At 70.4% G+C, this 56,573-nt stretch carries 50 protein-coding genes, 3 pseudogenes and 1 riboswitch (2 of these 54 running past the window's edge); of the genes and pseudogenes, 23 read left to right on the top strand and 30 right to left on the bottom strand.

Annotation, left to right across the window (positions count from 1 at the left end):
• On the bottom strand, positions 1-16 hold the beginning of the coding sequence (locus tag ACGFW5_RS24345; RefSeq protein ID WP_393836403.1) for a copper homeostasis protein CutC. Its footprint begins 674 nt before the window's first position; only the first 16 of its 690 coding nucleotides appear in the window; its start codon is at positions 14-16; its stop codon lies off the left edge, out of view.
• A 478-nt stretch (positions 17-494) separates the two neighbouring features.
• On the opposite strand from ACGFW5_RS24345, the gene ACGFW5_RS24340 reads away from it, so the two are divergent.
• On the top strand, positions 495-2,780 hold the full coding sequence (locus tag ACGFW5_RS24340; RefSeq protein ID WP_393836429.1) for a heavy metal translocating P-type ATPase: 2,286 nt from the start codon (positions 495-497) through the stop codon (positions 2,778-2,780).
• Between the two features lie 60 nt (positions 2,781-2,840).
• Here the strand turns inward: ACGFW5_RS24340 and sigJ are convergent, their stop codons facing one another.
• Both sigJ and ACGFW5_RS24330 read right to left on the bottom strand, forming a co-directional pair.
• Positions 2,841-3,824 (bottom strand): RNA polymerase sigma factor SigJ, encoded by a 984-nt coding sequence (gene sigJ / locus ACGFW5_RS24335; protein WP_393836402.1) that lies wholly within the window; start codon positions 3,822-3,824, stop codon positions 2,841-2,843.
• The gene (locus ACGFW5_RS24330) at positions 3,821-5,014 is read right to left on the bottom strand and encodes an NAD(P)/FAD-dependent oxidoreductase (protein ID WP_393836401.1); all 1,194 of its coding nucleotides are present in this window, start codon (positions 5,012-5,014) and stop codon (positions 3,821-3,823) included. Before ACGFW5_RS24330 ends, sigJ begins: the two co-directional genes overlap by 4 nt.
• 426 nt (positions 5,015-5,440) lie before the next feature.
• Between ACGFW5_RS24330 and ACGFW5_RS24325 the strand changes: the two genes are divergently transcribed.
• From ACGFW5_RS24325 to ACGFW5_RS24315, 3 genes are all read left to right on the top strand, one after another.
• Entirely contained in the window at positions 5,441-6,100 is a 660-nt protein-coding gene (locus ACGFW5_RS24325; RefSeq protein ID WP_393836400.1) for a hypothetical protein, read from the top strand.
• A 125-nt stretch (positions 6,101-6,225) separates the two neighbouring features.
• Positions 6,226-6,741 (top strand): GNAT family N-acetyltransferase, encoded by a 516-nt coding sequence (locus ACGFW5_RS24320; RefSeq protein ID WP_393836399.1) that lies wholly within the window; start codon positions 6,226-6,228, stop codon positions 6,739-6,741.
• 447 nt (positions 6,742-7,188) lie between these two features.
• Positions 7,189-8,442 (top strand): Cmx/CmrA family chloramphenicol efflux MFS transporter, encoded by a 1,254-nt coding sequence (locus tag ACGFW5_RS24315; RefSeq protein ID WP_393836398.1) that lies wholly within the window; start codon positions 7,189-7,191, stop codon positions 8,440-8,442.
• 122 nt (positions 8,443-8,564) lie between these two features.
• On the opposite strand, the gene ACGFW5_RS24310 is transcribed toward ACGFW5_RS24315, so the two are convergent.
• The 3 genes and pseudogenes from ACGFW5_RS24310 to ACGFW5_RS24300 all read right to left on the bottom strand — a co-directional run.
• Positions 8,565-8,768: a cold-shock protein gene (locus tag ACGFW5_RS24310; protein ID WP_393836397.1), complete on the bottom strand. Its 204-nt coding sequence runs from the start codon at positions 8,766-8,768 to the stop codon at positions 8,565-8,567.
• Between the two features lie 373 nt (positions 8,769-9,141).
• Complete coding sequence (locus tag ACGFW5_RS24305) at positions 9,142-9,408, bottom strand: DUF4031 domain-containing protein (protein ID WP_393836396.1); 267 nt, start codon at positions 9,406-9,408, stop codon at positions 9,142-9,144.
• Positions 9,409-9,533: 125 nt separating this feature from the next.
• Positions 9,534-9,902 (bottom strand): annotated as a pseudogene (locus tag ACGFW5_RS24300) (hypothetical protein); the annotation flags it as partial.
• A gap of 51 nt (positions 9,903-9,953) precedes the next feature.
• On the opposite strand from ACGFW5_RS24300, the gene ACGFW5_RS24295 reads away from it, so the two are divergent.
• From ACGFW5_RS24295 to ACGFW5_RS24285, 3 genes are all read left to right on the top strand, one after another.
• Positions 9,954-10,877 (top strand): MurR/RpiR family transcriptional regulator, encoded by a 924-nt coding sequence (locus tag ACGFW5_RS24295; protein WP_393836395.1) that lies wholly within the window; start codon positions 9,954-9,956, stop codon positions 10,875-10,877.
• A 202-nt stretch (positions 10,878-11,079) separates the two neighbouring features.
• The gene (gene murQ / locus ACGFW5_RS24290) at positions 11,080-12,021 is read left to right on the top strand and encodes an N-acetylmuramic acid 6-phosphate etherase (protein ID WP_393836394.1); all 942 of its coding nucleotides are present in this window, start codon (positions 11,080-11,082) and stop codon (positions 12,019-12,021) included.
• 64 nt (positions 12,022-12,085) lie between these two features.
• Complete coding sequence (locus ACGFW5_RS24285) at positions 12,086-13,120, top strand: hypothetical protein (protein ID WP_393836393.1); 1,035 nt, start codon at positions 12,086-12,088, stop codon at positions 13,118-13,120.
• Positions 13,121-13,123: 3 nt separating this feature from the next.
• Here the strand turns inward: ACGFW5_RS24285 and ACGFW5_RS24280 are convergent, their stop codons facing one another.
• Positions 13,124-13,618: a hypothetical protein gene (locus ACGFW5_RS24280; RefSeq protein WP_393836392.1), complete on the bottom strand. Its 495-nt coding sequence runs from the start codon at positions 13,616-13,618 to the stop codon at positions 13,124-13,126.
• A gap of 212 nt (positions 13,619-13,830) precedes the next feature.
• Between ACGFW5_RS24280 and ACGFW5_RS24275 the strand changes: the two genes are divergently transcribed.
• Complete coding sequence (locus ACGFW5_RS24275) at positions 13,831-14,178, top strand: hypothetical protein (protein WP_393836391.1); 348 nt, start codon at positions 13,831-13,833, stop codon at positions 14,176-14,178.
• A 61-nt stretch (positions 14,179-14,239) separates the two neighbouring features.
• Here ACGFW5_RS24275 and ACGFW5_RS24270 read toward each other — a convergent pair whose 3' ends face one another.
• Positions 14,240-14,500: a hypothetical protein gene (locus ACGFW5_RS24270; protein WP_393836390.1), complete on the bottom strand. Its 261-nt coding sequence runs from the start codon at positions 14,498-14,500 to the stop codon at positions 14,240-14,242.
• A 124-nt stretch (positions 14,501-14,624) separates the two neighbouring features.
• On the opposite strand from ACGFW5_RS24270, the gene ACGFW5_RS24265 reads away from it, so the two are divergent.
• Both ACGFW5_RS24265 and ACGFW5_RS24260 read left to right on the top strand, forming a co-directional pair.
• A complete protein-coding gene (locus tag ACGFW5_RS24265; RefSeq protein WP_393836389.1) occupies positions 14,625-15,464 on the top strand; it encodes a Scr1 family TA system antitoxin-like transcriptional regulator in 840 nt (279 codons plus the stop codon).
• Complete coding sequence (locus ACGFW5_RS24260; RefSeq protein WP_393836388.1) at positions 15,448-15,777, top strand: DUF397 domain-containing protein; 330 nt, start codon at positions 15,448-15,450, stop codon at positions 15,775-15,777. The genes ACGFW5_RS24265 and ACGFW5_RS24260 overlap by 17 nt, the downstream gene beginning before the upstream one ends.
• Positions 15,778-15,870: 93 nt before the next feature.
• Here the strand turns inward: ACGFW5_RS24260 and ACGFW5_RS24255 are convergent, their stop codons facing one another.
• Together ACGFW5_RS24255 and ACGFW5_RS24250 are read right to left on the bottom strand one after the other, a co-directional pair.
• Positions 15,871-17,061, bottom strand: a complete 1,191-nt coding sequence (locus ACGFW5_RS24255; protein ID WP_393836428.1) for an MFS transporter — start codon at positions 17,059-17,061, stop codon at positions 15,871-15,873.
• Entirely contained in the window at positions 16,979-18,532 is a 1,554-nt protein-coding gene (locus ACGFW5_RS24250; RefSeq protein WP_393836387.1) for a hypothetical protein, read from the bottom strand. The genes ACGFW5_RS24255 and ACGFW5_RS24250 overlap by 83 nt, the downstream gene beginning before the upstream one ends.
• 581 nt (positions 18,533-19,113) lie before the next feature.
• On the opposite strand from ACGFW5_RS24250, the gene ACGFW5_RS24245 reads away from it, so the two are divergent.
• The gene (locus tag ACGFW5_RS24245) at positions 19,114-20,034 is read left to right on the top strand and encodes a hypothetical protein (protein ID WP_393836386.1); all 921 of its coding nucleotides are present in this window, start codon (positions 19,114-19,116) and stop codon (positions 20,032-20,034) included.
• Between the two features lie 246 nt (positions 20,035-20,280).
• Here ACGFW5_RS24245 and ACGFW5_RS24240 read toward each other — a convergent pair whose 3' ends face one another.
• From ACGFW5_RS24240 to thrC, 10 genes are all read right to left on the bottom strand, one after another.
• Positions 20,281-20,742 (bottom strand): hypothetical protein, encoded by a 462-nt coding sequence (locus ACGFW5_RS24240; RefSeq protein ID WP_393836385.1) that lies wholly within the window; start codon positions 20,740-20,742, stop codon positions 20,281-20,283.
• 80 nt (positions 20,743-20,822) lie between these two features.
• Complete coding sequence (locus ACGFW5_RS24235; protein ID WP_393836384.1) at positions 20,823-23,093, bottom strand: hypothetical protein; 2,271 nt, start codon at positions 23,091-23,093, stop codon at positions 20,823-20,825.
• Between the two features lie 15 nt (positions 23,094-23,108).
• Entirely contained in the window at positions 23,109-23,528 is a 420-nt protein-coding gene (locus ACGFW5_RS24230) for a hypothetical protein (protein ID WP_393836383.1), read from the bottom strand.
• Position 23,529: 1 nt separating this feature from the next.
• Positions 23,530-24,816: a type VII secretion-associated serine protease mycosin gene (gene mycP / locus ACGFW5_RS24225; protein WP_393836382.1), complete on the bottom strand. Its 1,287-nt coding sequence runs from the start codon at positions 24,814-24,816 to the stop codon at positions 23,530-23,532.
• Between the two features lie 1,543 nt (positions 24,817-26,359).
• Entirely contained in the window at positions 26,360-26,803 is a 444-nt protein-coding gene (locus ACGFW5_RS24220; protein WP_393836381.1) for a hypothetical protein, read from the bottom strand.
• 206 nt (positions 26,804-27,009) lie between these two features.
• Positions 27,010-27,756, bottom strand: coding sequence for a DUF4097 domain-containing protein (locus ACGFW5_RS24215; protein WP_393836380.1), 747 nt, complete (start codon positions 27,754-27,756; stop codon positions 27,010-27,012).
• Between the two features lie 238 nt (positions 27,757-27,994).
• Positions 27,995-29,620, bottom strand: a complete 1,626-nt coding sequence (groL, locus tag ACGFW5_RS24210; protein WP_393836379.1) for a chaperonin GroEL — start codon at positions 29,618-29,620, stop codon at positions 27,995-27,997.
• A gap of 633 nt (positions 29,621-30,253) precedes the next feature.
• Entirely contained in the window at positions 30,254-30,457 is a 204-nt protein-coding gene (locus ACGFW5_RS24205) for a cold-shock protein (RefSeq protein WP_005315736.1), read from the bottom strand.
• A gap of 402 nt (positions 30,458-30,859) precedes the next feature.
• Entirely contained in the window at positions 30,860-31,135 is a 276-nt protein-coding gene (locus ACGFW5_RS24200) for a MoaD/ThiS family protein (protein ID WP_393836378.1), read from the bottom strand.
• A 297-nt stretch (positions 31,136-31,432) separates the two neighbouring features.
• A complete protein-coding gene (gene thrC, locus ACGFW5_RS24195) occupies positions 31,433-32,779 on the bottom strand; it encodes a threonine synthase (protein ID WP_393836377.1) in 1,347 nt (448 codons plus the stop codon).
• Between the two features lie 16 nt (positions 32,780-32,795).
• Positions 32,796-32,958: riboswitch (SAM riboswitch) on the bottom strand.
• 133 nt (positions 32,959-33,091) lie between these two features.
• Between thrC and ACGFW5_RS24190 the strand changes: the two genes are divergently transcribed.
• Both ACGFW5_RS24190 and ACGFW5_RS24185 read left to right on the top strand, forming a co-directional pair.
• Positions 33,092-34,039, top strand: coding sequence for a glucosyl-3-phosphoglycerate synthase (locus ACGFW5_RS24190; RefSeq protein WP_393836376.1), 948 nt, complete (start codon positions 33,092-33,094; stop codon positions 34,037-34,039).
• 86 nt (positions 34,040-34,125) lie between these two features.
• Entirely contained in the window at positions 34,126-35,610 is a 1,485-nt protein-coding gene (locus ACGFW5_RS24185; protein WP_393836375.1) for a trehalose-6-phosphate synthase, read from the top strand.
• 161 nt (positions 35,611-35,771) lie between these two features.
• Here the strand turns inward: ACGFW5_RS24185 and otsB are convergent, their stop codons facing one another.
• The 3 genes from otsB to ACGFW5_RS24170 form a co-directional block, all read right to left on the bottom strand.
• Positions 35,772-36,617 carry a trehalose-phosphatase gene (otsB, locus tag ACGFW5_RS24180; protein ID WP_393836374.1) on the bottom strand — a complete coding sequence of 282 codons (846 nt, stop codon included), beginning with the start codon at positions 36,615-36,617 and terminating at the stop codon, positions 35,772-35,774.
• Positions 36,618-36,789: 172 nt separating this feature from the next.
• Positions 36,790-37,038, bottom strand: a complete 249-nt coding sequence (locus ACGFW5_RS24175; protein WP_393836373.1) for a DUF3263 domain-containing protein — start codon at positions 37,036-37,038, stop codon at positions 36,790-36,792.
• A 642-nt stretch (positions 37,039-37,680) separates the two neighbouring features.
• Positions 37,681-38,898 (bottom strand): extracellular solute-binding protein, encoded by a 1,218-nt coding sequence (locus ACGFW5_RS24170; RefSeq protein ID WP_393836427.1) that lies wholly within the window; start codon positions 38,896-38,898, stop codon positions 37,681-37,683.
• Between the two features lie 282 nt (positions 38,899-39,180).
• Here ACGFW5_RS24170 and ACGFW5_RS24165 point away from each other — a divergent pair, with 282 nt between their 5' ends.
• The 3 genes from ACGFW5_RS24165 to ACGFW5_RS24155 are packed head-to-tail and all read left to right on the top strand — an operon-like array spanning position 39,181 to position 42,347.
• Positions 39,181-40,203, top strand: a complete 1,023-nt coding sequence (locus ACGFW5_RS24165) for an ROK family protein (protein WP_393836372.1) — start codon at positions 39,181-39,183, stop codon at positions 40,201-40,203.
• Positions 40,203-41,372, top strand: a complete 1,170-nt coding sequence (gene nagA, locus ACGFW5_RS24160; protein ID WP_393836371.1) for an N-acetylglucosamine-6-phosphate deacetylase — start codon at positions 40,203-40,205, stop codon at positions 41,370-41,372. Before ACGFW5_RS24165 ends, nagA begins: the two co-directional genes overlap by 1 nt.
• A gap of 54 nt (positions 41,373-41,426) precedes the next feature.
• Positions 41,427-42,347 carry a 1-phosphofructokinase family hexose kinase gene (locus tag ACGFW5_RS24155; RefSeq protein WP_393836370.1) on the top strand — a complete coding sequence of 307 codons (921 nt, stop codon included), beginning with the start codon at positions 41,427-41,429 and terminating at the stop codon, positions 42,345-42,347.
• Between the two features lie 24 nt (positions 42,348-42,371).
• Here ACGFW5_RS24155 and ACGFW5_RS24150 read toward each other — a convergent pair whose 3' ends face one another.
• Together ACGFW5_RS24150 and cdgB are read right to left on the bottom strand one after the other, a co-directional pair.
• Positions 42,372-43,382 (bottom strand): CBM35 domain-containing protein, encoded by a 1,011-nt coding sequence (locus ACGFW5_RS24150; protein WP_393836369.1) that lies wholly within the window; start codon positions 43,380-43,382, stop codon positions 42,372-42,374.
• A 109-nt stretch (positions 43,383-43,491) separates the two neighbouring features.
• Positions 43,492-45,165, bottom strand: coding sequence for a diguanylate cyclase CdgB (gene cdgB / locus ACGFW5_RS24145; protein ID WP_393836368.1), 1,674 nt, complete (start codon positions 45,163-45,165; stop codon positions 43,492-43,494).
• Between the two features lie 341 nt (positions 45,166-45,506).
• Here cdgB and ACGFW5_RS24140 point away from each other — a divergent pair, with 341 nt between their 5' ends.
• Positions 45,507-46,073 carry a flavin reductase family protein gene (locus tag ACGFW5_RS24140; RefSeq protein WP_393836367.1) on the top strand — a complete coding sequence of 189 codons (567 nt, stop codon included), beginning with the start codon at positions 45,507-45,509 and terminating at the stop codon, positions 46,071-46,073.
• Positions 46,074-46,092: 19 nt separating this feature from the next.
• On the opposite strand, the gene arfB is transcribed toward ACGFW5_RS24140, so the two are convergent.
• Positions 46,093-46,527, bottom strand: a complete 435-nt coding sequence (gene arfB, locus ACGFW5_RS24135) for an alternative ribosome rescue aminoacyl-tRNA hydrolase ArfB (RefSeq protein ID WP_393836426.1) — start codon at positions 46,525-46,527, stop codon at positions 46,093-46,095.
• Positions 46,528-46,832: 305 nt separating this feature from the next.
• Between arfB and ACGFW5_RS24130 the strand changes: the two genes are divergently transcribed.
• Positions 46,833-47,408, top strand: a complete 576-nt coding sequence (locus ACGFW5_RS24130; RefSeq protein ID WP_328311415.1) for a TerD family protein — start codon at positions 46,833-46,835, stop codon at positions 47,406-47,408.
• 887 nt (positions 47,409-48,295) lie between these two features.
• Positions 48,296-49,798 carry a M4 family metallopeptidase gene (locus tag ACGFW5_RS24125; protein WP_393836425.1) on the top strand — a complete coding sequence of 501 codons (1,503 nt, stop codon included), beginning with the start codon at positions 48,296-48,298 and terminating at the stop codon, positions 49,796-49,798.
• A 64-nt stretch (positions 49,799-49,862) separates the two neighbouring features.
• On the opposite strand, the gene ACGFW5_RS24120 is transcribed toward ACGFW5_RS24125, so the two are convergent.
• Complete coding sequence (locus tag ACGFW5_RS24120) at positions 49,863-51,233, bottom strand: M1 family metallopeptidase (protein ID WP_393836424.1); 1,371 nt, start codon at positions 51,231-51,233, stop codon at positions 49,863-49,865.
• A 582-nt stretch (positions 51,234-51,815) separates the two neighbouring features.
• On the opposite strand from ACGFW5_RS24120, the gene ACGFW5_RS24115 reads away from it, so the two are divergent.
• On the top strand, positions 51,816-52,316 hold the full coding sequence (locus tag ACGFW5_RS24115; RefSeq protein WP_393836366.1) for a hypothetical protein: 501 nt from the start codon (positions 51,816-51,818) through the stop codon (positions 52,314-52,316).
• 113 nt (positions 52,317-52,429) lie between these two features.
• Here ACGFW5_RS24115 and ACGFW5_RS24110 read toward each other — a convergent pair whose 3' ends face one another.
• Positions 52,430-53,113, bottom strand: coding sequence for a pentapeptide repeat-containing protein (locus ACGFW5_RS24110; RefSeq protein WP_393836365.1), 684 nt, complete (start codon positions 53,111-53,113; stop codon positions 52,430-52,432).
• A 222-nt stretch (positions 53,114-53,335) separates the two neighbouring features.
• On the opposite strand from ACGFW5_RS24110, the pseudogene ACGFW5_RS24105 reads away from it, so the two are divergent.
• A pseudogene (locus ACGFW5_RS24105) lies at positions 53,336-53,661 on the top strand (FAD-dependent oxidoreductase); the annotation flags it as partial.
• A 30-nt stretch (positions 53,662-53,691) separates the two neighbouring features.
• Here ACGFW5_RS24105 and ACGFW5_RS24100 read toward each other — a convergent pair.
• Positions 53,692-54,186 (bottom strand): GNAT family N-acetyltransferase, encoded by a 495-nt coding sequence (locus ACGFW5_RS24100; protein WP_393836364.1) that lies wholly within the window; start codon positions 54,184-54,186, stop codon positions 53,692-53,694.
• A gap of 244 nt (positions 54,187-54,430) precedes the next feature.
• On the opposite strand from ACGFW5_RS24100, the pseudogene ACGFW5_RS24095 reads away from it, so the two are divergent.
• A pseudogene (locus ACGFW5_RS24095) lies at positions 54,431-55,099 on the top strand (rhomboid-like protein); the annotation flags it as partial.
• 103 nt (positions 55,100-55,202) lie between these two features.
• Here ACGFW5_RS24095 and ACGFW5_RS24090 read toward each other — a convergent pair.
• Entirely contained in the window at positions 55,203-55,928 is a 726-nt protein-coding gene (locus ACGFW5_RS24090; protein ID WP_393836363.1) for a DsbA family protein, read from the bottom strand.
• A gap of 314 nt (positions 55,929-56,242) precedes the next feature.
• Between ACGFW5_RS24090 and ACGFW5_RS24085 the strand changes: the two genes are divergently transcribed.
• On the top strand, positions 56,243-56,573 hold the start of the coding sequence (locus ACGFW5_RS24085) for an NAD(P)/FAD-dependent oxidoreductase (RefSeq protein ID WP_393836362.1). The gene runs 1,061 nt beyond the window's last position; only the first 331 of its 1,392 coding nucleotides appear in the window; it begins with the start codon at positions 56,243-56,245; the stop codon falls past the right edge of the window.

Below are 56,573 nucleotides of genomic sequence, written 5' to 3'. Positions count from 1 at the left end.
GTGCGCGGTTGCTCATCTGACCCCATTCCTCCGTAACCCGGGCTCGACTCGGCCCAAATAGGTCTAGTCCATTGACCAGCCTACGCCCCGAGCCCCCCGCGGGGAGGGCGGTGCACGCGACGGCCCCGAGCTTTCCGACCCCCCACCCGAACGGGGCAGACGCGAGACGAACGCGGCGAGCGCGAATCAGACGCGGGTCAGACGCAGGTCAGACATGGGTCAGGCATGGGGCAGGCATGGGCCAGACACGGCGGTCCCTTGCGCCGGATACACCCGGGGGGTATACAGGACACCCTGAAATTGATACCCCCCAGGGGTACACTGAATCCCATCCTCACCGCGCACCGCACCTCGCCCCCCACCCCGCCCAAGGAGCCGCAGCCATGACTACCACCGGCACGAACTCCCCCGGAACCGCAACAGGCACCGTCACCGGCCCCGTCGCCCCCACCGGCCCCACCGGCCCCACCGGCGTGGAGCTCGCCATCGGCGGCATGACCTGCGCCTCCTGCGCCGCCCGGATCGAGAAGAAGCTCAACCGGATGGGCGGGGTCGAGGCCACCGTCAACTACGCCACCGAGAAGGCGAAGGTCACCTTCCGCGAGGGGGTCTCCGTCGCCGACCTCATCGCCACCGTCGAGGCCACCGGCTACACGGCCAAGGAGCCCCCACCCGTACGGCACAGGACCGCTCGCACCGCCCCCGCCGAGAAGACCGACGGGACGGAGGGGATCGACGGGACGAAAAGGCCCAAGGCAACCGAGGGCCCCGCACCTGCCGAACCGGCCGACGAACTGCGCCCCCTGCACCCGCTGCGCCAACGACTGCTCACCGCCGTCGCCCTCGCCGCCCCGGTCGTCGCGATGTCGATGACCCCGGCCCTCCAGTTCGACTACTGGCAGTGGCTCTCGCTCGCCCTGACCACGCCGGTCGTGACGTATGCCGCCTGGCCCTTCCACCGCGCCGCCTGGACCAACGCCAAGCACGGCGCCGCGACCATGGACACGCTGATCTCGGTCGGCACATCGGCCGCGTTCCTGTGGTCGGTGTGGGCCCTCGTCTTCGGCACGGCCGGAATGATCGGCATGACCCACCCCTTCGAGCTGACCATCGGCCGCTCGGACGGCGCCGGCAACATCTACCTGGAGGCCGCCGCCGGAGTCACCGCCTTCATCCTCGCCGGGCGCTACTTCGAGGCCCGCTCCAAGCGCAAGGCGGGCGCGGCCCTGAAGGCACTGCTCGAACTCGGCGCGAAGGACGTCACCGTCCTGCGCGCGGACGGCACCGAACGGACCGTCCCCACCGACGAGTTGAAGGTCGGCGACCGTTTCCTGGTGCGGCCGGGCGAGAAGATCGCCACCGATGGAACGGTCGTCGAGGGCTCGTCCGCCGTGGACGCCTCCATGCTCACCGGCGAGTCCGTCCCGGTGGAGGTGACCTCCGGGGACGCCGTCACCGGCGCCACCCTCAACGCGGGCGGCCGGCTCGTGGTGGAGGCCTCCCGGGTCGGCGCGGACACCCAGCTCGCCCGCATGGCCAGGCTCGTCGAGGACGCCCAGAACGGCAAGGCCGCCGCCCAGCGCCTCGCCGACAAGATCTCCGCCGTCTTCGTGCCGGTCGTCATGGGGCTCGCCCTCGTCACCCTCGGCGCCTGGCTCGCCACCGGCTCGGGGCTGACCGCCGCGTTCACGGCCGCCGTCGCCGTACTGATCATCGCCTGCCCCTGCGCCCTGGGCCTGGCCACCCCGACCGCCCTCATGGTCGGCACCGGCCGTGGCGCGCAGCTCGGCATCCTCATCAAGGGCCCCGAGGTCCTGGAGACGACCCGCAAGGTCGACACGATCGTCCTGGACAAGACCGGCACGGTGACCACCGGCCGCATGACCCTGCTCGCGGCACACACCACGGACACCACCGACCGGCCCGAAGTCCTGCGTCTGGCAGGCGCGTTGGAGCACTCATCCGAGCACCCCATCGCCCGGGCGATCGCCGACGGCGCCGCCGCCGAGGTCGGCACGCTGCCCACCCCCGAGGACTTCGCCAACATCGCCGGGCTCGGCGTCCAGGGCATCGTCGAGGGCCACGCCGTTCTCGTCGGCCGCGAGAAGCTGCTGGGAGAGTGGGCGATCGACCTCACCCCGGCCCTGAAGCGGGCCAAGGACGACGCCGAGGCGGCGGGGCGTACGGCGATCGCGGTCGCCTGGGACGGCGAGGCCCGTGCGATCCTCGAAGTCGCCGACGCCGTCAAGGAGACCAGCCCCGAGGCCATCAGGCGGCTCCGCGCCCTCGGGCTCACTCCGATCCTGCTGACCGGCGACAACAAGGCGGTCGCCGAAGCCGTCGCGACCGAGGTCGGCATCGACACGGTGTATGCGGAGGTCATGCCCGAGGACAAGGTCGACGTCATCAAGTCCCTTCAGGCGCAGGGCCGTTCGGTCGCCATGGTCGGCGACGGCGTCAACGACGCGGCGGCCCTCGCCCAGGCCGACCTCGGCCTCGCGATGGGCACGGGCACCGACGCCGCCATCGAGGCCGGCGACCTCACCCTCGTACGAGGCGACCTGCGGGCGGCGGCGGATGCGATCCGCCTCTCCCGCAAGACGCTCGGCACCATCAAGTCCAACCTGTTCTGGGCCTTCGCCTACAACGTCGCCGCCCTGCCGCTCGCGGCGTCCGGCCTGCTCAATCCGATGATCGCGGGCGCCGCGATGGCCTTCTCCTCGGTCTTCGTGGTCGGCAACTCCCTGCGCCTGCGCAGCTTCAAGCCCACGAGCAACTGACACCCCGCCGACTCGCCGGACGCACCCACCGCACCCAACTCGCCCGGCATCAGCAGAAATTCAGCAGAGCTCATGCCGGGTGCCGTCGGCGACGGCGTGCAGCTTGTCGGGGTTGGCCACGTTGTGGATGGCCGAGATGCGGCCCTCCGCGTCGAAGTCGAAGGTCATCGTGGCGATCACACGGTCCGGACCACGGAACACCACACCCGGCCCGCCGTTGATCCCGGTGAGCTCGGCCCGCATCTGCCCGGGCTCGACGCCCTGGTAGGTCGCGGTGCCGAGCGCGGCGAACCAGCCGGCCACGGTCTCCAGACCCACCACCGGCTTGAGAGCCTGACGGACCTTGCCACCCCCGTCGGTCCACAGCGTGACGTCCGGGGAAAGCAGCTCCATGAGGGTGTTGATGTCCCCGCCCGTCGCCGCCGCGAAGAACCGCTCGGCGACGTCACGCTGACGGGCGCGGTCCGTGGTGAAGCGGGGCCGCCGGGCCTGGACGTGTTCGCGGGCCCGGTGCGCGGCCTGGCGCACCGCCGGCTCGGAACGTTCCACCGCCTGCGCTATCTCCACGTAACTGAACGCGAAGACCTCCTTCAGTACGAAGACCGCGCGCTCCAGGGGGCTCAGCGTCTCCAGAACGACCAACAGGGCCATCGAGACCGAATCCGCCGCCATGACGCCGTCGGCGGTGTCGGGGACGGCGGTCCCGGAACCGGCTCCGGAACCGAGACCGAGACCGAGACCGGAACCGGAACCGGAACCGGTGAGGATCGGCTCGGGCAGCCACGGCCCGACATACGTCTCCCGCTGACGCCGGGTCGAACGCAGCAGCTCCATCGACAAGTTGGAGACGATCCGGGTCATATAGGCCTTGGGGTCGGCGACCTTGGAACGGTCGGCCGCCGACCACTTGAGCCACGCGTCCTGCACCACGTCCTCGGCATCGGCGGCGGTCCCGAGGATGCGGTACGCGACGGAGAAGAGCAGCGTGCGGTACTGCTGGAAAACAAGCTCGTCGGGGCGGGACTGCTGCGGCTGGGTGGTCACTTGGCGCTCCTGATCCGGGTGTAGCGGCCGCCGCGCGGCCAGAAGGCGCCCGAGGCGGGCATCTTCTTCATACGGGCGAAGGTCGGCCACGGCGAGGCCGTGACCGTCTCCTTGTACGTCGCGGCCCGCTTGCCGGTCAGCACGATCCGGCGCGGGCTGTCGTCGGGGCGGGTGAACTGCACGATCCCATCGTTGCGGCCCAGGCTGACGGGTGTGTGGTAATAACCGAAGCGGAACGGCTTGGGCTCCTTGCCGGCCAGCGTCCGCAGGATCGAGAGCGCCGCGTGCACGCCCGTCGGCATGCCGCTCTGGCAGGTGCCGTGCATCACGCCGTAGCCCTGCCGGATGGCCGCCGCGTCGCCCACGGCGTACACATCCGGGTGCGAGACCGAGCGCAGCGCGCTGTCGGTGACCACCCGGCCGCGCTCGTCGACGCTCAAGCCCGCGACGGCTGCCAGCGGCGAGACGCGCGTACCGCTGGTCCACAGCACCGCGTCGGCCGGGATGGCGGAGCCGTCCGCGAGCTCGACGCCGCCCGGCAGCACCTTGACCACCTCGACGCCGCAGCGGACCTGCACGCCGAGCCGGGCGAGCGCCGCGTCCAGGTGCGCCTTGGCCTTCGGACGCATCCCCGCGCCCGGCTCCGTCCGCCCCAGCAGCACCACCTGGAGCCCCGGGTGCTGCTCGGCGATCTCCGCGGCGGCCTCCACGCCGGTGAGGCCCGCGCCGCCGACGACGACGGTCCCGCCGTCGAGCCGGGCCAGCCGGTCGGCGAGGACGGCGGCGTCCTGCGCGCTGTTGAGGGTGTGCGCGTGGTCGTCCACGCCGGGGACGGCGGCGGTGTCCGCGACGCTGCCCAGTCCGTAGACCAGGGTGTCGTACCGCAGGACCCGGTCGTCGTCGATCCGGACGGTCTTCGCCTCGGCGTCCACGGTGGTGACCCAGCCGCGGACGAACCCGGCCCCGGTGCCGTCAAGCAGCTCCGGGATGCTCATCTCTGCCGTTTCCTGGCCGGTGGCGGTCATGTGCAGCCGCAGCCGCTCGGTGAAGACGTCGTAGGGGTTGACGACGGTCACCCGCACGTTCCCGCGCTTCTTGCCACGGGCCGCGAGCTGGATCGCCGCCGCGAGCCCGGCGTACCCGGCACCCAGGACCAGGACCTCGTGCTGCCGCGCTGTCGTTGCGTTCATCGCCGTGCCACCTCTCCGTGTCGACCGTCCCCGCCGCGGGGACGACCACCAGACGCGAACAGCCCGCGCGTTCGTGACACGCCCCCAAAGTGACCCGCACCACACCCCTCCCCCACACCCCAGCCTTTCCCCCCACCCGCCCAACATGGAGCCCCCACAGGGTCGGGACACCCCGCAACCCGCCGCAGGCGGGCACCCCACCCCCCGGCGGACAGCCGCCACCGCACAGCAACCACCCACAGGAGCCGAACTTCTTCGACTCGGCAGAACGGGAGGGCGGGCGGGAAACAGGCCCGCCGCAGGCGGGCGCCCCACCCCCGGCGGACAGCCGCCCGCACCGAGCAACCCACCCCGGGGGCCCGAGCCCCGCAACTCGGCCGCACGGGCGGGCGGGTGGGAAAACTCCCCCCGGATACCCTCACCCGCATGCCCGACAACACCCTCCGCATCCGCTGGCGCACCACCCTCCTCGCAGCCCGCGCCACAGGCCCCTCCCCGGACCCGGACCCCGCCCCGGACCCCGCCCCGTACGGGGAAAACCTCCTCACCCGCTGGGCGGAACCGCAGCGCCGCTACCACACCACCGCCCACCTCACCGCCGTCCTGAACCACATCGACGTACTGGAGCAGTACGCGGACGACCCCGACCTCGTACGCCTCGCCGCGTGGTTCCACGACGCGGTGTACCTCCCGGACCGCTCGGAGAACGAGGAGCGCTCGGCACGCCTGGCCGAACGCGCCTTGCTGGAAGCGGGGTTGACCGGGGAGGCGACCGCGGAGGTCGCGCGCCTGGTGCGCCTGACCGTCACTCACGCCCCCGAGGCGGGGGACGCGAACGGCGCGGTCCTGTGCGACGCGGACCTCGCGATCCTGGCCGCCGCCCCGCAGGCATACGCCGCGTACGCCGCCTCCGTACGCGAGGAGTACGCCTTCGTGCCGGACGAGGCGTTCCGCTCCGGCCGGACCGCAGTACTGCGCCAACTGCTCGCCCTGCCAAGGCTGTTCCACACCCCGTACGGCGAACGCGAGTGGGAGACCCCGGGTCGGGAGAATCTTGAGGCGGAACTAGCCCTGTTGACCGCATAATCGGCCCGACCGACCGACCGACGGACCGAGAACCGACGGACCGATCGACCGACCAAGCCCGACCCCCCACCGCGCGCGAGCACACCCCCGCTCGCCCGCCCCCGGACGGAAAGCAGGTAACGCACGTGCTCCCCGTGACAGTCCAGGCCGACCGCATCGCCCTGCACGAACTGACCCGCGTCTCCGCCACGGAACTTCAGGACGGCGGCTCCGGCGGCTGGGAGTGGGCGCCCGGCGGCCCGGACGAGGGCAGCCGCTTCGCCGCCGCGAAGATGCTGGCGGGCATGGAGACCGGCCGGCACCGCACCGGCTGGGGCGCGTACGTCATGGTGCGTACCGAGGACGGCCGGGCCATCGGCGGCATCGGCTTCCACGGCCCCCCGGAGGACGGCCGCGTCGAGATCGGCTACGACCTGGCGGAGTCCGTACGGGGCCATGGGTACGCGACCGAGTCCCTGAAGGCGCTGACGGCGTGGGCGCTGGCGCAGCCCGACGTCGAGACGGTGTACGCGACGACGGACGAGGACAACACAGCCTCGCAGCGCGTCCTGGACCGGGCGGGCTTCCAGCGCATCGGCGACACCCCGCGTCCGATCGGCGGCAGAGAATCCCAGCACCTCTTCGAGCGCAACCGGACGTAGCAGAGAAGGAACCAAACCGCACCGCGCCCCACACGGGCCGTAGGAGTCGGGCCGAGGCACAAACCCCGCTGGGCCGAGGCACAGCCCCCTGAGGCTCCGCCCCAGACCCCGTTCGCGCCCGAAAGGCGCTCGTCCTCAACGCCGGACGGACTGGGCACGCCGATGCGGGCCGGCACCGAATAACTCAGGGGCGCGGGGAACTGCGCAACACAGGCTGAAGATGTCCACGCCGCCCGGCACCGGGAGAGCCCGGGGCCCGGGGAACCGCGCGACCAGCCATGCGCGGCCCGCACGCCAAAACCGGGCCCCGGGGGAATACGAATCCGGCCACCGGCGTTGGCACCCGATATGCCCGCCGAGCCCATACCCAAGCCCGTGCCCGCACCCACTTCCACCCCCGCTGCCCCCCTCGCTGCCACCCCCGCGCCCCCCGCCCAAGGGGCCCGCATGCCGCTCGCCGTCTACATCCTCGGCCTCTCCGTCTTCGCACTCGGCACCAGCGAGTTCATGCTGACCGGCCTGCTTCCGGCCATCGCCGACGACATGAGCGTGTCGATCCCCCAGGCAGGCCTGCTGATCTCCGCCTTCGCCATCGGCATGGTCGTGGGCGCCCCACTCCTCGCGGTGGCCACCCTGCGCCTGCCCCGCCGTACGACCCTCATCGCACTGATCACGGTGTTCGGCGTGGGCCAGGTCGCGGGCGCGCTGGCCCCGAATTACGCGCTGCTGTTCGCCTCACGGATCGTGTCCGCGCTGGCCTGCGCGGGATTCTGGGCGGTGGGCGCGGCGGTCGCCATCGCGATGGTGCCGGTGAACGCACGGGCCCGTGCGATGGCCGTCATGATCGGTGGCCTGTCGATCGCGAACGTCCTGGGCGTGCCGCTGGGCGCACTGCTCGGTGACGGCCTGGGGTGGCGTTCGGCGTTCTGGGCGGTCGGCGCGGCCTCCGTGATCGCCCTGGTCGGCATCCTGACCCGGATCCCGCACATCCCGCTCCCCGCCGAGAAGCCCCGGCTCCGGCGCGAGCTGAGGATCTACCGCGACCCGCAGGTGCTGTTCTCCGTCGCGATCACCGCGCTCGCCGCGGGCGGCGTGTTCTGCGCGTTCAGCTACCTCAAGCCGCTGCTCACGGACGTGGCGCACGTGGACGCCGGCTGGGTCCCGGCCGTGCTCGGCCTCTTCGGCGTGGGCGCGCTCATCGGTACGACGATCGGCGGCCGGGTCGCCGACGCGCACCTCTTCGGGGTGCTGCTCGGCGGCATCACCGCTTCGACGGTGTTTTTGGTCGCCCTGGCCCTGTTCGCCTCGACCCCGGCCGTCGCGATCACCCTCGCGTTCCTGATCGGCTGCTCGGCGTTCTTCACGGCCCCCGCGCTCAACGCCCGCATGTTCAACGTCGGCGGCGCCGCCCCGACGCTGGCCGGCGCGACGACGACGTCCTCGTTCAACCTGGGCAACACCGCGGGCCCCTGGCTCGGCGGCATCGTGATCAGCGCGAACCTCGGGTACGCGGCCACGGCCTGGGCGGGTGCCGCGATGACGGTCCTCGCCCTGGCCCTGGTCGCGGCTTCGCTGCGCCTGCACAAGTCCCACTCGCGCGTGGTGGCCCGCTCGGCGGTTCCGACCGGCTCGGCATCGACCGCATCGACCGCATCGGCGGAGCCGGAGCACACCCCGGCGGCAGCACGGGCCCAGTGCTGATGGGCTGACCCGTCAGCCATCCGTACGCACGAAGGCGCCCCGCACCCAGGATTCGGGTGCGGGGCGCCTCGTCGTTTCCCCGGCGGGCCGGGGTCACGGAGTCACTGCGTGGCGGTGACGGGTCAGGCGACGGTGACGTTCTCCGCCTGCGGGCCCTTCGGGCCCTGGGTCACGTCGAAGTTGACCTGCTGGTTCTCCTGCAGCTCACGGAAGCCGGTGGAGTTGATCGCGGAGTAGTGGACGAAGACGTCCGGGCCGCCGCCGTCCTGCGCGATGAAACCGAAGCCCTTTTCGGCGTTGAACCACTTCACGGTGCCGGTTGCCATGTGTTTCCCCTGTCGAGGATCGCGGGGCACTGGCTTGTCAGTACCCCTGGGTGAGGTGATCGCCCTGGTCCTCGGACATTGCTGCACAGCAAACGCCCACGGCGTAAACCGCGGGCGTTGAGACTTCGGAACCACGACTACTGGCAAGGAAGTTAGCCGATCCGCAGTCGTCTGGCTACGGGCCGCAGCCGAACCGGGGACAACTTCCGGCCAACCAGGTGCTTCCAGCGCGCTCCGGAACACCCACCGTACCGCGCTCCGGGCGTTCTCCACAGCGCCCCTCCGCAGCGCCATCGCAGCGCCCTCCGAACGCCCCGGAACGCGTTGCGCACGCCCACCCGGGCCACCTCGGCACCCACGCGGGCCCGGCGGCTCAGGCGGGCCGGCCCTTCGGGCGCCTGAGTCCCGCCTGCGTCAGACGGCGTACGAGCTCCTTGGAGCCGACCTCCACCGCGCCCGCGCGCACCGCGTCCTCGTAGCGCCGGGAGGGCACGTCGTAGTGATCGCCATCGAAGGCGCGGGGCGGGCAGCCGATGGACGCCGCGAAGGCGTGCAGTTCCTCGTGCGAGACATCGCTGACCAAATGTGACCACATTCGACCGTGTCCCGGCCAGGTCGGCGGGTCGATGTAGAGGGTCATCCCCCGAACCCCCCGGGCCCCCCGAAACCCGCGCCGGGCCCGCCGAACCCCGCACCGGGCCCGCCCCCGGCGCCATCGGTCCCACCGGCGCCATCAGCGCCGCCGACGCCCCCGACGCCCCCGCCGAGCCCACCGACCGGCGCCACCACGACCCCCGCCTTGCCGCACACCCAGTGCGGGTCGGGCCCGAGCTCCGGCTCGACGTCGAGGGCGTGCGGGTCGCCCGCGTCGCACACCGGGCACAGGGGCCAGCGTCCGTACCGCTCAAGGAGCGCGTCCTGTACGTCCTGGGCGACCAGCCCCGCGACGTACTCCGTCCCCTCGGGCCACTGCTCCACCCACCAGCGCCGGTGCGTCACCGCGTCCTCGACCATCGAGACGACGTCCGCGTGCGCCACGTCGCGCGCGGCCAGGTCCGCGAGGACCAGGGCGCGGGCGGCGTGCAGGGCTTGTTCAAGTGGCTGGATGGGCTGTACGTCGTCCATGCCCCCCATTGTCACCGCAAAAGGGTTGACCGGAGAAGATGCCGAAAATATCTTTCAAGTGTGACCAATGAAGTGAAGGAAAGTTTCACCCACGGCTCACCGCCCGCACCGGCCGCCCTCGTGGCCAAGGTGCGTACGCTCGCGCCGTCCATGACCCGCTCCATGCAGCGGGTCGCCGAAGCCGTCGCCGGTGACCCGGCCGGCTGCGCGGCCCTCACGGTCACCGGCCTCGCCGAGCTCACCGGCACCAGCGAGGCCACCGTGGTGCGCACCGCCCGCCTCCTCGGCTACCCCGGCTACCGCGACCTGCGCCTGGCGCTCGCCGGTCTTGCCGCCCAGCAGCAGTCGGGCAGGGCCCCCTCGGTCACCGCCGACATAGCCGTCGACGATCCGCTCGCGGACGTCGTGGCGAAGCTGGCCTACGACGAGCAGCAGACCCTCGCCGACACCGCCGCCGCCCTCGACATGGTCCAACTGGGCGCCGCCGTCGGCGCGTTGGCGGGGGCCCGGCGCATTGATGTGTACGGGGTGGGCGCGTCCTGTCTCGTCGGCCAGGACCTGGCGCAGAAGCTGCTGCGCATCGGGCTCATCGCGCACGCCCACACCGACCCGCACCTGGCGGTCACCAACGCGGTGCAACTGCGCTCGGGCGACGCGGCGGTGGCGATCACCCACTCCGGTTCGACGGGCGACGTCATAGAGCCGCTGCGGGTCGCCTTCGACCACGGCGCCACGACGATCGCGATCACCGGCCGTCCCGATGGCCCGATCTCGCAGTACGCGGACCACGTCCTGACCACCTCCACGGCCCGCGAGAGCGAGCTGCGTCCGGCCGCGATGTCGTCCCGCACGAGTCAACTGCTCGTCGTGGACTGCCTGTTCGTCGGCATCGCCCAGCGCACCTACGAGACGGCGGCGCCCGCACTGGCCGCCTCCTACGAAGCCCTGGCCCACCGCCACACCCCCCGCACCAGAGCCCGCTGACCCCGTCGGCCGAGCCCGCCGGGCCCGCCGCCCCCGACGGCCCAGCACCGCGCCTCTCACCCGCCACCCCCGCTACGCCCGCCACCCCATCCACCCCTCACGCCACCCCGACACACCCCCCGGCCCTTACCCGGACACACCCCCCGGCCCCCAAGCCCCGCAACACCCGCCACGCCGTACGCAGAGAAAGAGCGCCGTCACCATGACCACCCAGGACTACGCCGAGCTCCGTGCCCAGCTGGCCACCCTCACCACCGAGGCGTTCCGGCCCGAGCTGGCGGAGATCGACCAGCTGCCGACCGCCGAGATCGCGCGGATCATGAATGGTGAGGACGCCACCGTTCCCGCCGCCGTGGCGGAGCGGCTGCCCACCATCGCGGCGGCGATCGACGCCACGGCCGAGCGGATGGCGCGCGGGGGGCGGCTGGTCTACGCGGGCGCCGGGACGGCCGGGCGGCTCGGCGTCCTGGACGCGAGCGAGTGCCCGCCGACGTTCAACACCGACCCGGCCGAGGTCGTGGGGCTGATCGCGGGCGGGCCTTCCGCGATGGTGAAGGCGGTCGAAGGAGCGGAGGATTCCCGGCAGTTGGCGGCCGAGGACCTGGCGGCGCTGGGCCTGACCTCCCTGGACACCGTCGTCGGCATCTCGGCCTCGGGCCGCACCCCGTACGCGATCGGCGCGGTCGAGCACGCGCGGCAGCTGGGCGCCCTGACGATCGGCCTGTCCTGCAACGCGGGCAGCGAGCTCGCGGCTGCGGCGGAGCACGGCATCGAGGTCGTGGTGGGCCCGGAGCTCCTGACCGGCTCGACCCGCCTGAAGTCGGGCACGGCGCAGAAGCTGGTCCTCAACATGATCTCGACGATCACCATGATCCGGCTGGGCAAGACCTACGGGAACCTGATGGTCGACGTACGCGCGTCGAACGAGAAGCTGCGCGCCCGCTCCCGCCGCATCGTGGCCCTCGCGACCGGCGCGGACGACCCCGAGATCGAGGCCGCGCTCGCCGCGACGGACGGCGAGGTGAAGAACGCGATCCTGGTCATCCTGGGCGGCGTGGAGAGCGACACGGCCGCCAAACTCCTGACCGAAACCCAAGGCCACCTGCGCGCAGCCCTCCACGCAGCCCTCCACGCGGCGACCTGACCCCCGCCGCGCACGGCTGCCGCCGGGGACATGCGCGCACTCGGGGTTTCATAGGCTCATGCGCATGACGCGAACCACTCCGCCGCGCCCGCTCGACGTCGAAGCGCTCTTCCCGGAACTGGCGGCCCATCGCGGGACGACGACCCGACTGCACCCACGTCCGGGCAGTCCGGGCGTGCAGGACAGTTCCGTGGGAGGCCCTTTGCTGTGGCCCGCCGACGAACCGTGGCCCGTGTGCACCGAAGCGCACAAGCGCGGCCGTGGCCGGCGCCCGGCCGACATCCACCAGGAGCGCGCGCTCCTGGCCGCCGCATGGGCCCGCGACCGCCCCTCACCGGAGGAGGGTGACTTCGTCGACCGGCTGTGCCGCGAGCACAAGGTCGCGGACATCACGGAGTCCACCCCGCTGCCTCTGGTCGCCGTCGCACAGCTCTTCAGACGCGACGTGCCCGATCTGCCCGAAGGGCCGGACGGCTGCGACCTCCTGCAAGTCTTCTGGTGCCCCTTCGACCGCCACGGCCCGACCGGTTACGGGATGTCCCTCGACCTGCGCTGGCGCCGCTCGTGGGAGGTGAAACAGGTACGGACGAACCCGCCGCAGCCGGAGGTCGTCGGGTTCGCGGGGTACGTACCGGAGCCCTGCACGCTGCATCCCGAGCAGGTGACCACGTACCCGTTCGCCGGGGTGCTGCCCGAGGAACTGTGCGCGCGGATCTACGCCCGGGAGGAAGCGCTCGAAGAGGACGACCTGGGGGAAGAGGACGACCTGGGGGAAGAGGAACCCGGCCCTCCCGCCTACCAGTACGACCTGTCCATTCCCCCCGGCTGGCGCGTCGGCGGGTTCGCGTCCTGGCACCTGACCGACCCCTCCCCCATGAACTGCTCCACGTGCACGACCCCGATGGCGCTGCTCCTGACGATCGACAGCTCGGAGTGGGACGGCGGCAGCGGAAGCTGGATCCCTCAGGAGGAGGACCGGGCCATACCGACGTTCCTGTCCGCGACACCGACCGGAGTCATCGTGGGGCGCGCGGGCGAGTTGAACATCTTCGCCTGCCCGTCCGACCCCGCCCACCCGCACCGCTGGAGCATCCAGTGACCCTCAGCCCCGCCGCCACGTCTCGAACTCCCCCACCACATCCCTGAGTTGCCACGGCGGGTCCTTGAGGAACATGCCACGCAGCTCGGTCACCGGCACCGAGGCAGGGAGGTAGTCGTCGTCCTCGTACAGGTCCTCATGGTCCGGGTCCTCCATGGGATCGTCCGGGACGCCGACGAACGGGCCGTCCCACGTGCTGAAATCCGTCGCCGGGTTCACCTTCCACACCGCCCCCGCCCGCACGCACACCTCGCCGAAGTACCAGGCGGGCGCGATCACCAACGAGGTGTGCTGGGCGGCCCGCACGCCCTCCCACCCCGACGGGGCGAAATCCCGGCGCACCGCACGCTCCAACGCGTCCACCGAGGCCACGGAGAAGTCCCACTCCCCCGGGTGCGACACGGCCCACTCCCCGAACGCCGCCTCCTGCTCGGCCAACCATCGCCTGAGCCGAGGGTGGTCCGTCCATCGAGACCGGGAATGCTCGTGATCGCTCATGGCAACGGAGCGTATGTCAGCGCATACGTCCGCCTAAACTGCCGTGCAGCTACTGCCAGTTGAGCACGGGCGGGCCGCAAGACCAGCCCACGCTCCCCACCCCCGAGACCACCACCCCGCCACCCAGCCCCATAGAGTCGAACCACCACCCCGACCCCACTCCCACCCCCACACACCCCACTCACGCGAGCCGAACGACGGAGGCACCCGAAGTGACCCGCGACCTCACCGACTCGCGCCCCACGCACACACCCCGCCGTTCCGCAGGAGACTTGTTCGGCACCGGCGTCTCCGCCGTGGTCCTCACCCTGGGCGCAGCCGTCACGGGGTACCTCACGTTCCTCGCCTACGCGAGCGAACCGGCCGGCCCTTGGGACCAACACACCCTCACCAACGGCCACTTCGCCGCTGGACTCGCCCTGCTCTCCTCAGCCCTGCTGGCCATGCTGGCATGGGTCACGGTCAAGGCCGCATGGCTCCGAACGTGGTGGTACGCCATCCCCGCCACCCTCGCTGTCGCCGCCCTCCTGCGCCTCACCCTCCTCGCACCCCAGCTCTGAACCACCGCAGCCCTGAACCACCGCAGCCCTGAACCAGCGCAGTGGCTCCCTCTCCGCCCCATCAACGCCGAGCCGACGACGAAGGCTCGCCCCCGCCCAGCGGCGCCCCCTCCGCGCTGTACGTCCCAGCCAGTACGGCCACCAGCCGCAACGCCATGTCCATGTTGCAGCGACCCAGATCCACGAGCGGGTACAGCACATGCCCCGCGCACGTCAGCGGGTCGATCCTGAGCGACGGCAGCACCACCCCGACCCGGCCAAGCCCCTCCCGCAACTGCTCGATCGCGTCCTCCACCGCCCGCACCCTTTCCTCCGCCGTCAACGCCATTTCCTTCGCCTTCCGCTCCACCGAGTGTGCTGATTTCCTCACCCAGCGTGGCCGACCGGAGCTAGCCTGACTACTGTCGGCGATCCAACAACCCCGCGTGTCCCACAGGGAGTTACGCATGCCAGGACCCAAGGACCTCGACCCCTCCTCATCCCCGCGCGCCTTCCTCGGCGCCGAACTCCGCCACGCGCGCGAACGTGCCGGCCTCACCCAGGACGAACTGGGCCGCCCGCTCTTCGTCTCCGGCTCCTTCATCGGCCAGCTCGAATCCGGCACCCGCCGCATGCACCTGGAGTACGCCCGCCAGTTCGACGAGATCCTGGGCACGGACGGCTTCTTCACCCGCAACTGCCTGGCGGCGGCCAAGTCCAAGTACCCGGACCACTTCGCCGAGGCGGCAGAGGCGGAGGCGGTCGCCACGGCGATCCGGGAGTACGCGCCTCTGCTCATCCCGGGCCTGTTGCAGACGGAGGCGTATGCGCGGGCCATGTTTCGAGCAGGCCACCTCACAGCGCCTGACGAGCTCATTGATGACCTGGTGGCCGCTCGGTTGGCGCGCGCCGAACTCCTGGCTGACGCAACGCAGCCCCTGCTGTGGGTGGTGCTCGATGAAGCTGTGCTGCGGAGGAAGGTCGGTGGCGCGGCCGTGATGGCAGAGGCCTTGGCACATGTGGCCTCCCTGGGTCTCCGTCACCGCATCATCGTCCAGGTTCTGCCGTTTGCGGCGGGGGCGCACATGGCCCTGGAGGGCTCACTCAAGCTGATGGCGTTCGCGGATGCGCCGCCTCTCGCCTACCTCCAAGGCCTGGGAACGGGGCGCTTGCAGGACGACCCTGCGGCTGTTCTCCACTACGAGCTGACATACGACCTCATCGGCGCCAGTGCGCTCTCACCGCAGCAATCCCTGGCCCTGATCGAATCGGTGGCGGAGGATTACGCCCATGAGGATCAGCCCTGAGTACGACCTGAGCAAGGCCAGTTGGCACAAGTCGAGTTACAGCGGTGCGAGCGGCGGCGACTGCCTGGAGATCGCCCGCTGGCAGAAGTCGAGCTACAGCGGGGGGAGCGGCGGCGACTGCCTGGAGGTGGCCCGCTGGCGCAAGTCCACCCACAGCGACGGCAGCGGTGGCAACTGCCTCGAAGTGGCGGACGACTTCCCGCACATCGTCCCCGTACGCGACTCCAAGACCGCCCCCACCGGCCCGACGCTCGTGTTCCGAGCCACGGCGTGGTCGGCCTTCATCGCCGACGTAAAGGGGTCCAACAGGTAGGTGTGGAGCACCCGTTCAGGTGTGTCGAGCCGGTCGCATGCGGGTGGCGGCCGGCTCTCCCCTGCGTGCCCGGCCGGTGCGAGCCGGGGGAGGTCAGGCCTGGACGGCGGTCGCGGCGGGAGCGGATGTGGCGGGGACGGCGGCGGGGCGCGGGGGAAGCAGACCGATGGTGACGGCCGCGACGGCGGATACGACGCCGCCCAGGGCGAGAGCCGTACGGGGTCCGGCCGCCTGGGCGATCCACCCGATGAGGGGCGCGACCAGCGGCGTCGTACCCAGGGTGGCGAGGAGGTAGAGGCTCATGATGCGTCCGCGTATGCCATCGGCGACCCCGAGCTGGAGGTGGGCCTTGGCGGCGGTGAGGAAGATCAGCAGGGCCGTTCCGGTCGGGACGAGCAGGACGAGGAAGCTGACGCAGCCGGGCATGAGGGCGCATACGGTCTCCAGCGTTCCGAAGGCGAACGCGGCGGCGGCCAGCTGCTGTCGCGCCGTCCTCGGGCGGCGCGCGGCCAGGATCGAACCGATCACCGAGCCGACGGCCAGCGCGGTGTTGCCGAGTCCGAACAGGCTGGTCGGGGCCTGGTAGACGTGGCTGATCATCAGTGCGGTGGTGATCTGGAAGTTCATGCCGAACGCGGCGACGATCGCGACGAGCACGAGGGTGAGCGCGACGTCGCGGTGGTCCCGGACGTAGCGCAGTCCTTCCCGTACCTGCTGCTTGGCACGCGCAACCGCCGGTGCCGGGCGGCCGACGTCGGGGTCCATGCGCAGCAGGCAGCCGATGACCACCAGGTAGGAGACGGTGTTGGCGAGGAAGGCGGGGGCGGGGCCGAGTACCACGATGAGGGGCCCGGCAAGGGCGGGCCCCGCCACCCGGGCGAGGTTGAGGACCGCGCTGTTGAAGGCGAGGGCGCTGACGAGTTGGCCGGGGGCGACGGATTCCGCGATGTACGCCTGGAGGGCGGGCTTCTCGACGGCCATGGTCAGTCCGAGCGCCAGGGCGAGCAGGTAGAGGTGGTCGAGGCGGGCGGTTCTGGTCGCGACGAGCAGGGCGGGGATGAGGGCGAGGACCGCCATGACCGCTTGGGAGACGAGCAGGATCCGCCGCGTGGAGTGCCGGTCGACCAGGACGCCGCCGTAGGGGCCGAGCACCAGCAGGGGCAGGAATTGAAGCGCCGTGGTGATGCCGAGGACGGTGCCGTTACCGTGCGACAGCTCCAGGGCCAGCAGGTCCTGGGCCACTTTCTGCATCCAGGTTCCGGTGTTGGATGCCGTCTGGCCCAGGGCGAACAGCCGGAAGTTGGGGCTGCGCAGAAGCGGCCAACGCTTCAGTGACCAGCGGTTCAGCAGTCGGCGGTTCAACGGTGGGCGGTTCAACGGTGGGCGGTTCAACGGTCGGCGGTTCAACGGTCGGCGGTTCAACGGCCACCGGTTCAGCGGCCAGTGGTTCACGGGGCGTGAGAGACGCACGGGTGGACTCCTCGGGTCGCCGGCTCGACGGCGGGGGGCCTTTGGTGTCGGTGAGGCGGGCCCGGAAGGCGGCCACGAGCGCGGGAGTGATCTCTTTCATCTCGCGCTGCCAGCCGACGTTGGCGTTGACCTCGCAGACCGTGAAGCCGCCGCCGGGAGTGAACAGCAGGTCGACGCCTGCGACGGAGAGCCCCATGACGTCGGCGGCCCGGACCGCAAGGGCCTCCGCCTCGGGGTGGCGGCCCGTGCAGGGCGCGAGGGTCCCGCCGAGAGCCAGATTGGAGCGGAAGTCCCCGCCGGTGGCGGTACGCACGCCCGCTCCTGCCGGGCGGCCGTCGATGACCACGACCCGCAGGTCGCGGCCGTGGGAGTAGGCGATGTACTCCTGGAACAGGCAGGCGGTGTCCTCACCGAGGCCGCTGCGAACGGCCCGCAGTGCCGCGTCGTCCGGCGCCAGGAAGACCTGCTCGCCACGGTGCCCCCGAACCGCCTTGACCACACAGGGCCACCCAATCCCAACCCCGCCCCCACCCGCCCCGGCGTCACTGCCCCCAGCACCGCTGCCCCCGGTACCGTCGCCCCCGGTACCGTCGCCCTCCGAGCCATACGCTCCAGCCCCGCCGGCCCCCGCACCACTGACCCCGGCGCCGCTGGCCCCGGCGCCCCTCAGCCCCGCGGCACCCGTCCCTGAGGCACCCACCCCATCGGCACGTGTCCCCGAACCGTCGCCCTCCGAACCGTCGCCCTCCGGCCCATCGCCCTCCGAACCGTCGCCCTCCGGCCCATCGCCCTCCGAGCCGTCGCCCTCCGTGCCGTACACCCCAGCCCGGCTCACCTCCGCCAAAGAGGCACCCGCCCCCATACGCGTCTCAGGTACGGCGAGCCCCGCCATCGCCAGCCGCTGCATCTGCCGGAACTTGTCGAGGCAGGCCTGCACCGCATCCGCCGGGTTCAGTAACACGCTGCCCATGGCTTCGAGATGCCGCAGCAGTGCAACCTCCCGGTCCGCATTGGCCCCCGGAGTCCACACCCTCCCGTACGCCACCTTGGGCGGCGCCAGCTCGCGCCCGTCCAGCCCCCGCAACGAGAGGCCGCCGCGCCCCGCACCCATCACCAGCTCATTGCTGCGCACCACGGCGAACCGGTCACCGAACTCCAGAGCCAGCGCATCCGTGATCCGCCGAGTGATGGGCCGCTGTGACAGTCCGGAACCCAGCACCAACCAAAGGTCGGCCTCCCGCTTCACCAGACCCTGACGGCCCTCACCGCTGTCCGAAACGGACACCCTGCTCCTCCAGATCAACGGGCCGACGGACAGCCCGCCACCCCGACGACCCTTTGCCCATATCGGGCGAACGCACACAGAACGCCGCGGGCGTCACCCGGACGGTTCATCACGCCCGGGGGCCGAGGACCGAGCCCCAAGCGCGCGCCCAGAGTCGCCGCGCCGACCGACACCGGACACACGCACCCCACCCCACCCCACCCCCGCACCACCCGCGGCCGCACCGCCACCACGACCCCACCCCCGCGCCACCCCACGGCGGCACCACCCCACGCAGCCCCATCCACGCAGCCCCATCCAGCTCCCCGCCCGCCCGCCCACCCGCCCACCCGCCCCCGAAGCTCAAGCAATGAGCCCCGAGCGATGCTTGAAATCGAATGGGCGGTGGGCCTCAACCCACCCTCCCGCCCAGCGAGTTGGCGAAAACGCGCAACGATCGGCACTTTCCGCGTTCGACTTGCCACAGAGGGTGACGACCCTCTAGCGTCCCAAACAACAACAGGCAACAAACAGCCCCCGCCAGGTGCAGGAACACCTCCGGGGGCCTGACCACCAAGATCACCCCTCTAGAAAGCGATCTGATGGCTACCAACCAGCTTAGTGGTGCGCCCACTCCGACGCACGCGGACCCGCATCCGATGGCCAGCCCGGGTTATGGCAAACGCTCGACACCGGCCCAACGACCGCGCACGAACAACGACTTCGCGCACCTCCCTCCACGGGAGGCAGCAGTCGCCGCGTACGTGGACCGGCTCCCCGAAGGCGCCGACATCTCCGTAAAGACGCTGGCCAAGGTGCTCCCGTACGGCCAGTGCGCCTTGCGTACGGCGCTCCAACGACTCGTAACCGCCGGGCATTTGCGCCGAGGCCGGGAACATGTGCGCGGCTCGGACAGCGCACGCTGGGTGACCCGTACCTGGTTCTCACGTACGGCGCGGGACGACGCATGGTGGGCGGAATTCACCCGAGGGGGCGTCAACGACGCGTCACCGTCCCCGCCGCCGGAGCCCCGCACACGCCCTCAACCGGCATGCCGCAGCCGGGCATTCATCCTCCTGGCCGCCCTGGGACGCACCGCCCCGGCACTCTCCCTCTCCGCACGGGACTGCGCGGACCTGGAACCACTGGCAGCAGCATGGTTCGAGCGCGGCGCGACGGAGCAGGACGTCCTGCGCGCCCTGACCGCCGGCCTGCCGACCCCGGTCTACAGCGCGGCCGCCCTCACCCGAGCCCGCCTCCTCACCAAACTCCCCCCGGAACGAGCCCCGGCCACACCCCCGGCCCTACGCATCCTGGAGTGCGCGAAGTGCGGCGCCCCGGGCCGCCCGGAAGCCCTGCCGGGCGGCGAGTGCGGCCCTTGCCGAGGCGAGCCGGATCCCCGCCCGCCCAGCACGGCCCCGCTCCCCTCCGCCCAAGTCCGTGACCACGCCGCCGAGGCCCGTGCGGCAGCGACCCGTACTCGCACCTTGCGAGCGCCCGAGCTGAAGGACTGCGCCCCATAACCCTGCGGCACGCTCCCGCAATTCGAGCCCCCAACGCGGGTGATCGTGCCCCAGTAGATGGGCGAAGCGCCCGTCTTTCATGTGCTCGGGTCGAAGTACCCGGCGACGCATTCCGTATTATGGGACATGACCGCCGAGGGTCGCGTCGACGGGGTCACGCGCGAACCAGCCGTCTCCATCCTTCTTCTCAAACTTCCCTGAGAGCTCCCACGTCTGGACGCGACCTACCGAGCCGCCGCCAGCCAGCTACTTCGTGCAGTCATACTTCTTCGCTTCCTTTGGCACGAATTCTTCGACGAAGGGCTGCATCTTCTCATAACCCTCAGATGTGTCGAGTATTTGGCCACGCCCAAGGCGGACAATGACTTCCACATACGAATTCGGAGCATCACAGGTCGCTCTTATGATACCACCATCGCTACCCAGATATGCTTCACCGCCGAAGGATACCGCCCGGTCCGCACCGTGCTTGAAAGGCGGAACAACCAAGCCGCGCGCAGGGTCCGGCATTACAGGCGTCGGCACTTTGTTCCTGAAATGTGAAACGCTGACGTAAAGAGCCTGTTTTCCGTCGACGAGTATCCTGCATCCGGCTCCCTGGACAGCCTGGAAGTTCACGAGCTCATTTACTACCTTGGCACCCTCCGGGGGTAGAAGCGGCGCCAGATTCTGTTTCCTCACCTCGACGCCACAGAATCCTGTCGGCACCGCAATTTCCTTGTGGCCGCACCCTGCCGCTGTTAGCGATAGGGCCAGGAGGGGCGCCGCTGTTCTTTTCCATGTGGGCGTCACTGGGCACCTGCTAGCCCGCTGGCTTGGTAGTTCCCGTCATTGGCCCACCCCGCGATCTGCTTGTACACCCCGTCACCCCCGTGAGCGGAGTACCCGGGGTGCCCATCCGCCCAACTCGAGTTGATCGTGTACCACTGATCAGCGAGGGCGTTGAGCTCTCCGCGCCTGTGGTCGTACGTTGCTTGGCTGTCGCCGGTGAGCTTCTCTGCCTGGCGGTGCTGCTCATCCATGATCCACGCCGTCGTCACCGCGTCGACCCCACGCTGTGCTGCGTCACCCACTCCGGGGATGAGAGTGATCGGCGCGCCCAACGCGTGGTAGCTCCACGTCTTGTCCCACGTGAAGTCATGCTGATCGCCCTTGAGTGCGAGATACCTGGCCCGCTCCATGAAGCCGACTGTGTAACCCGCTGAACTCAACGTGTCCTCGGGCTTGCGGCTTGAGTCGTAGAAGCCATCAACGATAGAACTGTGCATGCCTTCGGTGAGCATGCCGTAGGAATGCTCACTTCGGGACACCTGTTTGGTCATTTCCATGACTTCGTGTTGGTTCAGTGGCGCGTTTTCTTGATTTGCCACGCCCATCGTTGCGTAGACCTCATGCCCATGATTGCTCATGACTGTGGCCATACTGTCTCGCAGCGGGGCCGGCATATCGTCGCCCTGCTTCGATAGAACGTCCAGGGCGTGTCTGAATATTCGGTCGTTGGCATCTGTGTGTGAGGTGGGGATGAGTTGGGGCCCCAGCGAGGGGTCCGTGCCTGTTGCCGCCGCGGTCAGGACGGCGCTCAATCCCTTCCGGGCGTCGGCGTCGAGAACATTGCTCGCGTCGTATTCAACATTGCCGCCCGGGCCGCCCCACCGTGTCGTGTTGGCAACGTTCCAGTCCCGGCTCCCATCACCGTTACCGAACAAATAGTCGAAGTGCTCTTTGCCGGCCTGCGTGCCGGGATCCAGGTAGTGGGCGGATCCCGTCGGGTTCCTGGACATCACATCGAGGGAAGCGTCAACAGGATCGTTGGCGAACCATGCGTCGCCGCTCTTGCTGTCGAACTTTCCATACAGATTCCAAATGTGCAGATCCTTCTTCTCGGCCGAGATCATGTCATCGGTGATGTCCGATACGAACTGCGGCGAGAATCCGTGCCCTTGCTGCATTAGTGTGGCCAAAGTCTGGTAGCCCCGCACCTGCTGGTTGTGTCCCTTGGCGCCCGTGGGAGCCTGATCGGCAGCCACTTCCAAGGTGTAATTCTTTACGCCGAGTTCGCGCAGCGCCGTGCGCCAGCGGGTGTAGAACTGCGGATCCAGGTTCTGCCTTCTCGCCTCCGCCAGCATTCTGTCGTATTCGGGCGTCCCGAACGGAATCTGCCGGTCCTGGCTGTCCACGAAGTAATCGGGATACTTCATCGCCGACGCCAAGGAGTCGGAAAGGCCGCCGGCAAGCCGGAGGTAGGTGCCCTTGTGCTTCGTGTCGTCGAAATACGCCAAGTCATCGATCTTGTTGGACAGCTTCAAGGTGTTGTCCGGGCCGAGCGAGCCGAGCAGTGCCTGACTGAAGACCTGGTCGCCGGAATTGTCCCGCATGAGACGTGCCCACTCATCCAGGTCGTCCGGCTTCTGGCCTGCGAGAACTTGGTCCGCGTACCTCTTCGCCTCGCGGGCCTCGTAGAGCTCGATGTCGCCGAGCGCATCACCATTGAAGGGGTGATCGAGCCCCAGGACCTGGTCCGGGATGCGCTGGAAGATGTCCTTTATTCCCGCCGCTTCATGCAGCGCCAGCCTTACGCCCTGGTCCGCGTCGTCGACCGCTCGCACCGCATCCGCGATGCTCTTGGTCCACTCGCCGGCAGCCGCGTTCCCCTTCTTGACGGTCTCGTCGTAGTCCGTCCTGTAGGGGCTCAACTTGCTTGTGTCGTACGTCGCCCGGCCTTGGCTGTCGACATGCATGCCAGCCCGCTGCGCCTGATCGACGAGGTCCTTGACATGTCCGACCAGCCGCACGAACTGTCCGTGAGCGTCCTGGAGAATCGAAGCTATGGCTCGCGCCTCGACCTGGGCGTCCGCGAACTGCTTACGCGTCATGGCGAACCGAGAGGAGGCAGTTCCGGCGCTGACACCAACCCAGGTTCCGTTGTCCGCAACGGCTTGCACCTGAGACTCGTACCAGCTTTGGGGGTCCTTGAACATGTCGGCCATGTCGTCCCAGACCTGGGCGGCATCGATCAACACGCCTATCGGAGCGATGACCACATCTTGGTAGGTGAGCATTCTTCCCCCTGCGCCCTAGGCGTCGCGCTCGGGACCATGTCCGACGATGATGCGCACTGCCTGGCCCCCGACCGCGTAATCGACGTCTTGGAAGTCCTGCTTGGTCTGTTCCAGCGCTGTTTGTTCATACGCGAGGCGTCCCATCAAGCCGGCAACCTGCGAGTCCCATTCGTTCTGCGCGTCCCCGAGTGCAGGGCCGAAGGACCAGGCCCAGAAGGTCCGCGCTATCGACGCGGAGCAATCACTGCTGTGGTGCCCGGCCATGTCCGTTTCAGGTTGTATATGCTCCCGCAACGCCTTGACTGCCGAGGTCTTCCCCGAGTGATTGGTCTTCAAGTCCTTCTGGGCGCCGCCAGCTGCGCTGTGGAGAGCGACATGATGCTGACGCCGGAGTAGTGCGTCCGACTTCAGCTGTTCCCATTCGTCCCATGCCATCTCAGTAGCTTCCTGTGCGATCGCGGTTCGGATGCTCGGGCCATCCCTGCCCCGGGCCCCAACTGGGCTGCCGGGCCTGGACCTGGGCCGCGGCCGCCTGCTTACGACGCTTGCGCAGAACCCATAGACCGAGGATCACCACCACAATCCCCAGGGCACCAAGGCCCAGAGCCAGCCAGGTGGTGGTCCGAGTCCCGGATTCAGCGGCCTTGTTCGCCCGGCGGGCGTCCGCCGCGGCCGGGGTGCCGGCCGGGCTCGGTGTCGCGGGGGTGGCCGATTCCCCTGACGACGGGGGGTCAGGCAACGGATAGACGTTTGCCGGGCCCGGATCGCCGGGATTCACCAGGGCGATCCGGGGCCGCACGATCCCGAACCCGATCGAATCGTTCCGCTTGGCCCCGTCCGTGGGGCCACCAATGGTGTTGAGCATGACGCGAAGGACTTGGTTGTTCGTCCAGGTGGGGTGCGCGGACCAGATCAGGGCGGCGGAGGCGGAGGCCAGGGCCGTGGCGTCGCTTGTGCCGTGTGATTCGCACAGGCCGGTCCCGCCTGGGCACGCATGCACGATCCCGTCCCCTGGCGCGGACATGTCCACCTGAGGACCGTATTCGGACTCTGCGGTCTTGCGAAGATCCTTGCCCACCGCCGAGACGCCAACCACACCAGGCGTGGCGCCCGGGTACTCGACCGCGTTGTCCACATTTCCGCTGTTGCCCACCGCAGCAAAGACCAACGAGCCTTTATCCAAGGCGTACTTGACCGCTCCGGTCAGCTGCGGCGAGCCTTCGTCCACCCCCAGAGAGATGTTGATGACTTTCGCCTGCTGGTCGGCTGCGTAGCGGATCGCCTGCGGAGCAATACGGTTGAATTGTTTGTTCCCTTCAGCCTGGTTGGCAGTGTCAATTGCCTTGGGCATGCGGAGTGGAAGGATCTTTGCGCCCGGGGCGAGACCGAAAGATCCGTTTCCGCCATGAGCCGATCCCGTACCAGCGATCAACACCGCCATCCCAGTGCCGTGACCCTCGTAGTCGACGTGGGCGTCTCCCGGCTGTCCTTCTGAGAAATCCTTACCCGGCAGGATTTGCCCTGCCAGATCGGGAATGCTCGGGTCGACGCCTGTGTCAATCACTGCGACGGTGACGCCTTTGCCTGTGCTGGTCTTCCACATCCCCTCGGCCTTCATGGCATCGAGAAACCACTGTTGCTCGCGCGTCGTCTCCGCCCCGGCCGGTGCAGCAGCGGCGCCCACCAGTAACAGGCCACACAACACCGATACCGCAGCGGACATGCCGCGTCGAACACTGCTTGATGGCATGAGCTTCCCTCGCGCCTCTCCTGAACCCATCAGTCGATGACCGGCGGCACAACGCGTGGATCGTCCCGCAGCCACGTCTCATCGTCCTCGACTAGGTAGCCGGGGCCTCCCGTGCCCGTCTCGCGCCGCGAACGTCCCTTTTGGGGGTCTCTGGAGGGTCGCCCACCATGGGCTCCGGCCCCCGCGTTCCCTACGACCGGCCTGCCGCCCGAGACGCCTCCTCGCTCCTCAGCCGCACCGGTCGATACAGAACGGGAAGCGGCAGCTCGCCCAGGCTGCTGTGCATTTCCGCCGCTCACCCCGCTGCGGGGAGTCATCGAGCTGCGCCCAGGCATCGCTCCCGGCCGACCTGCTGCCTGACCCGTAAAGCCAGATCCGGTAGCGGGACGCCCCGCACCGTGGCTGCCGGACTCTTCCGCCCCGACGACGGTTCCCTTTGCCACGCTGCTAACGGGCCGATCCGGCGCTGCTGGAACGAGGCGGCCGCCGACAATCCCGGGACTGCTAGGCATACGGACGGTGCCGCGCCCGGGCACAGCTTGCCCAGCACGCGCCAGGGAGCCCTCCCCGGTGGTAGCCCGCCCTGTGCCGGAGGGGCCTGGAGACACACTTTGCGCTCCGCCGAAGACAGGCAGCGGCATACGCAAAGCTGACGTCTCACCGGCGTGACCCTGGACCGGGCCCGGACCGCTCCCCGTGGGGCTCGGAAGCGGCTCTTTCTGCGGCAACGTGGCCACCGAGTCCACATCAACCTGTGCAGGCGGCTGGGCATTGCCCATTGCGTGATGAACTGGGGCAGCGAGGTCTGAGTGGGGCTGCGGGCTTGGGCCGCTGAAACCGGCAGCGGAAGTTCGGTCTGGGTACTCCGGGGAGATGCGGCTGTAGGAAGAGGCACCCGCAGCCTGGCCGCTGGAGTCCGGCACATACCTAACACCGCCGCGCGCATCGTGTGGCGTCGGCGCAATCGACTGCGGCGGTGGCGGAAACTTAGGCCGCTGCAAGCCATTCATCTGCGTCGCAGACTGCTGGTACGCCTGGCCCAGCTTCCGCATCTGGGCTACGGCCTCCTGCCGGACCTTTTCCTTGTCCGCTTCCAGCGCCGCCAGTTCGGCCGTCGACTTTCTGTTGATCGCTGCCGCGTCCGGGTCATTGTGTGCCGCGTGGGCCGCGTCCAGGTTGGCTTGGGCGCTCGGCTTGTCGCGGGGGATGGCGGCCTGGGCCGAGGCGATCGCGTCGGAGGCGTGGCCCAGCCAGGTCGATGAGCCCTCGCTGAAGTCGCCCAGACGCAGCGTGGCGTTGGCCAGGTCTGCGCTCCAGGTGCGGAACGCGTCCGCGCCCGCGCCCTTCCACTCCACCCACTGGGGGCGGACCTTCAGGTCGTCCGCGATCTTGCGGATCTCCTTGGCCGCGGCCGCCAGCCGGTCGGCGGCGCCCTGTACCGTGCCGCTGTTCGCCTGGTCGAGCCAGGCCAGCATGGCTTCGTGGCTCATGCCCTCGAAGGGCGTGCCGGCGCCCACTAGATCGCCCCTCCGGTGTCGCCGCCCGACGACTTCGGGTCGGCCTTGGGCTTCCCGTGCCCGGGGTCGTAGTCGCCGCCGTAGTGCTTCTTGGTCTCCACGCTGATCTCCGCCATCCGCTTGCGGACGTCCGCGTCGATGTTCTGGTAGCCCTTGTGCGAGGCCAGCACCGCGATGCCCATGCCCTCGATGGAGTCCGACAGCAGCGCCGACAGGTTCTCCAGTTCGCTGATCACCGTCTCGTACGAGGTGAACAGGCCCGACGCCTCGGTGAACGCGCCTGCCCCGCCCCCGAACTGCTCGCGGGCCAGGCGTTCCTGACCCACCTCCCCCGGGCCCGCCGGGGAACCCTTGAGGGTGCGGATCAGTTCGTCCACGCGCTGCTGGAACGTCGTGAATGACGACAGTTCGGTGACGACGTCACCAGCAGCCTTCTGTGCCACCTCGGCAACGTTGAACGCCCAAGGCAGTGACTGCGTTCCCGCTCCGCTCTCGCTCGTTCCCAAAACGCCCTCCCCCGTACAGCCCCGATCTCAACCGCAACTCTAACTACGCGTAGTTGCAGTTCACAGTCGTCCCGTCGCAAAGAGCGACTGAAACAGGCCAACGTGGGCCGCGGGGCATCCGGTGGCTTACCTTCCGCAACGCCCTACTGCGCGGACTGAAGGGTGATGCCGCCGCTGTCCGTCGTCAGGTTCACGTGGTGGGCGGCGGTCGGGTCGTCCGGTATGCCGAGCTTCTTGTTGCCGTTCTGGGTCTGCGCCGAGACGTGGTACTTGGCGGGCGGTGCGGTCACGGTAATGCTGCCGTTGGCGGTCTGGGCGGTGACGTCCTGCGCGGTGCCCGGAGCGAGGGAGATCGAGCCGTTCGACGCCCGCGCTGTGACGCCCGCGCCCTTCAGGCCCTTCGCCTCGATCGAGCCGTTGGTGGTGCGGAGGTCGACCGGGCCCGTCGCGCCGCTCACCACAATCCGGCCGTCCTCGGCGGACACCTTCACCGAGCCGACGGAGGAGAAGTTCAGCCCGCCCGCCGTGGTGGACCCGGTGACCGGGACGCCGGCGGGGACGTCGACCGTGTAGTCCACCGAACACTGGCCCGAGCAGCCGCCGAGCACCAGGACGCCGTTCTCCACGTGGTACGTCGGGCCGTCCGGCTTGGACTTGCCTCGGTAGGTGATCTCGCGGTGCACGACCGGCTTGGTGACGCCCTGCTTGCCCCGCACCCGGAAGCCGTCCGACTTTCCGTCTATGCGCACCGCGGTGATCGTGTCCTTGACAGTGGCGTCGTCCTTGAACGTCTTGTCTTCCAGTGGACCGCAGGCGCCGAGCGCGCCCACCGCGAGCGCGGTGAGGGTCACGGCCGCGAACGTGCGGATCCGCAGCTGGGTGGTGCTCATGAGTGAAGTGCCCCCGAAATCAATCCCGTTGGGCGACCCCCGTGCTCGCCCCCTCCGGTCACCAACGTAACCCTGTGCGAAGACCGCGCACCATGGTGCCAGCACCCGGGCCGACGTTCGGTTTCCCGAACCCCACGGGAGGGGGCGGACGGGAAACGCCTGAGGGCGGCACCCCCTTTGGTGGGGGTGCCGCCCTCGGCGTACAGCTACCTACATGGAGCTACCGATCCGTTCGGGATCAGAAGTCCATGTCACCGCCCGGCATGCCGCCCGGAGCGCCGGCCGCAGAGGCCTTCTCCGGCTTGTCGGCGATGACGGCCTCGGTGGTGAGGAAGAGCGCCGCGATGGAGGCGGCGTTCTGGAGCGCGGAGCGCGTGACCTTCGCCGGGTCGATGATGCCCTCGGCGATCATGTCGACGTACTCACCGGTCGCGGCGTTCAGGCCGTGGCCGACGGGCAGGTTGCGCACCTTCTCGACGATGACGCCACCCTCAAGACCACCGTTGACGGCGATCTGCTTGAGCGGAGCCTCCAGGGCGAGCTTCACGGCCTTGGCGCCGGTCGCCTCGTCACCCTCGAGCTCGAGCTTCTCGAACACCGCGGAGGCCTGGAGCAGGGCCACGCCACCACCGGCGACGATGCCCTCCTCGACGGCCGCCTTCGCGTTGCGAACGGCGTCCTCGATGCGGTGCTTGCGCTCCTTGAGCTCGACCTCGGTCGCGGCACCGGCCTTGATGACCGCAACACCGCCGGCGAGCTTCGCCAGGCGCTCCTGCAGCTTCTCGCGGTCGTAGTCGCTGTCCGAGTTCTCGATCTCGGCGCGGATCTGGTTGACGCGACCCTGGACCTGGTCGCTGTCGCCCGAACCGTCGACGATCGTCGTCTCGTCCTTGGTGATGACGACCTTGCGGGCGCGGCCGAGCAGGTCGAGACCGGCGTTCTCCAGCTTGAGGCCGACCTCCTCGGAGATGACCGTGCCGCCCGTGAGGATGGCGATGTCACCGAGCATGGCCTTGCGGCGGTCGCCGAAGCCCGGAGCCTTGACGGCGACGGACTTGAAGGTGCCACGGATCTTGTTGACGACCAGGGTCGACAGGGCCTCGCCCTCGACGTCCTCGGCGATGATCAGCAGGGGCTTGCCCGACTGCATGACCTTCTCAAGGAGCGGGAGCAGGTCCTTGACGGAGCTGATCTTCGAGTTGACGATCAGGATGTACGGGTCGTCGAGCGACGCCTCCATACGCTCCATGTCGGTGGCGAAGTACGCCGAGATGTAGCCCTTGTCGAAGCGCATGCCCTCGGTGAGCTCAAGCTCAAGCCCGAAGGTCTGCGACTCCTCGACGGTGATGACGCCTTCCTTGCCGACCTTGTCCATCGCCTCGGCGATGAGCTCGCCGATCTGGGTGTCGGCGGCGGAGATGGAGGCCGTCGAAGCGATCTGCTCCTTGGTCTCCACGTCCTTGGCCTGCTCCAGGAGGGCGGCGGAGACGGCCTCGACGGCCTTCTCGATGCCACGCTTCAGGGCCATCGGGTTGGCGCCGGCGGCGACGTTGCGCAGACCCTCGCGCACCAGGGCCTGGGCGAGGACGGTCGCGGTGGTCGTTCCGTCACCGGCGACGTCGTCCGTCTTCTTGGCGACTTCCTTGACCAGCTCGGCGCCGATCTTCTCGTACGGGTCCTCGAGCTCGATCTCCTTGGCGATGGAAACACCATCGTTGGTGATCGTGGGGGCGCCCCACTTCTTCTCGAGGACGACGTTGCGGCCCTTGGGGCCGAGGGTGACCTTGACGGCGTCGGCGAGCTGGTTCATCCCGCGCTCGAGACCGCGCCGTGCCTCCTCGTCGAACGCGATGATCTTGGCCATGTGAAGTGGTCCTCCCGGACAGGGGTGGCGTTCTTCGTGGACCGTGCCGGTGCCCGCGACGGACGGCCTGCAGCCCTTGTGGTTCCTTGCCCCACGCGGTCTGCGGACCTCACTGACTCGATCCAAGTTCTGTCACTCTCACTCGGAGAGTGCTAAGCCCAATGATTAGCACTCGGCCCCTGCGAGTGCAAGCGAGTCTCTTGAACCGGGCCCCTCCACTTACCGGTGTCGCGCGGTCCCTCGGGGTGGGCGTGGGCTCCGCCCCCGCGCCCCCGCGCCCGGCTCCCGTCGGCATCTGCGGACCGTGCTCGCTTTTCGCGCCGTTCCCCGCGCCCCTGGGTCCGTTTCCGGCTGCCGACCGTGCGTGGCTGGTCGCGCAGTTCCCCGCGCCCCCAAAAAACCTTGCGCCGTTCCCCGCGCCCCTGGGTCCGCTTCCGGCTGCCGACCGTGCGTGGCCGGTCGCGCAGTTCCCCGCGCCCCCAAAAGCCTTGCGCCGTTCCCCGCGCCCCTGGGTCCGTTTCCGGCTGCCGACCTGGGGCGAGCGGGGTCTAGGGCGGGGGACGCGTGAAGGGGGCCACCCTTTAGGGCAGCCCCCTTCATGCGTGAGTGCGTCGGTGGCCGATCGCGCCGAGATCAGACGGCGAGCTTGACCATGTCCGCCTGTGGACCCTTCTGGCCCTGCGAGATCTCAAACTCGACTCGCTGACCTTCTTCAAGGGTGCGGTAACCGTCCATCTGGATCGCGCTGTAGTGGACGAAAACATCCGCACCACCGTCGACCGCGATGAAGCCGTACCCCTTCTCCGCGTTGAACCACTTGACGGTGCCCTGAGCCATGCCTAACTCCCCTATTACTGGCCCTTGCACGGGACCACACTTCGCGGACCCGGGTCAGACCTGCACCCTCCGACAGGAGAGGGTGTGCGCCGGAACGCGTCGACCGCGGCTGAATGTATCTGCCCAACTGCCCTCTGCAACAGGTCAATCGGACGAGAATTCCGGGCGCACTCGTGGAACGGAATGCCATCAATTCAACATTCCGGGGCAAGTCGGGCCGGGCAAAGCGCACTTAAGGCGCAAAGGGCTCACAGACTTTGACCCCATGTTGTCGCGTTCTCATATGCGCTTGGCACTCGAAGCGAAGGGGCTTTCCCCAACTGTACCCCGCTCAACCATGTTGAATTGCCCCCTCCGCTTCTTATGTGGAGGGGGCAATTCCGAATTGGCGGAGGCGCTGATTCAGCCGCCGGCGACCGCCGGGATGATCGACACGCCCGCGCCCTCGGGCGTCGCCGTCTCCAGACCCTGCTCGAAGCGGACGTCGTCGTCGTTGACGTACACGTTGACGAAGCGGCGCAGCTTGCCCTGGTCGTCCAGGACGCGTGCGGCGATCCCCGTGTGGTTCTTCTCCAGGTCGGCGATGACCTCGGCGAGGGTCGCGCCGTCGGCCGTGACCTCGGCCTTGCCGCCGGTGTAGGTGCGGAGGATCGTGGGGATGCGGACGTTCACGCTCATGGTTCGGTACTCCTAGTCGATCGTTCAGCAGTGGTCCGGGCGGCGCGCCAGGCGTCGGGGCTCCGGCGCGTCGTCGGCAAGACGGGTCAGCGGCCGGTCGGCGGGCGGTCGGTGGCCGGTCGGCGGTCACCCGCATCGTCACCGACAGCGGCCCGGCAGGCCGGTACCCGCGCCGTCAAGCGGCACGGGCGCAGCGAGCCGGACCCGCGCCGAGCCGGACCCGGGCCGCCCGGCCGCCAGTCGGCAGAGGCTCAGCGGGCCAGGCCCGCCTCAGCCTCGCCGTCGTCCGGCAAGGACTCAGTGGGCCAGGCCCGCGTCGCGGAAGGCGTCCAGGCTCGGGCGGATGGTTGCCGTCGCCTGGGACGTGGCGGCCACCGCGTCCAGGGTTTTCAGTCCGTCACCGGTGTTGAGCACGACCGTGGTGAGCGACGGGTCGAGGAGGCCGGCCTCGATGAGCTTGCGGGTGACGCCGACGGTCACGCCGCCCGCGGTCTCCGCAAAGATGCCCTCGGTGCGGGCGAGCAGCTTGATGGCGTCGACGATCTGCTCGTCGTTGACGTCCTCCACCGCACCGCCGGTTCGGCGCGCGATGTCCAGGACGTACGGGCCGTCCGCCGGGTTGCCGATGGCGAGCGACTTGGCGATGGTGTCCGGCTTCTGCGGGCGTACGACGTCGTGCCCGGCCTTGAAGGCCGTCGACACCGGGGAGCAGCCCTCGGCCTGGGCGCCGAAGATCTTGTACGGCTTGTCCTCGACCAGGCCGAGCTTGATGAGCTCCTGAAGGCCCTTGTCGATCTTGGTGAGTTGCGAGCCCGAGGCGATCGGGATGACCAGCTGGTCGGGCAGCTGCCAGCCGAGCTGCTCGCAGATCTCGTACGCCAGCGTCTTGGAACCCTCGCCGTAGTACGGACGCAGGTTGACGTTGACGAAGCCCCAGCCCTCGCCCAGCGGGTCGCCGATGAGCTCGGAGCAGAAGCGGTTCACGTCGTCGTAGTTGCCCTCGATGCCGACGAGCTCGCCGCCGTACACCGCGGCCATGACGACCTTGCCCTGCTCCAGGTCGTGCGGGATGAACACACAGGAGCGGAAGCCGGCCCGCGCGGCGGCGGCGCCGACCGCGCCGGCGAGGTTTCCGGTGGAGGAGCAGGAGAGCGTGGTGAAGCCGAAGGCGCGGGCGGCCTCAAGGGCCTGGGCGACGACGCGGTCCTTGAAGGAGTGCGTCGGGTTGCCGGAATCGTCCTTGACGAACAGCTTGCCGGGCTCGACGCCCAGTTCGCGCGCCAGGTTCTCGGCCTTGACGAGCTTGGTGAAGCCGGGGTTCAGGTTCGGCTTGTCGGCCACGTCGGCGGGGACGGGCAGCAGCGGCGCGTAACGCCAGATGTTCTCGGGACCGGCCTCGATCTGCTTGCGCAGCGCCTCGGGGTCGCCGAGCGGCAGGTCATAAGCCACTTCGAGCGGTCCGAAACACAGTTCACAGGCGAAGATCGGGCCAAGTTCGAAACGCTGGCCGCACTCGCGGCAGGAAAGCGCGGACGCCGGACCGAGATCGACCGGGGTGCCGGAAGCAGTACCGGAAGAGGTCGTGGAAGGGGTGCCGGAAGTGGTCTCGGCGGTGGTGCGGCTTTCGGCAGTCTGTGCAGACATGGAGGGAGGCCCTTTCTCCTCATCTTCCTCAGGGCGAACTTCGCCATGAGACGGATTTGGCACCTTCCCTAGCCGGTGGCCTCGTGTCTTGATCGACGTGCGTACGTGATCGACGAGAACCGACTGGAGGGTTGCCGGGGCTTCAACGGGCCGTTTCCCTCTGCCCCTCTGGATGAGCGGTATTCGATTGTCGGCGTGGGGACCCCCGGCATGCGACGGTCCCTCGCGTTGTTCAAGACTGTAACCGAAGCCCTGGACGCTTGAGATAGTCGTCCGAACCGCGAGATGGATCACACAAGGAGGCCGACGACCGTGCTGGAAGAGGTGGAACGCTGGCTGAGCAGGCGTTCCTGGTCCGCGGCCGAGCGGCCGCTGGAGCGGATGCTGGCCGCGAAACACCGTACGGGAACGACCGTCAGCGTGGTGCTGCCCGCGCTCGACGAGGAGGCCACGGTCGGCGAGATCGTGGCCACGGTCCGGCGGGAGCTGATGACCGCTTCCGTGCCGCTCGTCGACGAACTGGTGGTCGTCGACTCCGGCTCCACCGACCGTACGGCCGAGGTCGCGGCCGCCGCCGGGGCCCGGGTCGTGCACCGCGACGCGATCCTGCCTGCGCTGCCCGCGCTGCCCGGCAAGGGCGAGGTGCTGTGGCGCTCGCTCCTTGTGACCAGCGGCGACGTGGTGTGTTTTGTCGACGCCGACCTCAAGGACTTCGACGCGACGTTCGTCTCCGGCATCGTGGGGCCGCTCCTGACCGACCCGGACGTGGACTTCGTCAAGGCGATGTACGACCGTCCGCTCGGCACGGCCGCGGGCCAGGGCGGCCGGGTCACCGAGCTGGTGGCGCGCCCGCTGCTCAACCTCCACTGGCCCCAACTGGCCGGAATCGTCCAGCCGTTGGGCGGGGAGTACGCCGCCAGGCGCGCCCTGCTCGAACGGCTTCCCTTCCCCGTCGGATACGGGGTCGAGCTCGCGCTCCTCGTCGACGCGCTGCACACGGTGGGGCTCGACGCGCTGGCCCAGGTCGACGTGGGCGTACGCAAGCACCGCCACCAGGACGGCCAGGCGCTCGGCCGGATGGCCGCCGCGATCTACCGCACCGCCCAGCTGCGGCTGTCCCGCGGCCACCTCGTACGCCCCGAGCTGACCCAGTTCGAACGCGGCGAGCACGGCTTCGTGCCGCGCACGTACGCGGTGGACACCGAGGAGCGGCCCCCGATGCGGGAGATCGAGGAGTACCAGGTGCACCGGGCGGCGTAACCGGTCCAGAGGGGTGGCTCGATCCCGTCCATGGGGTCGGGCGTACGGGTGTTTGAGGTATTGCGGGGCGGGCTAGGTTCCGCATCATGGTCACCGCGCACACATCCCCCCGGGCTCAGGTCCTCGTCGCGTCCAACCGCGGCCCCGTCTCGTACGTCCTCAACGAGGACGGCTCGCTCGAATCCAGGCGGGGCGGCGGCGGCCTCGTCTCCGGGCTCAGCGCGATCGGCTCCGACGTGGACTCGGTGTGGGTGTGCGCGGCGCTCGGCGAGGGCGACCGCGAGGCGGTGCGGCGGGGCGTGGGCGAGCAGGGCGTCCGGATGCTGGACATCGAGGCGGACGTATTCGCCGACGCGTACAACGGCATCGCGAACTCGGTGCTGTGGTTCGTCCAGCACATGCTGTACCAGACGCCGCTCGAACCGGTCTTCGACGCGGAGTTCCGGCGGCAGTGGGCGTCCTACGAGGCGTACAACCGGGCCTTCGCCGAGGCGCTGGCGGCGGAGGCGGCGGACGGGGCGCGCGTCCTGGTGCAGGACTACCACCTGGCGCTGGTCCCCGGCATGCTCCGTGAGCTCCGCCCCGACCTGCGCATCGGGCACTTCTCGCACACGCCGTGGGCGCCTGCGGACTACTTCCGGATGCTCCCGGACGACATCGCGCGCCAGTTGCTGCGCGGGATGCTCGGGGCGGACCGGCTCGGGTTCCTCACCTGGCGGTGGGCATCGGCGTTCGCGGACGCGGTGGTGCTCATACTGGAGGGCGAGGCGGACCTGATCACCCCGCACGGCGACGGCCGGCGCCGTTTCCGGCACGGGACGAGCGGCGGGCCCACCCGGACGACGGACATCGCGGTGCACCCGCTGGGCGCGGACGGCGACTTCCTGCGGGAGCGCGCGCACCAGGGCGACGTCGAGGAGCGGATGGTCGCGCTGCGCGAGCAGATCGGGGCGGGCCGCAAGGCGATCGTGCGGGTCGACCGCACCGAGCTGTCCAAGAACATCGTGCGCGGCCTGCACGCCTACCGGCACCTGCTGGACACGCGCCCCGAGTGGCGCGAGCGGGTCGTGCACGTCGCCTTCGCCTACCCCTCGCGGCAGGACCTGGCGGTGTACCGGGACTACACGGCTCAGGTCGCCCGGGTCGCCGAGGACATCAACGCGGCGTACGGGACGGAGAGTTGGACTCCGGTCGTGCTGCACGTCCAGGACGACTTCGCCCGCTCCCTCGCGGCGTACCGGCTCGCGGACGTCGCCCTGGTCAACCCCGTACGGGACGGCATGAACCTCGTCGCCAAGGAGGTGCCGGTGGTGTCGGACGCGGGGTGCGTGCTGGTGCTGTCGCGCGAGGCGGGGGCGTACGAGGAGCTGGGCGGGGACGCGCTGGTCGTGAACCCGTACGACGTCACGGGTACGGCGGACGCGCTGCACGCGGGGCTCTCCATGGCCGAGGACGAGCGGGCGGAACGCACGAAGCGGCTGGCCGCGGCGGGTACGGCGCTGCCGCCGCGACGGTGGTTCCTCGATCAGTTGGAGGCGCTGGAGCGGCTGGAGACGCCGGACACCCTCTAGTCCCTGCGGGGCGGGGCGGGGCGGGGCTGGGCTGGGCTGGGCTGTGGCTTTGGCCGGACGCCCGGGTCTGGCCCTGCCGGGGCTTGGGCCGGGTGCTGGGGCCAGGCCCTGCGGGGCCCGGGGGCGGGGTCGCGCCTCCGGGGCCGCCGGCCGCCGGGTTGTTACATGCGTGCTGCCAAGTCCCTCAGGAACGCGGTCACCGACGCCGGGCCGTCCAGCACCAGGTCGGCCCTTTCGGCCAGTTCGGGCATGACGGTGTCCGCGGCCACCAGGAGGCCCGGCACGCCGTCGGAGCGCAGTTTTTCGACGGCGGCGAACGCGGGCAGGTCGCCCAGGTCGTCACCCGCGTACAGAACGGCCTCGGCGCCCACCTCGCGTACGTACGCCGCCAGCGCCACGCCCTTGTCCATGCCGGGCGGCCTCAACTCCAGGACCATACGGCCGGGTTCGAGGACGAGGCCGTGGCGGGTCGCCAGGTCGGCGAGCGGTGCGCGCAGTGCCTCGTACGCCGCCTCTGGGTCGCTGGCCCGACGGGTGTGGACCGCAACGGCTTGGCCCTTCTCCTCGATCCAGGTGCCGCGCCAGGCGCCGTGCGTGTCGAGGACACCGGGGAGTTCCGCGCGGGCCGCGGCTACGCCCGGGTGGGGGTCGGGGGTGCGGACGGTGCCGGTGACCGCGTCCCAGCGTTCGGCGCCGTAATGGCCAAGGACCACCAGGTGTTCCAGGCCGGGCACGCCCGCGAAGCCGCCGTAGCGGACCGCGACGCCGGCCGGGCGGCCGGTGACGACGGCGACGGACGCCACGTGCGGGGCGAGCGCGGCGAGCGCGGGCACGGCGTCGGGGTGGGCTCTAGCCTGTTCGGGGTCGGCGACGATCTGGGCGAGCGTGCCGTCGAAATCCAGCGCGACGACGGCTCGCTCGGGGCGCGCGACGATCGCGGCGAGGCCGTCGCGGCCGGCCTGGGTGACGGGGGTCGGCAGGGGTTCCGGTTCCGGTTGGCTTCCCATGCGGTTGAGCCTATCGGGGTGGGTGGGGGGCGTGCCGGTCAGCGTCGGCCTTGCCGGGCTTCCGGCGCCGGGGGCGTGCCGGTCAGCGGCGGGGGCGCTGTGCCTCGCGGAGGCGGGGGCGTGCCGGTCAGCGGCGGGCGCGCTGTGCCTCGCGGAGGCGGGGGCGTGCCGGTCAGCGGCGGGCGCGCTGTGCCTCGCGGAGGCGGCGCAGGCGGTTGACCGTCACGGGGTCGTGGGCGAGGGCCCGGGCGTCGTCCAGCAGGGTGTTGAGCAGCTGGTAGTAGCGCGTGGGGGACATTCCCAGCTCCTCCCGGATGACGCGTTCCTTGGCGCCGGGGGTGGGCCAGGAGCGACCCTCCGTCCGCAGGACGGCTTGCGCGCGGTCGTCCAGGCCGTTGTCGTCGCCGCCGTCGTCTGTCATGCGGCCACGGTAGCTTCCCCACCTGGACCCTCCGGGGGTGGGATGGGCTTTGACCTCGGCCGGGGTGGGACTGGGTCCGGGTGGGACTGGGTTCCGTTCGGCTGCGGGGCCGTGCGGGGTTGCTCGCGCAGTTCCCCGCGCCCCTCAAACCCTGCGTTCGGCTGCGGGGCCGTGCGTGGCCGGGCGCGCAGTTCCCCGCGCCCCTGGCGGTACTGGCGTCGGCCGGGGCCGCAACGAACACGGCCCTCACTCGTCGGCCGCCATCGCGTTCCGCTGCGGATCATGCGTGGCCGGGCGCGCAGTTCCCCGCGCCCCTGGCGGCACTGGCGTCGGCCGGGGCCGCAACGAGCACGGCCCTCACCCGTCGCTCGCCATCGCGTTCCGCTGCGGATCGTGCGTGGCCGGGCGCGCAGTTCCCCGCGCCCCTGGCGGTACTGGCGTCGGCCGGAATGGCATTTTCAGCCCGCCATCATGGCCCCCTGAAGCGTGAACGAACTCCGGGGCGCAGCCCCGAGGCGGGGGCCCGGGGGCGCAGTCCCCGCACGCGGGCCGGGGCGCAGCCCCGAGGGGGTTGGGGCCGGGCCGGGGCGCAGGCCCGGGGAGTTGGGGCTGGGCCAGGGTCGTTCGGTTCCGCCGTCGGAACTACTCCGCGTTGTCCGCGTCCGTCGCCACCTTCGCGATGTCCTGGAGGACCGCCCTCGGCGAGCCCCCGGGTGCCACCGCCGAGCCGATCTTCTTCTTCACCGTCTCGCTCACCTTCGGCCACGACGTCTTGCCCACCGGGGGCAGCTCGGACGTGGGCAGCGCGGCCAGGAACGGCTTGAGGTCCTGGTGCTTGGAGTCGGCCGCCATCGCCGAGGACGCCGACACCGTGGACGGCAGCAGGTCGTACTGGTCGGCGAACTGGAGCACGTTCTGGTCGGAGAACGTGAAGTCGAGGAACTTCCCGATCTGCGCCCGGTGCCCGCCCTGCTTGAAGCCCATGATCCAGTCGGCGACACCCATCGTCGCCTTGGCCTGGCCGTTCTGGCCGGGCAGCGGGACCTTGCCGACCTTGATGCCCTTCTTCTCGGCCGCCTCCATCAAGGACGGGTGGCCGTTGAGCATGCCGACCTCGCCCTTCGCGAACGCGTCGAACGCGTCCTGCCGGTTGAGCTTGCCGGGCGCGACGGGGCCGGTCAGCTCGGGCTCGACGAGGTTCGCCTTCAGCCACTCGAAGGTCTGGATGTTCTCGGGCGAGTCGATGTCGTAGCCATCGACCGTGTTGGTGTAGCCGCCGTTGCCGCTGAGCATCCACATCATGGTCTCGGCCTGCGCCTCCTCGCTGCCGAGCGGCAGCGCGAAGGGGGTCTTCACGCCCTTCGACTTGAGCGCCTTGGCGTCGGACGCGAGCTCGGCCCATGTGGTGGGCGGCTTGATGTGCGCCTGGTCGAACAGCGTCTGGTTGTAGAAGAGCAGGCGCGTGGAGGCCACGAACGGCATGCCGTACTGGACGCGCCGGACGTTGCCCGCGTCGGCGAGCGGTGCGAGGAAGTTGGCCTCGACGGGGATGGAGAGCAGCTGGTCGGCGCTGTAGAGCTTGCCGGTCGCCGCGTAGTCGGAGTACGCGCCGATCTGGGCGATGTCGGGGGCATGGCCCGCCTTGACCATGTCGGCGACCTTGGCGTCGACGACGTCCCAGGAGAAGATCTGGACGTCGACCTTGATGCCCGGGTTCTTCTTCTCGAAGGCCCCGACGACGTTGTGCCAGTACGTCTTCGTGGTGTTGCCGCCGGCTATGTCGTAGTCGGCGGCCACCAGCTTGAGGGTGACGTCACCGGAACCGCTCCCGCCGCCGCATTCCGAGAGCACTGCCGTCATGCCGAATGCGGCCAGTGCCGCGGTCAAGCCGAAGAAGCGCCTGCGCACGCGCTATCCCACCCTCGTTGTGATCCTCGCGGATCCAGTCGGTCCCCCGCGACATCCTGTGTTCGAGCTGCGATGTTCCCTCAATCGGGGGTTTGAGGTCTACATCGGTCGCATATCGCTTCCGCAACAGCCGGTGCAAGGGTACATTGGGAAACTTTCGACCGAGAAAGCGCTTTCTCTTTCCCCCGGCGAGTGGACTAGACCTTTAGTGGGTGTTGGCGCGAGACTGTCCCCGTGAGACACGTCATCGCCCTGGATGTGGGCGGCACCGGGATGAAAGCCGCCCTCGTCGGGGCGCAGGCCGCGCTGTCCGGGGACAGGCCCCCCGGGCCCCCCGCGCTCCTCCACCAGGCGCGCAGGTCGACCGGCAGGGAGCGCGGCCCCGATGCCGTCGTCGAGTCGATCCTCGACTTCGCCGCGGAGCTGCGGGCGTACGGCGAGAAGCACCTGGGCGAGAGCGCCGTCGCGGCCGGCGTCGCCGTGCCCGGCATCGTCGACGCCGAGAACGGCATCGCCTCGTACTCCGCCAACCTGGGCTGGCGCGACGTACCCATGCGCCGGCTGCTCAGCGAGCGGCTGCGCGGCGTGCCGGTCGCGCTCGGCCACGATGTGCGCACCGGCGGGCTCGCCGAGGGCCGCATCGGGGCGGGCAACGGCGCCGACCGCTTCCTCTTCGTGCCGCTCGGCACCGGCATCGCGGGCGCCATCGGCATCGACGGCCGCGTCGAGCCGGGCGCGCACGGCTTCGCCGGGGAGATCGGCCACATCGTGGTACGCCCCGGCGGTGTCGCCTGCCCGTGCGGCCAGCGGGGCTGCCTCGAACGGCTCGCCTCCGCGTCGGCGGTCTCGCTGGCCTGGGCCGAGGCGAGCGGCGACCCGGCCGCGGACGCCGCCGACTGCGCCAAGGCCGTCGAATCCGGCGACCCCCGGGCGCTCGCCGTCTGGCACGACGCGATCGACGCGCTCGCCGACGGCCTGGTCACCGCGCTCACCCTGCTCGACCCCCGGGTGCTGATCATCGGTGGCGGACTCGCCGAAGCCGGGGAAACCTTGTTCGTACCGCTCAGGGCGGCCGTCGAGGAGCGCGTGACGTTCCAGAAGCTGCCCGAGATCGTCCCGGCGGCCCTCGGTGACACCGCGGGGTGCCTGGGCGCGGGCCTGCTCGCCTGGGACCTCGTCGCCGCCGCTCAGGACCCCACCACCCGTCCCGCCGTGGGCCGCGGATCCGCCACCGACTCCAGTGAGGTAACCGCCTGATGGCCGCATCGAAAGTTCTCTCGGGCGCCCGTGTCGTCCTGCCGACCGGGGTCGTCGAGAACGGACGCGTGATCGTCGACGGCACCGCCATCTCCGGGTCCGCCCCGGCCGATGCGCCCTCCCTGGACCTGTCGGGCCACTGGGTGGTGCCCGGCTTCGTCGACATGCACAACCACGGCGGCGGCGGCGCGTCCTTCAGCAACGGCACGGTCGAGGACGTACTCAAGGGTGTGCACACCCACCGGCTGCACGGCACCACCACTCTGGTCGCCTCGACCGTCACCGGCGAGATGGACGTGCTCGCGCAGCGCGCCGGGCTGCTGTCCGAGCTCGTCGAGCAGGGCGACCTGGCCGGCATCCACTTCGAGGGCCCCTTCATCTCGCCCTGCCGCAAGGGCGCGCACAGCGAGAGCCTGCTGCGCCACCCGGACCCGGCCGAGGTCCGCAAGCTGATGGACGCCGCGCGCGGCACCGCCAAAATGGTCACCCTGGCCACCGAGCTGCCCGGCGGTCTCGACTCCGTACGGCTGCTCGCCGAGCACGGCGTCGTCGCGGCCATCGGCCACACCGACGCCTCGTACGAGCAGACGGTGGCGGCGATCGACGCCGGCGCCACCGTCGCGACCCACCTCTTCAACGCGATGCCCCCGCTCGGCCACCGCGAGCCGGGCCCGATCGCGGCCCTCCTTGAGGACGACCGGGTCACCGTCGAGCTGATCAACGACGGTACGCATCTGCACCCCGCCGCCCTCGAACTCGCCTTCCGGCACAAGGGCGCGGACCGGGTCGCGTTCATCACCGACGCCATGGACGCGGCCGGATTCGGCGACGGTCTCTACCACCTGGGGCCGCTGGCGGTCGAGGTCAAGGAGGGCGTGGCGCGGCTGGTGGAGGGCGGCTCCATCGCGGGGTCCACCCTCACCCTGGACCGCGCGTTCCGGCGGTCGGTGACCGTCGACCGGCTGTCCGTCGAGGACACCGTGCGGGCGCTCTGCGCCAACCCGGCCCGGCTGCTCGGCCTCGACGACAAGGTCGGCTCGCTCGAACCCGGCAAGGACGCCGACCTGGTGGTCCTGGACGCCGACTTCGCCGTCAAGGGCGTGCTGCGCAAGGGCAGTTGGGTGGTCGAGCCGCAGCTCGGCCCGGCCGGGGGCGCGGGCCGTCCGTAAGGGCGGCGGGCCCGGGGGCTGGGCGCGCCGCCCTGCGTTTGGCATGATCACCCCGTGATTCTGACCGTCACGCTGAACACCGCACTCGACATCACCCACCGCGTCCCCGCCCTCGTACCGCACGCGAGTCATCGCGCCGACGAGGTCATCGAGCGTCCCGGCGGCAAGGGCCTGAACGTGGCCCGGGTGCTGGCCGCGCTGGGCCACCGGGCGGTGGTGACCGGGTTCGTCGGCGGCCCGAGCGGCGAGGTGCTGCGCGCGCTGCTCGCCAAGGACGCGCCCGTCGACGAGCTCGTCCCCATCGGGGGCGCCACCCGTCGCACGCTGGCCGTGGTGGACGCGGCCACCGGCGACACGACCCAGTTCAACGAGCCGGGCCCGCTCGTATCGCCCGCCGAGTGGGACGCCTTCCTCGCCACGTACGCACGGCTGCTGGAGGGCGCCGACGCGGTGGCCCTGTGCGGCAGCCTGCCGCCGGGCATCCCCGTCGGTGCGTACGCCCAGCTGGTGCGCCAGGCCCGTACCGCGAAGGTGCCGGTGCTCCTGGACACCAGCGGCGAGGCGCTGCGGCGCGGCATCGCGGCCCGGCCCGATCTGGTCAAGCCCAACGCGGACGAGCTGGCCCAGCTGACGGGTTCGCGCGAGCCGCTGCGGGCGGCGCGGGACGCGCGCAGGCGCGGGGCCCGCACGGTGGTCGCCTCGCTCGGCGCCGAGGGCCTGCTCGCCGCGTCCCCCGACGGCCTGTGGCGGGCAGCCCCGCCGGCCGCGGTCCGCGGCAATCCGACGGGCGCGGGCGATTCGGCGGTGGCCGGTCTGCTGTCGGGCCTGGTCGACGGCCTGGACTGGCCGGGCCGCCTGACCCGCGCGGTGGCCCTGTCCGCGGCGACCGTACTGGCGCCCGCGGCGGGCGAGTTCGACGCGGCGGCGTACGAGAAAATGCTCGGCTCGGTGCGGGTGACGGAGCACGCGCACTGAACCGAGCAGGTTCCGCGGGGTGGTTCAGGAGGAGGCGGGCGTCAGCCAGAACTGGTCGATGTTGGCGTTGCACTGGTTGCCCTGCTCGCAGGACAGCTTGATCTCGTTGACGCCCTTGTCCAGCTGCACCAGGGCGTAGGTGCTCTGCCAGCCCTTGGCCCAGTCACCGGCCGGCGAGTGCGCGAAGTTCCTCATGTTCATCGGGCGCGACTCGGGCTTGCCGTTGAGCGTTATCGTCGCGTTCGCGTCGGCGCCCGGCACGCCGTAGCGCAGGTTCAGCTTGTACGAGCCGGCCTTCGGGACGGTGGGCTTCCAGGTCACCGAGGCGCCCACGTTGTTGAAGTTGCCGACGAACGCGCCGCCGGTGCCCTGCGCGCCCGTCACATTGGTGCCGACCTGCGCGGAGCCGCCGAGCGTCAGCGTGGCCGCGTCGCCCTTGGGGAGCGCCGCGGGGGCGGAGTCCGATGGCGTCGGGCCGGTGCTCGGCTTCGAGGGCTGCCCGGACGTGGAGCTGCCGGGCTTGGCCGTGTCGTCCTTCTTGTCCTTGCTGCCACTGTTGCTGGCCAGTGCCACGCCGATGCCGATGCAGACCGCCGCGACCACGGCGACCGCGCCGATCAGCAGGCCCTTGGTGTTGGGGCCTCGGCCGCCGCCGCCGGTCTGCTGCGGGGGCGGGCCCTGGCGGGGCGGGCCGCCGGGGTAGGTCTCGGGCGCCGCGTACTGCGCCGCCGGCTGACCGTACGGCTGGGGCGCGGGGCCCTGGGGCTGCTGGCCAGGCCCTTGGTACTGCTGCTGCGGGGGGCCTTGGTGCTGCTGCTGCGGGATCTGTCCGTACTGGCGCTCACCGACCGTGCGCACCTGGTTGTACGACGTCCTGGGGACTCCGGGCTGCTGCCCCACCGTCGGACCCGGGTAGCCGTAGCCGCCGCCGGTGCGGGGCGGGGTGGCGCCTGCGGCCTGCCCGTCCTCGTACAGGTAGCCGAACGGATCGTCGTCCTCGGGGGTGTTCGCGCCGCTGTTGCCGGGCGTCGTCATCCGGGGTCACTCCTCACTGTCCGCCAGCCGTCGCCGACCGGCCGAGCCTACCCCGAACGGACCGCTGCCCGATCTGGCCCCGGCCACACGTGAAAAGTGCCGGTTCCGTTCAGCCCGCCCGGCGGTGGACCTTGGAACGCGACCGCTTCTCGATGTACATCCGCTGGTCGGCCGAGCGCAGGACCTCTTCGACGGACATGCCGCAGCTGGCCCAGCCGATGCCGAAACTGGCCCCGACGCGGACGGCTCTGCCGTCCACCCGGATGGGCGGGATGATCGCGTTGCGCAGCCGAACCGCCAGGTCGGCGGCGTCGGCCGCGCCGAGCCCGTCGGCGAGGACGACGAATTCGTCACCGCCGAGCCGGGCCACGGTGTCGCCGTCGCGCACGCCCGTGGTGAGCCGGCGTGCGACCTCGATGAGGACCGCGTCGCCGGTGTGGTGGCCGAACCTGTCGTTGATCGACTTGAAGCCGTCGAGGTCGCAGAAGAGCACCGCGAGCCCCTTCGTACCGTCGTCGATCTCACTGCCGGGGGCCACGGTGTGGACGTGGTGGTCGTAGGGTCCGCCGCCGGGCAGCGCGTCGAAGTCGAAGCCGTCGGCGCGGAAGGCGTGCCCGTGCGCCTCGCTCTCACCGGTGGCGGGCAGCCGGTCGTACGCCGCGTCCAGGGCGTCGGCGGTGGCCGCGGGGCCGACCGAGTGCGGCCGTGGACACAGCCGCGCCGACAGCCTGGCCCGCAGTTCGGCGCTGTTGGGCAGGCCGGTGAGGGCGTCGTGCGAGGCGCGGTGGGCGAGCTGGAGCTCGTGGCGCTTGCGGTCCTCGATGTCCTCGACGTGCGTGAGCAGGAAGCGGGGCCCGTCGGCGGTGTCGGCGACCACGGAGTTGCGCAGCGACACCCACACGTACGTGCCGTCGCGCCGCCCGAGCCGCAGTTCGGCCCGGCCGCCCTCGGCCGAGGTGCGCAGGAGCGTCCCTATGTCCTCGGGGTGCACGAGGTCGGCGAAGGAGTAGCGCCGCATCACGGACGCGGGCCGCCCGAGCAGCCGGCACAGCGCGTCGTTGGTACGCAGGAGGCGGCCGTGCTGGTCGCCGCCCATCTCGGCGATGGCCATGCCCGACGGCGCGTACTCGAAGGCCTGCCGGAAGCTCTCCTCACTGGCGCGCAGGGCCTGCTGCTCGCGCTCAAGGCGGACCAGGGCGCGCTGCATGTTTGCGCGCAGCCGTGCGTTGCTGATCGCAATCGCGGCCTGCGACGCATACATCTGGAGCGCTTCACGCCCCCAGGCGCCGGGCTTGCGGCCGTTGCGGGGCTTGTCGACGGAGATGACGCCGAGAAGTTCCTGGGTGCCGCCGGAGGAGTACATCGGGGCGTACAGGCGGTCCTGCGGATGCCACTCGTCCGCGAACCGCGGGTCGGGGCCCTCCGTGTACCACTGGGGGACGTCGTCCTCCAGGAGCACCCAGCCCTCGGTGTGCGGGATGAAGCGCAGCCCGTCCCAGTCCTCGCCCATCGACAGGCGCCGCTCCCACGACGTGCGCGAGCCGACCCGGCCGGTGATCAGGGCTTCGGCGGCGGCGTTGCCCGCGAAGGCCGCGACGACCAGGTCACCGTCGGGGCGTACGAGATTGACGCAGGCCAGCTCGTAGCCGAGCCCGGCGATGACACCGTCCGCGACGGTCTGCAACGTGTCCGCAAGACTGCGGGCCGTGTTGAGCTCTCCGACCACCTGGTGCAGCTGCCTCAGGGTCGCAAGACGGACGTAGGGCTCCGACTCGGTCTCCATTGCTCGCTCTCCCCGAGACCTCGACAGCAACTCCTGGCTTTAGACCGGCATTCCTTTTCGTGCTGTCCCGCCACTGAATCACAGCGAGCTGTCTAGCCGGTACACAGGGTCAACAAATAGTGCGTTCTGTGACTCAAGTCACAGCAGATGATGGAGGGTTGGCCGTTCTTTCCGTCTTTGCCCCCTGTGTTTCCTGAACGCAAACTGAGAACGGACTGGGAGCCGGCTGGGAACGGGCCCCCTCCGGCCGGGCGCGAGGTGGCGTCCGCCGCGAGACCTAGGTCCCGCCTGGTCCCAGGGCCCGATGCGGTGCGCGGTGGCAGGAGACTAGCGTTCCGTTTGTGTTGCAGACACCCCTTACCGCCGCCCTTTCCGCGCTTGCCCCGGCGATCCCTCATCCTGAGGGGGTGAGCAATGACGAGTTCCGCGCCGCGATGTCCCGGCTGGCCGCGGGCGTGGTCCTGGTGACCGCGCACGACACCGACCACGGACCCCGCGGCGAAGACGTCGGCATGACCGCGACGGCCTTCCTCTCGGTGTCCCTCGACCCACCGCTCGTCCTGGTCTCGCTGCGCAACGGCTCACGGATGGACGACCTCCTGGCGGAGCAGCCCCTGTGGGCGGTCTCGGTGCTGTCCGAGAGCCAGCGGCACATCGCGGGCCGGTTCGCCATGAAGGGCCGGATCAGCGACCGCCTGCTGTTCGACGACATCCCGTACAGCAGGGGCGAGGCGAGCGGCGCCCCGCTGGTGGGCGGCGCGCTCGCGACCCTGGAGTGCCGCACCGAGCAGCGCGTCGAGGCGGGCGACCACACACTGGCGATCGGCCGCGTCCTGACGGCCCGTCTGCCCAGCACCGAGGGCGGCCCGCTGACGTACTTCCGGGGCAAATACCGCCAACTGGGGTGATACCGGCCGGTTATTGCGGCTACCAGTCCTGGCCGGAGCGGCCCTTCTTCGTCTGGGCGCGCTGCTTCTTCTCCCGCAGGCGGCGCTCATTGATGCCGCGGGGGATCTTCGTGGCACGGCGCGCCCTGGGCGGCGGGGCGGTCGCCTCGGCGAGCAGGGACGCGAGCCGGACCGCGGCGGTCTCGCGGTTGCGCCACTGCGAACGGTGCTCCGAGGCGCGTACGGAAAGGACGCCGCCCACGAGCCGGCTCGCGAGCCGGTCGAGCGCGCGGGCCTTCCAGACCTCGGGCAGCGCCTCGGTCCTCGCGAGGTCGAAGCGGAGCTCCACCTGTGAGTCGCTGGTGTTGACGTGCTGGCCACCGGGCCCTGACGACCTGGAGAAACGCCAGATCAGCTCGGCCTCCGGGAGGGAGACGGAGCCGCGGATGACATAGGGCCCGGACATGACATCCATGGTGACGGCTGCGGAGCACGGCGTCACCCTCTTTTCCCCTCCGCAGGCCCGGGCTCCCGCCGTATCCGGCCCGGGCTCCGTCCCGCGTCCGACCCGGAACCGTCCGGCGTCCGCCCCGGGATCACGCTGCGTCCGGCCCTCGGGCCCCCGGCATCCGGCCCGGTATCCCGCCGCATCCGGCCCGGGCAAAGAAAGCAAAGCGGGATGGAACCTCTCGGTCCCCTGCCGACGTTATGGGGAGTGACGGTAGCTTCGGGACGGCTCGAAGCCCGCACACACGACGAACACGATGAAGGGGACACCCCATGGCTGTAAGCCTGTCCAAGGGCGGCAACGTCTCGCTCACCAAGGAGGCCCCGGGCCTGACCGCCGTCACGGTCGGCCTCGGCTGGGACGTCCGCACCACCACCGGAACCGACTTCGACCTCGACGCCTCGGCGATCGCCGTGAACACGACGGGCAAGGTCTACTCCGACGGCCACTTCGTCTTCTTCAACAACAAGTCGACGCCGGACCAGACCATCGTCCACACCGGTGACAACACCACCGGCCAGGGCGAGGGCGACGACGAGGCGATCAACGTCAACCTCGCCGGCCTTCCGGCCGACGTCGACAAGATCGTCTTCCCGGTCTCCATCTACGACGCCGAGACCCGCTCGCAGAACTTCGGCCAGGTGCGCAACGCCTACATCCGCATCGTCAACCAGGCCGGCGGCGCCGAGATCGCCCGCTACGACCTGAGCGAGGACGCCGCGACCGAGACCGCGATGGTCTTCGGCGAGCTGTACCGCAACGGCGCGGAGTGGAAGTTCCGCGCCGTGGGCCAGGGGTACGCGTCGGGCCTCGTCGGCATCGCGCAGGACTTCGGCGTCAGCGTCTGACGCCCCCGATGTGAGCTGCCCCCGGCGTCCGCGCCGGGGGCACCTTCATGCCCGACCGGTGTCCGCGCCAGGGGGCCTTCCCGTATGCCCGGTGTCCACGCCGGGGGCCTTGCCGTGTGCCCGGTGTCCGCGCCGGGGGCACCTGTCACGTGTGCCCGGTGTCCGCGCCGGGGGCGCCTTCACATGCGCCCGGTGTACGCGCTGGGGGGGCCTTCACGGGCGTCCGGCATCCGCGCCGGGGGGCCTTCACGTGTGCCCGGTGTCCGCGCCGGGGGCGCCTTCACATGCGCCCGGCATCCGCGCCAGGGCCACCTTCACGGGCGTCCGGCATCCGCGCCAGGGGGCCTCCACGTGTGTCCGCCGTCCGCGCAGGGGGGCCTTCACGTGTGCCCGCCGTCCGCGCAGGGGCACATCACATGCGTCCGGCATCCGCGCCCAGGGGCGCCTTCACGTGTGCCCGGGGCCGGCGCCGTGCGGCACCTTCACATGTGCCCGGCATCCGCGCCAGGGCCACCCTCACAGTGCCCGGCGCCCGCGCCAAGGGCCACCCTCACACATGCCCGGCGCTCGCGCCGTGCGGCGCCTTCACGGGCGTCCGGCGTTCATGTCCGGTTGGGCGCATGTGCACATCCGGTGCACGTGTGCCTATGGAACCACCACACACTTCTGCCATCCTGTCTCCCAACTCCCTTGCCAAAGGCTTGAATTAGCCGCTGAGCGGACACCGGCGACCCCCATTCGGACACGATCAGGTCAAATACTTGTCGCGTCACTGTCAAGAAGTGGTCATCGGCTGGCAGTCTCCAACTCGCCCCCACAGAACGAGTGAAGGAGACCACCGAGTGCGAACCACTCTGCGTGCCGCCGCTCTTGCTGCATCCGCCGCCATGGTCGTCGTCGGCGTACAGACCGGCTCGACCGCCGGTGCCGCCGACCGCGCCTCCGGTGCCACCGCCCTGGACCTCACCAGCGCCCAGCGCGCCGACGCCCTGAGCTCCGCCCAGGCCGCGGCGCCCTCCGCCGCCCGCCAGATCGGGCTCGGCGCCAAGGAACAGCTCGTCGTCCGCGACGTGATCAAGGACGCCGACGGCACGGTCCACACCCGCTACGAGCGCACCTACGACGGCATGCCCGTCCTCGGCGGCGACCTCGTCGTGCACACCGCGAAGAACGGCTCCCTCAAGGGCGTCGACAAGGCGACCGACGCGAAGATAGCCGTCGCCACCACCGCCTCACTCAAGGCCGCCCCCACCGGCTCCCGCAAGGTCGTCTGGGCCGCTTCGGGCAAGCCCGTGCTCGCCTACGAGCGCACCGTCACCGGCACCCAGCCCGACGGCACGCCCAGCCGCCGTGACGTCGTCACCGACGCCACCACCGGCGCCCAGATCTACTCGCACGAGGAGATCGAGACGGGCACCGGCACCAGCGAGTACTCCGGCAAGGTCACGCTCGGCACCACCAAGAGCGGCTCGACCTACAGCCTCAACGACGCCTCGCGCGGCGGTCACAAGACGTACGACCTGAAGGGCGGCAGCTCCGGCACGGGCACGCTCTTCACCAAGTCCACCGACACGTGGGGCAACGGCTCGCCGTCCAACCGCGAGACCGCCGCCGTCGACGCCCACTACGGCGCCGCGGAGACGTGGGACTTCTACAAGACCGAGCTCGGCCGCAACGGCATCGCCGGCAACGGCAAGGCCGCCTACTCCCGCGTCCACTACGGCAACGCGTACGTCAACGCGTTCTGGGACGACAGTTGCTTCTGCATGACGTACGGCGACGGCGAGGGCAACAAGAAGCCGCTCACCGCGCTCGACGTGGCCGGCCACGAGATGAGCCACGGCCTGACCGCCGCGACCGCCAAGCTGAACTACAGCGGGGAGTCCGGCGGCCTCAACGAGGCGACCAGCGACATGTTCGGCACCTCGGTCGAGTTCTACGCCAACAACGCCTCCGACAAGGGCGACTACCTCATCGGCGAGAAGATCGACATCAACGGTGATGGCACCCCGCTGCGCTACATGGACAAGCCCAGCAAGGACGGCGGGTCGGCGGACTACTGGTCGAGCGGCGTCGGCAACAAGGACGTGCACTACTCGTCCGGCCCCGCCAACCACTTCTTCTACCTGCTGTCCGAGGGCAGCGGCGCGAAGACGATCAACGGGGTGAGCTACAACTCGCCGACGTACGACGGCTCCAAGGTCACCGGAATCGGCCGCGTCAAGGCCTACAAGATCTGGTACAAGGCGCTCTCGACGTACATGACCTCGACCACCAACTACAAGGGCGCGCGCACCACGACCCTGAAGGCGGCGGCCGACCTGTACGGCGCGACCAGCACCGAGTACAAGACGGTGGCGGCCGCCTGGACCGCCATCAACGTGAAGTGACGGCCTAGCCGCACGAGCTCAACCCACCTGGTCCCACGGCCCTACGGGAAGTTCGGACGAACCTTTACGGCGAGTCCGGCTTCCCGTCCCCGTAGAGCCAGGTGCTCCACACCGTCGACAGACGGTGGCCCGCCGCCTCGTCCACGAAACGCGTGAAGTCCGTGGTCGAGGCGTTGGCGTGCCGGTGGGCACGCAGCCAGCCCTGGAGGAGCGGGTAGAAAGCGGCGTCGCCGACGGCCTCACGGATCTTGTGCACGACCATGGCGCCGCGCACGTACACCGGGCGGGCCGACACATCGGCCGCGGTCGGCGGCGCGGCGGGCGGGAACGCCCAGATCTCGTTGTCCTCGTCCTTGGCGTACTCCGTGTCGAAGCGCTGCTGCGCGCTCACCCCGCCGTGGTCCTCGCTCCACAGCCACTCGGCGTACTGCGCGAATCCTTCGTTCAGCCACATGTCGCGCCAGGTGGCCGGGGTGACGGAATCACCGAACCACTGGTGGGCCAGCTCGTGCACCAGGGTGCTGGTGTCGAACTGGTCGAGCGGCATCACCGGCCGGTTCTGCGTCTCCAGGGCATAGGCCGCGGACTTGGCGGGCGCGACGATCACGCCGGTGGAGGAGAACGGGTAGGGCCCGAAGTTGTACTCCTCCCAGTCGAGGATGTCCGGCAGTTGAGCGACGGCCTCTGCGGTCTTCGCCTTCGCCCCGGGATCGATGGCGTTGTACACCGGGATGCCGGACTTGGTGGTCCCCTTGTCGTCGATCTCGTACGGCCCGATCGCCACCATCGCCAGATACGTGGCCATGGGCTCCGCGGTCTTCCAACTGAACGTCGTGCGCCCGCCGTTGTGGGCGGTGGACTGCAACTGCCCGTTGGACACGGCTTGCAGGCCGTCGGGGACGGTCACCTTGATGTCGTACGTGGCCTTGTCGCGCGGGTGGTTGTTGGACGGGAACCACGCCATGGAGCCGGCCGGTTCGCCCAGCGCGAGCACACCGCCGTCGGGCGACTTCAACCACCCCTCCCGGGAGCCGTCGGGGTCCGTGATGGTCTTGGGGCTGCCCGAGTAGCGCACGCGCGCCGTGAACGTCTCGCCCTGGGTCAGGTCCTCGCCGGGGCGCAGGGTGAGTTCGTCGCCCGCCCGGTTGACGGCGGCGGGTTCGTCGTCGACGGTGGCGTCCCGCACGTCCATCCCGGCGAAGTCGAGGTCGAACGCGCTGAGGTCCTTGGTGGCCCGAGCCACGATCGTGGCCGCGCCCGTGAGGCGCCCGCTCGCCGGGTCGTAGTCGAGGTCGAGGCCGTAGTGCTGGACGTCGTAGCCGTCGTTGCCGAGCTTGGGAAAGAGCGGATCGCGCGTGCCGGCGGCGCCGGGTGTTCCGCTCACGCCGCCGGTGCAGGCCGTGACGGCGAGGACGGTGAACAGCGCGACGCCCAGACGCGCACGAGCGCCCCACCGGCCCCGGCCCCCCTGCGGTACCGTCCGCCGCCGCCGTACCGTCCGCCACTCCGATGCCGTCGGCCGCTCCGGTCGTTTGTCCACGTCTGTGATCCTACGGGTGCCCCGACGACCGGCGCCCGGTAACCGCGCTTCCCCGTCCCCCTCGACCAACGAGGACAAAGCCACACCCAAAACGACGCCCTACAGCAGCGCGAGCAAGCAAGCACGACCCGCACCCAAAAACGGCACCCCCCCCAGGGGCGCGAGGAACTGCGCGAGCAACCAAGCACGACCCGCACCCGAAAGGCGGCGCCCTTCAGGGGCGCGGGGAACTGCGCGAGCAGCCAAGCACGTCCCGCACCCAAAAACGGCGCCCTTAAGGGGCGCGGGGAACTGCGCGACCAGCCCCACACGACCCGCACCCGAAAAGTCACCCCACCCCCGGGGGGCCGGGCGCAGCCCGGGAGGAGGCGGCCCGAGGGCGCAGGGGCCGGGGCAAGCCGCCCCCGGGGTGCGGGGCGGAGCCCCGTGAGGGGGCTGCGGAAGGGGTGCCAACCCCAGCCATGACACCATCGACCCGTGCTCGACATCGGCTACTCCCTCTCCCGCCGCTTCCCCGACCCCACCCGCATCGACTACCGCCGCGCAGACGTCTACACCCTGCGCCACGACCTGTTCTGCGGGGACGTCTACCTCGCCGACACCAAGGCGGACCACGAGGTGTCCACAGCCTGGGGATGGGTGCCCGTGCTCGACTTCGCGTGGGCGCTCTGCGACACCGTGGAACTCCTCGACCGGGACCCGCTGGGCTCACGCGCCGCCAAGCCCCAGTACGCCGAGATCGACTTCACCGAGTCCTCCGACCGCATGCTCTTCGAGCGCCGCTTCGGCTGGGTGGACGTGGAGGCCGACTGGATGCCCGGCGACGAGCCGCCCCTCACCTTCTCGCACACCGAACTGCGGCGTGAGACAAGGGACTTCCTGCACGACCTGATCGCCGATCTGACCGACATGCACGAGGACCTGGGCCACAACCCGATCATCTGGGACCTCCAGGCCCGCTTCCCCAGGACCGCCTGACGACAGACCTCCCACCCCAGAGGGGAGAGCCGGCCCGCACCGCACAAAGGCGGCCCCGCAGCCCCGCACCGGACAACCCAGCGAAGCCCAGAACGGCGCCGAGCCACGCAGGCTCACGCCTCCACGCGCACCCCTACCTGCGCCGCGAACGCCGGTGCCAGGTCGAGGAGTTGGGCCGGGCTGATGACCGCGCCGGCCAGCCGCTCCACCCCGCGTGCGATGTCGAGCAGGGTCGCCCCGCGCAGGTCGACGTCCGTCATCCGTACGCCCGTGAAGTCCGCCCCGCGCAGTTCGCAGCCGCGGAACTCCACCCGGGTCAGCTTGGCGCCGCCGAAGTCGGGCTCGGACAGGACACAGCCGTCGAAGACGACGTCGCGCAGCTCGGCCTCGCGCAGGTTCAGATAGTCGATCTTCCCGCCCTTGATCAGCACCCGTTCGAGCACCGCGCCGTGCAGCTGCACGCCGCCCATCCGGACGTCCCGCACCTCCACGTCCCGCAGGTTGGCCCGCGCCAGATCCGTACCCACGCCGCGGATCCCGGCCAGGACCGAGTCGATGAAGCGGGCTCCGGTCAGCCGCGTATCGTCCAGGACGCACCCGTAGATGCCGCAGTCGAGGAAGCGCGCGCTGTGCGCCTGCTGCCGCGCCAGGTCGAGATCCCTGAACTCCAGCCCGTCATAGTCACCCTCCGGCTCCAGCTCACCCGCGCCGAACGGCGCGAGCGGCGGCAGTCGCACCTCCACCCTGCGGGCACCCGCCGTAGCCGCCGTCTTCTTCGCACTCCGTGCCGCTGCCATGTCCCCATGCTGGACCATGGCACTGACAATCACCCCTGCTCGCGACGGGGGAATCCCACGTTCCGCACATTCATGGCCCGAACATGACACATTCAGGCCCCCGCCCGCCGTCCTGTTTCCGTACACCTTCGGCAGGAATCCACGCAGGGATCGCGAACGGGGACAGCCAGGGCGACACGAAGGGACGGCACGCACCGCACGGGCCGGGCCGGCGCGGAACGGATCAGCGTGGTGGGCGGCGGCTTCGCCGGTCCGTCCGCCGCGATCACGGCCCCCGGGCCCGGCGCCGACGTCACGCCGCCCGAGGCGCACGGCACCCTCGGCGGGCCGGCCCCGTACGTCCACGGGCCGTACCGGACCAGCGAGGGCCCGCACGCCCTGTACGGCGGGGGCCCGCACTGGCCCTGGCTCAAACAGCGCGGCCCGTTCGGCCCGCACGCAGGCCGGGCCACGCGGCCCGCGCCACCGCGCACCACACCGCGGACGCCCTCTTCCACCACGACCCGGGTTCGCTCCGGGGCTCGTACCGTCACGAACACCACTCACGACCAGGCGGGTTCGGCGATGGTCTCCCCCCGCTACGCGCCTGCCGTCTCCACACGGCGGTCGCCCAGCTTCCCCAGGGCCTCGTCCGTGAGCCGGTACACCGTCCACTCGTCCTGCGGCCGCGCGCCCAGCGACTCGTAGAACGCGATCGACGGCGCGTTCCAGTCGAGGACCGACCATTCCAGCCGCTCGTACCCGCGCGCCACACAGATGCGGGCCAGTTCCGCCAGGAGGGCCTTGCCGTGGCCGCCGCCCCGGGCCTCGGGGCGTACGTACAGGTCCTCCAGGTAGATGCCGTGCACCCCGCGCCACGTCGAGAAGTTCAGGAACCAGAGGGAGAAGCCCACCGGCTCGCCCGACGCGTCCTCCGCGATGTGCGCGAAGGCGGCCGGCCGTTCGCCGAAGAGGGCTTCGCGGAGCTGGTCCTCGGTGGCGCGCGCCTCGTCCAGGCACTTCTCGTAGTCGGCGAGCTCCCGCACCAGGCGGTGGATGACGGGGATGTCGGCGGCTGTGGCGTTGCGAATCATGGCCGCAGGGTAGGCCGGACCCCGGCGCCCCGCGCCCGCCGGTCCGCCGTACGAGACACCCGCCCCCGCCCCGGCTTCCCCGGCTACCTCCACCGCACGAGCCACCCCACCACTTCCCGGCATCTCCGCAGCCCGAGCCACCCACCGCCTCCAGGCATCTCCGCCGCACCAGCCACCCCACCCGCCCCACCCACCCCGGATGTCGGTCCCCCCGCGTGCCCCGCCCCCATGCGTGAATCGGGGCATGAGGCCCTTCCCACCCGGCGTGCGGCCGGTGCGCCGCGTTCTGCGCTACATCCGCAGCGCGCCCGGCACCTACCTCTGGCTGGCCGCGCTGTTCGCCACGACCATCGCCCTGCACCACATGTCACCCGAGTTCGAGGCGGACTTCCTGCGGCAGCGGTCCACCAACATCCACGAGTTGTCGACCAACCCGCGCCGGGTTCTGCTGGCGAGCGCGTTCTGGATCGACGGGGGCGGCTGGCTCTCGTACGCCGTGCTGTACAGCGTCTTCCACGCCCAGGCCGAACGCTGGCTGCGCACCCCGCGCTGGCTGGTCGTCGCCTTCGGCACGCACGTGGTCGCCACCTTCGTCAGCGAGGGCGCCCTGCTGTGGGCGATCCGGCACGACTACGCGCCGCACACCGCCGTCAACACCCTTGACGTGGGGGTCAGTTACGCCCTCGCCGGAGTCGTCGCCGTACTGACGTACCGGATCGCGCCGCCGTACCGGTACCTCTACCTGCTCGGCGTCCTCGTCCTCTACGGCGTGCCGCTGCTCGGCGGCCGCACCTTCACCGACCTCGGACACTTCGCGTCCGTACTCATCGGCCTCGCCTGCTATCCGCTCACCCGAGGCCGGGGCGGGACGCCGTGGAATCCGGCGGACAGCGTGCGCGCGGTCGTACGCGGGGCCCGGCCGCGCGGCCACCGGGACCCGCGCGCTACGGCCGCCACACGGCCGGGCGACGGTTCGGGCGACGGTTCGGGCGGCGCTGGTTCGGGCGACGGCGCGGTCACGAGATCCCCGCCTGCGTGAGCACCCTCTCGAATGCCGCCGCATCGAAGATCGCCCGCCCGTCACCGGCCGGCTTCTTCCCGTCGATGAGGACCACAGGGCTGCTGTTGACGCCGGAGTCCTCGAACGCCGACTCCGCCGCCTTCACGAAGTCCTTGTGCGTGTTCTCACGCACCGCCCCGTCGAAGGCGGCACCGCGCAGGCCCGGCACCTTGTCGGCGATCCTCAGGAGGTTGTCGGCGGTGAAGGCGTCGTCGCTCTCCTTCTCCGGCTGGCTGGCGAACACAGCCGCGTGGAACTCGGGGAACTTGCCCCGCTCCACCGCCGCACGCATCGCGTTGACGGCCCGCTTGGAGCCGGACCCGCCGAAGTTGGCGTCGAGGAACGAGGCGATCGTGTAGCGGACCTTGACCTTGCCATCGGCGGCGAGCTTGGCGACCGCCGTCGCGCCGCCCTCCTCGAAGTGCTTGCAGAACGGGCAGCGCGGGTCCTCGTACACGGTCACGGTGTGGGGCGCGTTCGGATCGCCCACCACGATTTCCGCACCCTCCACCTTCGCGGACAGTTTCGCGAGGGTGGCGGCGTCCCGCGAGGTCTTCGCGGTGAGCTCCGCCTGCGAGGACGCGTCCGAGCCCGACCCCGAAGAGCAGGCTGCCGCCGAGAGGCCGAGAGCCGTGGCCGCCGCCACCGCGACGGCGGCACGACGGAAACTGCGTACACGCATGGAGAGTCACCCTTCGACGAACACAGGCACAAACAGGGACACAACGGGGGCACAAGCACGGGTGCAAACACTCGCACAAACAGGGACACGGGCCACGGCACAACCAGGGCACAGCGGGGCACACCAGGACACGACAGGGAACAAAAACGGCGAAACCCATCCGTCCCCCCGACACTGAACACCGCGCCGTGCCGCCCGCGCCGCCAAAGGTCGCACCCCACGCCGCCGTTGGTCCCACGGATTCCGCAATGCGGCCGCCACCTGCGGATTCCATGGGTGGACAGGCGCCGGGGCCGGGTGTACGAACAGGGCCCATGAGCGCGATCAACGGCGGAATCTCCTTCTGGTACGCATCCGACGGCCTCCCCACCCCCCGCGAGCCACTGCCCGGTGACGCCACCGCCGACGTGGTGATCGTCGGCGGCGGATACACCGGCCTGTGGACGGCGTACTACCTCAAGAAGGCGGCACCCTTCCTCGCCATCACTGTCCTGGAGTCCCGCTTCTGCGGTTACGGCGCGTCCGGCCGCAACGGCGGCTGGCTCTACAACGGCATCGCGGGCCGCGACCGGTACGCCGAACTGCACGGCCAGGACGGTGCGGTGCGCCTCCAGCGGGCGATGAACGACACGGTGGGGGAGGTGG

Origin of the sequence: Streptomyces sp. NPDC048416, from assembly GCF_043200435.1 — a bacterium.
Classification (GTDB): Bacteria; Actinomycetota; Actinomycetes; order Streptomycetales; family Streptomycetaceae; genus Streptomyces.
Note: the sequence above shows the minus strand (reverse complement) of the source record. Positions and strands in the feature narration are given on the sequence as shown.

Coding starts and splice junctions, on each gene's coding strand:
- ACGFW5_RS24170 (WP_393836427.1), bottom strand. CDS start 38,898: ATGACGGCAGTGCTCTCGGAATGCGGCGGCGGGAGCGGTTCCGGTGAC.
- otsB (WP_393836374.1), bottom strand. CDS start 36,617: ATGGGAAGCCAACCGGAACCGGAACCCCTGCCGACCCCCGTCACCCAG.
- arfB (WP_393836426.1), bottom strand. CDS start 46,527: ATGGATGTCATGTCCGGGCCCTATGTCATCCGCGGCTCCGTCTCCCTC.
- ACGFW5_RS24265 (WP_393836389.1), top strand. CDS start 14,625: ATGCCAGGACCCAAGGACCTCGACCCCTCCTCATCCCCGCGCGCCTTC.
- ACGFW5_RS24175 (WP_393836373.1), bottom strand. CDS start 37,038: ATGACAGACGACGGCGGCGACGACAACGGCCTGGACGACCGCGCGCAA.
- ACGFW5_RS24185 (WP_393836375.1), top strand. CDS start 34,126: ATGGTCACCGCGCACACATCCCCCCGGGCTCAGGTCCTCGTCGCGTCC.
- thrC (WP_393836377.1), bottom strand. CDS start 32,779: ATGTCTGCACAGACTGCCGAAAGCCGCACCACCGCCGAGACCACTTCC.
- nagA (WP_393836371.1), top strand. CDS start 40,203: ATGGCCGCATCGAAAGTTCTCTCGGGCGCCCGTGTCGTCCTGCCGACC.
- mycP (WP_393836382.1), bottom strand. CDS start 24,816: ATGTCCGCTGCGGTATCGGTGTTGTGTGGCCTGTTACTGGTGGGCGCC.
- ACGFW5_RS24215 (WP_393836380.1), bottom strand. CDS start 27,756: ATGAGCACCACCCAGCTGCGGATCCGCACGTTCGCGGCCGTGACCCTC.
- ACGFW5_RS24285 (WP_393836393.1), top strand. CDS start 12,086: ATGACGCGAACCACTCCGCCGCGCCCGCTCGACGTCGAAGCGCTCTTC.
- ACGFW5_RS24280 (WP_393836392.1), bottom strand. CDS start 13,618: ATGAGCGATCACGAGCATTCCCGGTCTCGATGGACGGACCACCCTCGG.
- ACGFW5_RS24340 (WP_393836429.1), top strand. CDS start 495: ATGACCTGCGCCTCCTGCGCCGCCCGGATCGAGAAGAAGCTCAACCGG.
- ACGFW5_RS24110 (WP_393836365.1), bottom strand. CDS start 53,113: ATGGCAGCGGCACGGAGTGCGAAGAAGACGGCGGCTACGGCGGGTGCC.
- ACGFW5_RS24200 (WP_393836378.1), bottom strand. CDS start 31,135: ATGAGCGTGAACGTCCGCATCCCCACGATCCTCCGCACCTACACCGGC.
- ACGFW5_RS24235 (WP_393836384.1), bottom strand. CDS start 23,093: ATGCTCACCTACCAAGATGTGGTCATCGCTCCGATAGGCGTGTTGATC.
- ACGFW5_RS24150 (WP_393836369.1), bottom strand. CDS start 43,382: ATGACGACGCCCGGCAACAGCGGCGCGAACACCCCCGAGGACGACGAT.
- ACGFW5_RS24100 (WP_393836364.1), bottom strand. CDS start 54,186: ATGATTCGCAACGCCACAGCCGCCGACATCCCCGTCATCCACCGCCTG.
- ACGFW5_RS24305 (WP_393836396.1), bottom strand. CDS start 9,408: ATGACCCTCTACATCGACCCGCCGACCTGGCCGGGACACGGTCGAATG.
- ACGFW5_RS24330 (WP_393836401.1), bottom strand. CDS start 5,014: ATGAACGCAACGACAGCGCGGCAGCACGAGGTCCTGGTCCTGGGTGCC.
- ACGFW5_RS24125 (WP_393836425.1), top strand. CDS start 48,296: ATGGTCGTCGTCGGCGTACAGACCGGCTCGACCGCCGGTGCCGCCGAC.
- ACGFW5_RS24315 (WP_393836398.1), top strand. CDS start 7,189: ATGCCGCTCGCCGTCTACATCCTCGGCCTCTCCGTCTTCGCACTCGGC.
- ACGFW5_RS24310 (WP_393836397.1), bottom strand. CDS start 8,768: ATGGCAACCGGCACCGTGAAGTGGTTCAACGCCGAAAAGGGCTTCGGT.
- ACGFW5_RS24325 (WP_393836400.1), top strand. CDS start 5,441: ATGCCCGACAACACCCTCCGCATCCGCTGGCGCACCACCCTCCTCGCA.
- ACGFW5_RS24205 (WP_005315736.1), bottom strand. CDS start 30,457: ATGGCTCAGGGCACCGTCAAGTGGTTCAACGCGGAGAAGGGGTACGGC.
- ACGFW5_RS24260 (WP_393836388.1), top strand. CDS start 15,448: ATGAGGATCAGCCCTGAGTACGACCTGAGCAAGGCCAGTTGGCACAAG.
- ACGFW5_RS24090 (WP_393836363.1), bottom strand. CDS start 55,928: ATGCGTGTACGCAGTTTCCGTCGTGCCGCCGTCGCGGTGGCGGCGGCC.
- cdgB (WP_393836368.1), bottom strand. CDS start 45,165: ATGGAGACCGAGTCGGAGCCCTACGTCCGTCTTGCGACCCTGAGGCAG.
- groL (WP_393836379.1), bottom strand. CDS start 29,620: ATGGCCAAGATCATCGCGTTCGACGAGGAGGCACGGCGCGGTCTCGAG.
- ACGFW5_RS24245 (WP_393836386.1), top strand. CDS start 19,114: ATGGCTACCAACCAGCTTAGTGGTGCGCCCACTCCGACGCACGCGGAC.
- ACGFW5_RS24130 (WP_328311415.1), top strand. CDS start 46,833: ATGGCTGTAAGCCTGTCCAAGGGCGGCAACGTCTCGCTCACCAAGGAG.
- murQ (WP_393836394.1), top strand. CDS start 11,080: ATGACCACCCAGGACTACGCCGAGCTCCGTGCCCAGCTGGCCACCCTC.
- ACGFW5_RS24230 (WP_393836383.1), bottom strand. CDS start 23,528: ATGGCATGGGACGAATGGGAACAGCTGAAGTCGGACGCACTACTCCGG.